Genomic DNA, 57,139 nt, shown 5'->3' on the forward strand with positions numbered 1-57,139 from the left:
GCTAACGGTTAGTGCGTCCAGCGTACCCCGCTGCCAGCTGTAGGAGCGCGGCTTGCCCCGCGATCTGCCGGGTACCGGCAGTAAAACCTGTGCATGCGAAGTGTCAGACTTTACGCGGTGGCTGGTTCTACGACTGCTTCGCAGCCAATCGAAAACGTCCAGAGAAGTCGCTGCCCCAACCACATGTACATTTCTTGATACATTCAGGACAATCCGCCGACACCTCGCTTCGTCACCCTTCCGCCCCGCTCGCCTGCGAAGTAGCATGGCAGCGTTGTTCTTCACTCGCGGCCTTTCCCGGCGGCATCACATGGCGGCAGCAACATGCAGACAACCCCCGACAGCAACACCGCCAACGCGCAGGCCGATGAGCGTCGCTGGAACACGCGCGCGCTGATTGTCGATGACGATGTGCCGATCCGGGAGTTGCTGTGCGATTACCTGGCGCGCTTCAACATCCAGAGCACCGGCGTGACCGACGGCAATGCAATGCGGCAGGCACTGGCTGAGGAAACCTACGACGTGGTGGTGCTGGACCTGATGCTGCCCGGTGAAGACGGTCTTTCGCTGTGTCGCTGGCTGCGCAGTTCGTCGGATATTCCGATCCTGATGCTGACGGCCCGCTGCGAACCCACCGACCGTATCATCGGCCTTGAACTGGGCGCTGATGATTACATGGCCAAGCCGTTCGAGCCGCGTGAGCTGGTGGCGCGCATCCAGACCATTCTGCGCCGCGTGCGGGACGACCGCACCGAAGAACGCGCCACGCTGCGTTTCGACAATTGGCGCCTGAACAGCGTGCTTCGGCAGTTGACCGCTCCCGACGGTCTGGTCGTGCCGCTGTCCAACGCGGAGTTCCGCCTGCTGCGCGTGTTTCTCGAGCGTCCGCGTCGCGTGCTCAATCGCGAGCAGTTGCTTGACGCCGCGCGGGGTCGCTCGATCGAAGCGTTCGACCGCAGCATCGACCTGCTGGTCTCACGCCTGCGGCAGAAACTGGGTGATGACCCCAAATCCCCTCAACTGATCAAAACCGTGCGTGGCGAAGGCTATATGTTCGACGCCAGGGAGATTGGTTGATCCGTTCCGCCGACACCCTCTTCGCCCGATTATTCGGCGGCGCGCTGCTGGCGATCATTCTGGCGCACCTCCTGGCATTCATGTGGTTTCACCATTACGGTCCGGCGATGCCGCCCCCGCCGCCTCCTGCTGCACAGCAGAACCAGGCAGCCGCAGACAGCGGCGCCCCAGGCAAGCCTTCCGGCGGATTCGACGCGTTGCGCCCGCCGCCGGGCCGTCCGCCGTTTCTGGGTATTCCACTGATCCCATTGATCTTCCAGCTGATCACGCTGGTCATCGCCGCCTGGTTCGGCGCCAAGGCCCTGAGTCGTCCGGTGCAGCGCATCAGCGAGGCGGCCGAGCGGCTGAGCGAGAACCTCGACAGCCCGCCGCTGGACATCAAGGGGCCGCGAGAAGCGCGTCAGGCCGCGGCCACTTTCAACCTGATGCAGGAACGCATTCGCGAGCAGGTGCAACAGCGCGGCCGCATGCTCGCAGCAGTCTCCCACGACTTGCGCACGCCCCTGGCCCGCCTGAAATTGCGCGTCGAACAGATTGACGAGCCGAAATTGCACGATCAGATGACGCAAGACCTGAACGACATGATCGGCATGCTCGACGCGACCCTGACCTACCTCAATGAACAACGGACCAGCGAGGCGCTGCAATACTTCGACGTGCAGGCGCTGATCGAATCTCTGACCGAAAACGCTCAGGACAACGGCGATGATGTGCAGGCCAGCGGCACTTGCCGGCCGCTCAAGTCTCAGCCGATGGCGTTGCGCTCGTGCCTGCACAACCTGATCGACAACGCCCTGCGCTATGCCGGCCACGCCCGGGTGGAGATCGAAGACGCCAGCGACCGCCTGCAAGTGCGCGTCGTCGACCATGGCCCGGGTATTCCGGATCACCTGCGCGAAGCGGTGTTCGAACCCTTCTACCGCGTCGAGGGTTCACGCAACCGTAACTCCGGCGGCGTCGGAATCGGCATGACCATCGCCCGCGAGGCCGCCCGCAGAATGGGCGGCGACCTGCGCCTGGCGGAAACTCCTGGCGGCGGCCTCACCGCCGTGCTCGACCTGCCGCGCATCTGAATCGTCACCACGACGGTGGGCGTAAACCCATGGCAACCGCCACCTTCCTCGCCGCGTAAGCCCCGCGTTACAAAGCTCACATACCCAGGACACGCGCCCCGTGGACGCTGCATAAGCCGGAGCACCCGGTTTTATCCATCTGATGGGGAGTCAGTCCGATGATCACAGGCATCAGCGGCAGCAGCAGTTATTCCAGCTATGTCAGTTCAGCCACCAGCAGCGCAAACAGCAAGAAGTTTGCCGAAGAACTGGTCAAGAAACTCGACGCCAACGGTGACGGCAGTATCGACAAGGACGAGTTGAGCTCGGCCCTGTCCTCGGATTCAAGCGACGGCATCACGGTCAGTCTGAGCAAGGCGTTCAGCGATCTGGACAGCGATGACGATGACAGCCTCGACGCAGAAGAACTCGCGGCGATGGCGCCACCACCACCGCCGATGGCCATGGATGCCGCGTCCGCCGCCGATCAGGCGCAGGATCTGCTCAGCGCGCTGGACACCGACGGCGACGGCGCCGTCAGCAGCGATGAATTGACCGCCGCCCTCAGCAGCACCGACAGCAGCGCCGATGGCACTCAGGTTTTCGACGCACTGGACACCAACGAGGACGGCACGGTCAGCCTTGAAGAGCTGACCGCCGGCCTGCAAGCCCAGCAGCCACCGTCACCGCCACCCGCCAACGATGCAGGCGACCTGTTCAGCAGCCTGGACACCGATGGCGACGGCAGCATCACTGCCGCCGAACTCACTCGTGCGCTGCAGAACGGTTCGAGCGCCGACAGCAGCATGCCGGCGTCTTCCAGCGCCGATGCCGTCGACTCGCTGTTCAGTGCGCTGGATGCCGATGGCAGCGGCGGCGTCAGCGCAGACGAACTGAGCGCAGCGCTCAAACCCGATGCCAGCCAGCAATCCACCGCTGCCACTCAGGCCAGCGAGGCACTGAACCGCATGGTCGCGGCCCTGAGCGACCGCTACAACCTCAACAGCAGCGCAACCGCAGGCAAATATCTGAGCACGTCGGCCTGATGCAAAAAACCGCCGCGGAACCTGTGTTCGGCGGCGGTTCTGTCAGTCATGAATCGTCACTTTGGCAACTGGCGCGCGCGGCTGTCGCCGACCCAGTCGAGCAGCAGACTGTACGCCACGGCCAGCAGTGTCGGGCCGATGAACAGGCCGATAAAGCCGAACGCCAGTAACCCGCCAAACACCCCCAACAGCACGATCACCAACGGCAAATTGCCTCCGCGACTGATCAGATAAGGCTTGAGGACGTTGTCGACCCCGCTGACGATGAACGTCCCCCACAGCCCGAGAAAGATCGCCATCCCGTAATCGCCTTTCCAGGCCAGCCATGCCGTCGCGGGAATCCAGATCAGCGGCGGGCCCATGGGCACCAGGCTGAGCAGGAACGTGCCGATCCCCAGCACCAGCGCCCCCGGGACACCGGCAATCAAGAAGCCGATCAGCGCCAGCACTGCTTGCGCGGCTGCGGTCCCGATCACGCCATTGACGACGCGTTGCACGGTCCCGGCGACCAGATCGAGGTAATACTGCGCGCGATCACCGATCAGCCGCTCCAGCAGACTGAGGACGAACGCCGCCAGACGCGGCCCGTCGCGGTAGAAAAAGAACACGAATACGATGCTCAGGGTCAGTTCGAGAATGCCGCCGCCGATCTGCGCACTGCGCGCCAGCAGCCAGTTGCCGACCTGTCCCAGATAAGGCTTGACGCTGGCAAGCATCGCCGCGCCTTGCTGATCGATGGTCATCCAGTAACCCACCAGCCGTTCGCCCACCAGCGGAATACTGCCCAGCCAGGCGGGCGGATCCGGCAGCCCATCGACCTGCACGTCCTTGACGAACGCCGTCGCGTCGCGCACGTGATCCGCCAGATTGAACCCCAGCCACACCAGCGGTGCGGCGACCAGCAACATCCAGCCCAGCGTGAGGATGCCGGCAGCCAGGGACTCGCGGCCATTGAGCCAGCGGGTGAGCAATGGCATCAGCGGCCAACTGGCAAATGCCAGCACGGCGCCCCAGAACAACGCCGACCAGAACGGCGCCATCACCCACAGGCAGGCCCCCAGCAACGCCAGCAGCAGAATCTGCACCAACAGGCGATCGTTATTGAGCATGGTCATTCCGCAGAAGTGAATCGAAGTATGAGCATAACGGCGAACCGGAGGGCTCGCCCGCTATTGAGCAAAATCAGCGTCCGGCAGGCGTCAGCGAATGACTTCCAGGGTCAGGCCCGGGCTTTCGTTGTCTTTGCTGCCAGCCTCCAGTCGCGCCTTGCGCACGCCTTTATCCACCAATGCCTGAAGCCAGGCTTCGCGTTGCGCCCCGGAGAGCACGATGCGCAGGGTGCTGTCCAGATTCAACCCTCTGGAGAGCAAGGTGAGCCATGGATCTTCGGGTGCTCCGGTCAGCATGGGCAGGTCCAGCTTGCCGGTGCTCTTGAGCTCCCGCAGCAGGGTCGCGGACGTGGGCAGCAACGTGCCCAGCGGCGCGCTGGCCTGCATCTGCTCGACATGCAGGTACGCGCGGCGATTGCCTCGGGTGATGCCATACAGTGCAACCAGCGTGTCGTTGGCCGGTGCCGCCAGACGCAGCAGCAGATAGGCCTGCTCGTTGTCGGCGCCATACAGCTTGGCGTTGCCGAACACCTCGTTGGCCCACAGGCTGCTTTCGCCGCAGTCGCGCGCCTGACACCAGAACAGCAACTGCGCACCTTGGCTCTGCAGCGCTTCACGGGCGGCGGTAAAGGCTTCGTCTGAGCTGTGCTCGACGGGGAGTTGATAGGTGATCGCGGTCACACTGCCCCGGGCGGGAACCTGACCGTCGAAGCGCAACTGGCCGCTGATCTTGCGGATGGAGCCCAGTGGGTAGATCCGCTCGAGTTCGGCGGCGGGACGGTAATCGATGATTTCGGCATCGGTAAGACGTGGCAGATTGGGCAAGTCCTGACTGCCGGGCACATCGGACGCCTGACTCAAGCCGGTGTGACCGACGACGCAGAGCAGCAGGCCCAGCGCGGAAAATAAACGCATGGGGGCTCTCATCGGCAGGGAATCGGGAGGCAAAGCAAGGCCGCAACGACGTGCGGCTTGGGAAGAAGTGTGCGTGTGCGGCTTGGGCGGTGGTCCATCGTGCAGTCTCCTGTTTCTACACGCCCAGCGTCGGCAGTTGCAGGGCGCAAGTCAAGGAACGGCGAAGAACCGATTGAAACAGTCTGCAACAGAGCGCGCACCCGCTTCGTCGTTCAGGTGCAGATGATGCCCGCCCGGCAGTTGCGAGACCTGAAACGGCACGCTGGCCAGCAACGCTTTGTTCTGCGCCAGCATGCCCTCCTCGGCCACGATCAGTTGAGCAGGGCATTGCACCGCGTTGACGAACGACATCGCCTGCGCGCGCGTAAGACGAATCGGAGACGCCAGGGTCAGGCGACTGTCGCTGCGCCAGGTGTAACCGCCGGGCACCGGCATCAGCCCGCGCTGCGCCAGCAACTCGGCCGCCTCGCGACTGACCGCGACGGCGCCTCTCATGCGCGCTTCGACGGCGAGGTCCATGTCCGCATACACCGGCTTGCGCTTGTCCGATTGCGCCAATTGTCCCTGCAGCGCGGTGCCCATCCGCTCAGCAGCGGATTCGGGCTCGCCCAGGGGCGGAATCAACCCGTCTATCAGGGCAAGGCGACGGACACGCTGCGGCATGGCGCCCGCCACGATCACCGAAACGATTGCGCCCAGCGAGTGGCCCAGCAGCGAAAACGTCTCCCAGCCCATCTGCGCGGCCACCTGCAACACATCGTGGGCATAGTCCGGCAGGCCGTAACCGGCGCCGGGCGGACGATGATCGGAATGACCATGACCGGCCATGTCGACGGCGAGTATGCGCAATCCTTCAAGCCTGGGCGCCAGACGCGCGAAGCTGTTGGCATTGTCGAGCCAGCCATGCAACGCGATCACCGGCTGGCCGTCCGGAGGCCCGAACAGATGCGCCGCCAGTTCGATGTGAGGCAGGCTCAGACGTATTTCTTCAACCGAACAGGTCATGCGCGGGCCCGCTGAGCGGCCGGAACGTCATTGCCGGCTTGGGCCCTGGCCGTCCAGCGGGAAAACAGCCGCTTGAGCATCTGCGCGGTGTCCTCGGGGTGTTCAAGCGGAAACATGTGCCCGCCCGGTACCGAAAGATACTCGCCTTCGCGCATGCTTTTCACCGACAGCGCGTGGTGGCGACGCACGACATCGCTGCGTTCGCCGCGCACCATGGCCAGCGGCACCCGCAGATGGCGGGCCATGCCAGGACTGGTGTGCGGGACGCTGCGGTAGATGCTGATCTCAGTGGCCGGATCGAAGCGCAGTCGCAGTTGCCCGCCTTGCGCCTGCAGACCGTGCAGCAGATAAGCTTCGAAGCATTCCGGATCGAAGCGACGAAACAGGCTCTTGCCGGAAAAATACTGGCGGGCAGCGTCCAGATCGGTGAACAGCTCACGACGTCCCAGCGTGCGCCCTGCCGGTGTGATGCGATCGATGAAACCGAAGCGCTTGGCGGCGCGAATCATCCATTGATCGAAGCGCGTCAGCACCGGTGAATCGAGCATGACGACGCCACGGTACAACTCCGGGTGACGCAAGGCGGCGTGGTAATGCAGCACGCCACCCAGCGAATGGCCAACGCCCCACACCGGCTGCGGCTGTTCACGCAGATGGTGAACGAGTTCGTCGACCAGATTGGGCCAGTTGTCGGTCACTGGAAATCGCGGATCGTGGGCGTGCTGTTCCAGATGGATGACCTGAAAATCATCCCCCAGCGCTGAGAACAACTTGCCGTAGGTGGCGGAAGGAAAGCCATTGGCGTGAGCGAAAAACACAGTCTGGGTCATGCCGGCGCATCCATCGAAAGCAAACAGGCTGCAATTGTGCGCAGCGCCTCCTGTGCGCAGCAATGACCGGAACTGCCATCGATGATGACACTCCGGTCATCGACCGGATATATAAACTGCTCGTGCTGATGAATGCTCAAAGCATCTGGGTGAATCTGTCCAGACACGCCTGAATGTAGGCTACTTGAAATGCGTAGGCCTCGTGAATTCCGGTCTTGAGCTCACTGGGCAACTTTTGCTTCTTGAAGCTGAGAATCCCGGTCTGCATCCGTTGCACAGCATTATCGGCTGCTTCCTGAAAAGCAGCCAGCTCGGTGCTTTGGGGGTAAAGCTGTTTTAAAGCATCGACCCTGCGGTCAGCCTCGTCACGCAACTGCTGGAACTCGATATTGGTAAGCGATTTGTCACCATAGATGCGTGCCAGCCATTGACTCAGCTCGGTTTCCTCACCTTGCGTCTCGGTTGTTTGAGATTCCGACAGCTCAGCGGCAAGCTTTGCGATTTCGGCTGACTTGCTGACGATTTCCTCACTGATTAATGCAGCTCTTCTGCTCATGTCACTCCTCCTTGAACCTGCGTCATCCCGTCATGGGACCTCTACAGGCTAGGCGCATACACTCACGACAACAACTGTCACTTCTGACAGTTGACGGCTGCACAAATCAAGCGTCGGAAATCAGCGCGCGGGCGGCTGTTCGCCAAGGGGTACCACGGCCACGGTCAGGCGCGAGATGCAACTGGCCTTGCCTTCGTCGCTGGTCAGGCGGATGTCCCACACATGGGTGGTGCGACCGATGTGCACCGGGTGCGCGACCGCCGTGACCCGCCCGCTGCGCAGGCCGCGCAGATGGTTGGCGTTGATTTCGAGCCCGACGCAGAAGTACTTGCTGGTATCGATCACCAGGTAACTGGCCGACGACCCAACAGTCTCGGCCAGCACCACCGAAGCGCCGCCGTGCAACAGACCGTAAGGCTGATGGGTGCGATGATCGACCACCATGCTGGCGGTCAGGGATTGCTCGTCAAAAGCCTCGAAACGGATGTCCAGCACTTCACCGATGGTGTTTTTCTGCATCGCGTTGAGGGCTTCGAGGTCGGGGGTTTTATGCCACAGACTCATGTCTTTTCCTTGTGGTTGATGTCACGAACCCGGTATCCCGGCAGAACCGAGAAATACCGCATTGCCCGCCAAAACGGGCATTACACCGGATGACGAACGCGCGACAGTTCCATTGCGCCCGCCAGCGGAAAATCCGCTTCCAGCTCGGCCAGGCTGGCGGTGTGCATGGGCTCTGCCTGTTGCAGACTGCCGTGCACCGCCAGGCCGATCAGCAAACCCACCAACGGTTGATGGCTGACCAGCAGCACGTCGTCGGCAGCGTACAGATCGAGGTTTTCCAGTACCTTGCGCGGATCGCTCTCAGGCGTCAGCCACGGCACGGTCACCACCGGTTCGGCAAACCCCAGTGACTGGCGCACCAGTTCGGCGGTCTGCTGTGCCCGCACATAAGGACTGGCGATGATCCAGCGCAGCGGCTGACCCAACAGCTGCGCAGCGCTGCTCAACACTTCTTCGCGGCCATTGGCGGTCAGCTCGCGCTCGGCGTCGGTGCGCGCGCGATGCTGAGCTTCGCCGTGGCGCAAGATCCACAACTTCATAGTTTCGGTTCCTCATCGCGCACAGGGTGCTCGGCAGCGGGAACGGTGTGAGGCGCCTCGCCCTCCGGAGCACGTGGCGCGGGCCAGTCGGCAAACGGCCAGGGCTTCTGGTCGGTATGAAAGGTGCCGAACCGGCCGATCTGTGCCAGAAACTGGCTCAGGCTGTCACCGAACGACATCATGCTCAGGCTGGGCGCCCCGTAAAACAGGCGGTACGCGAGCTGGACGAGCACAACGACCACCAGGACCAGTTCGGCGACCTGCCAGACGACGACAAACACCACCATCCAGAGGATGCGCAGCAGGATCGATTCGTGTTGCTTGAATTTTGACTCGTTCAAGAGCTTCTCCACCTGGAAATTGGGGTCAGTTGAAACCACTGGTTGAAATGAAATCGACATCGGTCTTGGGCTCGGCCCGCATCAGCAGCTCGATGACCTGCTCCAGCGTGCGCCCCTCGAAGAGGATGGCGTGCAACCCGGCGACCAGTGGCATGTAAACCTGCAGTTCCTGCGCTTTGGCCTTGAGGACCTTGAGCGTGTTGACCCCCTCGGCCACTTCACCCAGACGCGTCACCGCTTCATCCAGGCTCAGCCCCTGCCCGAGGGCAAAGCCGACCTGGTAATTGCGGCTTTTGGGCGAGGAGCAAGTGACGATCAGATCGCCCACACCCGCCAGTCCGAGAAAGGTCATCGGATTGGCGCCCTGACTGACCGCAAAGCGGGTCATTTCAGCGAGCGCGCGAGTGATCAGCATGCTCTTGGTGTTCTCGCCCATGCCCAGCGCAACGGCCATGCCGGCGACGATGGCATAGACGTTCTTCAGGGCGCCGCCCAGTTCGACGCCGAAGCGGTCGGCGCTGGCGTACACCCGGAAGGTGCGCCCATGCAGCGCGGTCTGGACCTGCTGACAGAGGTCATCGTCTTCACTGGCGACCACGGTGGCGGTCAGCGCGTGCTCGGCGATCTCTCGGGCCAGATTGGGCCCGGACAACACGCCGATGCGCGCGTTGGGTGCGATGTCTTCGAGGATTTCGCTCATCAGCTTGAAGGTCTGCGCCTCGATGCCTTTGGTCAGGCTGACGAGCATTTTACCGGTCAGCAATTCGACATGAGGGGTGAGGACGCTGCGCAGCGCGCTGGAAGGCAGCGCGACGAAAATCAGCTGGCTGTCACGCAACGCCGCTTCCAGATCCGTCACAGGTTCCACCGCGTCGAGCACCTTGATGCCCTTGAGGTAGCGCGGATTCTCGCGATTGACGCGAATCGCCTCGGCCTGCTCCGGATCACGCATCCACTGCAGGACCCGATGGCCATTGCCGGCCAACAGATTGGCCACGGCCGTCCCGAAGCTGCCGCCGCCCAGGACTGCTATAGGTTGCTGTTGGGTCATAAAACAATCCATTCAGAGCCATCACATCTGGCGATGGCAGCATTATACGGAGCGCGATGCCTGCCACCAGCGGCAAAACACCTGTCGAAGAACATATAGCCGATCCCTACTCTTCACGAGGAAATTACCCACGGCTCGGTTAAGATGCGCGCCCGACACGAAAAATTCCGGCGTAACGCCGATGAGCTATCGTTAGTGCGCTCCCGAAGAGATCCATCACATGACGCAACGTTCTTCCTCCCCACGCACCGGCCAGCCCCGCGTCTTCTGAAAAAATGGCGAATGAAGTGCCCACCCAGAGCCGGAACTCAGTGATGACGGTACAACGCGGCTGGAACATCAGCACCCGAACGCAGATCCTCAGCCTGGGACCGGCGTTGTTGCTGACGCTGTTGCTGATCAGCTTCTTCACCGTGGTGCGCATTCAGGACCTGCGTCAGGAGCTCAATCACACCGGCCAGCTGATCGCCAACCAACTGGCGCCCGCCTCGGAATACGGCGTGATCGTCGGCAACGACGACGTGCTCGAAAGCCTGATGAAAGCCACCATGAACACGCCTCACGTGCGCTTCCTGGAGGTTCAGAACAGTGCCGGACAGGTTCTGGTGCATGTCGAGCAGACCGCAGACAACAATCACGCCCGCCAGATGGAAGTGTTCCAGGCGCCTATCCGCCTGCAACGGGTGAAGGCGCAGAACGACCATGCCGATGAGCTGGACGACAACGCCAGTGTGCCGGTGGAGGATTATCTGGGCCGTGTGCTGGTGGGCATGTCCAGTGATGCATTCAATCTGCGCGAGCAGGAAATCCTCCTGAAGGCCGGCATCCTCGCGCTGTTCGCCCTGCTGTTTACCTACATCCTCGCGCGGCGTCTGTCCTTGAGCCTGTCGCAGCCGATCAGCGCCATGAGCGATGCGGTGAAAGCCATTCAACACGGCGATTACACCGCGCCTCTGCCCGTGGCAGACGACGCCGAGCTCGGCGATCTGGCCCGACACATCAACAATCTGGCGCTGGGCCTGGAAAAGGCCAGTCGCGAACAGAAACAGGCGATGGATGAACTGATCCGGACCCGAGAAGAAGCCGAGCGCGCCAACAGCGCGAAATCGGAATTTCTGGCGATGATGAGCCATGAATTGCGCACCCCGATGAACGGCGTACTGGGGATGTTGCAGTTGATGGAAACCACGAAAATGACCGAGGAACAGGCCGAATATTCCGCCCTCGCCATGGAATCCACCGAGCATCTGCTTCGGGTCATCAACGACATCCTCGATTTCTCCCGCTTCGAGCGCGATGCGCTGGAGCTCGAGAACATTGCGTTCAATCTGGCAGACCTCATCGCCACATCGGTGCAGGCGTTCGCTCATAACGCGCAACAGCGGGGTCTGGCGCTGGAGCTGGATCTACCGCCGGGGCTCGAATCGCTAAGGGTCAAGGGCGATCCGACGCGCATCCGGCAGATCCTCGTCAACCTGATTGGCAACGCATTGAAGTTCACCGAGTTCGGCAGCGTGCGCGTCGAAACCGCCTGGCAACAGACCGACCCCCAGCACATCCTGTTCATCTGCGCAGTGCGCGACAGCGGCATCGGCATTTCCCCGGATTTGCTGGAATCGATGTTCGACGCGTTTCAGCAGGCCGACAACTCTATATCCCGGCGCTACGGCGGCACCGGACTGGGCCTGCCGATCGCGCGCAACCTTGCCGAACGCATGGGCGGCTCGCTGCAGGCGCAGAGCAGCGAAGGTCTGGGCTCGGTGTTCAATCTCGAAATTCCGCTGCAACGGGTGCAGGAGGAAGAGCCGGCGCCTCAGTCCGGCGCCCTTGGCGAGATGCCACAGGAGCGCGAAGGCTGCGTGCTGCTGGTCGAAGACAACCCGGTCAACCGCACCGTGGTCGAAGCCATGCTTCGCAGTCTGGGCCTGCAGGTCAGCGTGGCTGCGGATGGTGCTGAAGCGGTGAGCATGGCCAGCAAGGAAAAATTCGCCCTGATCCTGATGGACTGCCGGCTGCCGGTGATGGACGGTTACGAGGCCACGCGGCGAATCCGTGCGCTGCCAGGGCTCGACAGCCTGCCGATCATTGCCCTGACGGCCAACGCACGTCACGGCGATCGCGAGATTTGTATTCAGGCCGGAATGAACGATTACCTGGCCAAACCGTTCAAACGTACTGATTTACAGCAGGTTTTGCAGCGCTGGCTGACCTTTAAGGCATCTGTGACTGGCGATAAATGATAAATTGCGGCAGTCTTGTGCGCTGGATCGACCCGCGCCGACGCGCGGACAGAAAATTTCAGTGCACAGGTGTACATTCATTTCACCCGTGCTGTGACTTTCACTACAACGCAATAGTCTATGAGTAGGCTGCCAGCAGACCCCTTGTGTGAGAACAGCCGTTCTCCTCAGTCAGGGACGAACGCTGGCCAGATCGGGTTAGTACGCCACACCCTGCCGCACAGGATTATCGAGGAGCTCGCATGACCAAACAAAACGCCTTTACCCGGGAAGACCTGCTGCGCTGCAGTCGCGGTGAGCTGTTCGGCCCAGGTAACGCGCAACTGCCCGCCCCCAACATGCTGATGGTTGATCGCATCACCCATATCAGCGAAGAAGGCGGCAAGTTCGGCAAAGGTGAATTGGTCGCCGAACTGGATATCACTCCTGACCTGTGGTTCTTCGCCTGTCACTTCGAAGGTGACCCGGTGATGCCAGGTTGCCTGGGCCTCGACGCCATGTGGCAGCTGGTCGGTTTCTTCCTGGGCTGGCAAGGCCTGCCAGGTCGCGGCCGTGCGCTGGGTTCGGGCGAAGTGAAGTTCTTCGGCCAGGTCCTGCCGACCGCCAAGAAGGTCACTTACAACATTCACATCAAGCGCGTCCTCAAAGGCAAGCTGAACATGGCCATCGCCGATGGTTCGGTCAGCGTGGACGGCCGCGAAATCTATACCGCCGAAGGCCTTCGTGTCGGCGTATTCACTTCCACTGACAATTTCTAAGGGTATTCGCATGCGCCGCGTCGTTATCACTGGTCTGGGCATTGTTTCCTGCTTGGGCAATGACAAAGACACCGTCTCCGCCAACCTGCGTGCAAGCCGCCCTGGCATCCGTTTCAATCCGGAATATGCCGAAATGGGTCTGCGCAGCCAGGTCTCGGGCTCCATCGACCTCAACCTCGAAGAACTGATCGATCGCAAGATCTACCGCTTCGTCGGCCACGCTGCGGCGTATGCCTATCTGGCCATGAAGGACGCCATCGCTGACTCCGGCCTGACCGAAGAGCAGGTTTCGAACCCGCGTACCGGCCTGATTGCCGGCTCCGGCGGCGCGTCGACCCTGAACCAGATGGAAGCGCTGGACATCCTGCGCGAGAAAGGCGTCAAGCGCGTCGGTCCGTACCGCGTGACCCGCACCATGAGCAGCACCGTTTCGGCCTGCCTCGCGACGCCATTCAAGATCAAAGGCCTGAACTACTCCATCGCTTCGGCGTGCGCGACCAGTGCTCACTGCATCGGCACCGCCATGGAACAGATCCAGATGGGCAAGCAGGACGTGGTATTCGCAGGCGGCGGTGAAGAAGAACACTGGAGCCAGTCGTTCCTGTTCGACGCCATGGGCGCGCTGTCCAGCAAGCGTAACGAAACGCCTGAGAAGGCTTCGCGCGCTTACGATGCTGACCGTGACGGTTTTGTGATTGCCGGCGGCGGCGGCATGGTCGTGGTCGAGGAGCTGGAACACGCCCTGGCACGCGGCGCGAAGATCTACGCGGAACTGGTCGGCTACGGCGCGACTTCCGATGGCTACGACATGGTCGCACCGAGCGGCGAAGGCGCCATCCGCTGCATGCAGCAGGCGATGTCGACGGTCGACGGCAAGATCGACTACCTGAACACCCACGGCACGTCGACGCCGGTCGGTGACGTTGCTGAAATGAAAGGCGTGCGTGAAGTGTTCGGCGACAACGCTCCGGCCATCAGCTCCACCAAGAGCCTGTCGGGTCACTCCCTGGGCGCTGCCGGCGTTCACGAAGCGATCTACTGCATGCTGATGATGGAAGGCAACTTCATGGCGGGCTCCGCCAACATCGACGAGCTGGACCCGGAAGTGGCCGATCTGCCGATTCTGACCAAGACTCGCGAGAACGCCGACATCAATCTGGTGATGAGCAACAGCTTCGGCTTCGGCGGCACCAACGCCACGCTGGTCATGAAGCGCTGGACCGGCAAGTAATCTGCCTGTCTGCACTCAATAAAAAGGCGCCCCTCGGGGCGCCTTTTTTATTCGCTGTCGGCCTTACACTGTAAACGCCGCCACCATCCCGTTCAGATCCGTCGCCAGGCGTGACAGGTCATGACTGGCGGCACTGGTCTGATTGGCGCCCGCTGAGCTCTGCAGCGCGATGTCGCGGATATTGGTCAGGTTGCGATCGACTTCGCGAGCCACCTGCGCCTGCTCTTCCGAAGCACTGGCAATGACCACGTTCCGCTCGGTGATCAACGTGATTGCGGCGGCAATGTCGTTCAACGCGACGCCTGCCGATTGCGCCAGCTCAAGAGTCGATTGCGCGCGGCTATTGCTGCCCTGCATGGCGTTGACCGCCTGATCGGTGCCCTGCCGGATGTCGACCACCAACTGCTCGATTTCCTGAGTCGAGGACTGCGTGCGATGGGCCAGCGCGCGAACTTCATCGGCGACGACCGCAAAGCCGCGCCCCGCTTCCCCTGCCCTTGCGGCTTCGATCGCGGCGTTGAGCGCCAGCAGGTTGGTCTGCTCGGCAACCGAGCGGATGACATCCAGCACTTTGCTGATGCCATAAACCTTCTGCGCCAGAATCCCTACCTGATCGCCTGCCTGCGTGACGTCGTGCGCCAGATGCCCGATCGACGCGACCGTCTGCTGCACCTGCTCGCGGCCGCGCTGGGCAATCCGGTCTGACTCGCCGGACGCCTGCGACGTCGCCACCGCATTACGCGCAACCTCCTCCACCGCAGCCGTCATCTGATTGACCGCGGTGGCGGCCTGATCGATTTCCAGGCTTTGCTGATGCAGGCCCCGCGTGGAATCTTCGGTGACAGTGCTCAGCTCTTCCGAAGCCGACGCCAGTTGGTTCGACGAATCGGAGATGCGCAGAATCGTGCGCCGCAGGTTCTGCTGCATGGTTTTCAGAGCCTCCAGCAGGCGTGCCGGCTCGTCACGACCGTGGACCACGATGTTGGCAGTCAGATCGCCCGCCGCCACGACCTGAGCGATGCCCAGCGCCTGAGCCAGCGGCATGACGATGCTGCGCGTCAGGCCCCAGGCCAGCATCAGGGTAATCAGCGCCGTGAACAGCATCATGCCGACCACCCAATTGGTGGCGCTGCCAAACACCGCCAAGGCCTCTTCGCTGGCCTGACCGGCGCCCTGCTTGTTCAGGGCGGTCAATTCGTTGAGCGCCTGAGTCATTTTGTCGGCGTATTGATTCATTTCGCCGTTGATGACCTGAAGCGCCGCGTCCAGCTGGTTCTGCGCGGAAAGCTCCATCACCCGGTTCTGCCGCTGCAGATAGGCTTGCTGCGAGGCAAGGAAGTCGTTATACAACTCGCGCTCTTTCGCCGAGCCGATCAATGCGAGGTAGCGGGTTTCGGCAACCTGCAAGCCGGACTTCAGGCTCTCCAGTTTGGCGATGTTCTCGCGCAATGCCTCGGGGCTGCGGTTGAGCATCAGTCGAAGGGTCAGCGTCCTGATCCTCATGATGTCCTGACCTACCGTCCCCAGTTCCATGACGCTCGGCAGCCATTTGCCTTCTACCAGATCCGATTGCTTGCGCATGCTGGACATCTGCAGCAACGCAAAGGCGCCCAGCCCAAACACCAGCAGCGCGAGCACCCCAAAGCCAAGAGCGGCGCGGGGCGCGATATTCATGTTTCTTACGGTCACAATGGGTCCCTCCCCAAAAATCCTGCACGGTTAAGGCGCAGCTGGTCGTTGCCACAGGTATCGGCGGGGAGGCGTACATTCTGTAGGACCTTTCGGCAATTCATGTCGGCGTCCATCCGAGCGGATCGATTCGAGAGCACAGACGATCCAGACGGCGGCGTGCAAGTTGCTTATCCTGTCATCAAGCCCACCGAGAGCCCTGACATGTTCACCATCAAACCTCGAGCGGAAGACGTTGAAGGCCAGCCTATTCTGCGTCCCCTGCCCTCCGCTCAGTGCCGCAGCGTCGGCCCCTTCGTGTTTTTCGATCACATGCTGGAAACCTCCTACGCGCCGGGCCACGGAATGGACATTCGCCAGCATCCACACATCGGCCTGTCCACCCTGACCTACCTGTTCGAGGGCGAGATCCGACACAAGGACAGCCTTGGCAGCGATCAGCACGTGCTGCCAGGCGAGGTCAGCTGGATGACGTCAGGGAGCGCGATCGCGCACATCGAACGCACGCCCGAAGCGCTTCACGACGCCGGTTCACGCTTGCATGGCCTGCAAATCTGGCTGGCCTCGCCCAAGGCGCATGAACAAGGACCGGGCCACTACAGCCATCACCCCGCCGCGACGCTGCCGGTGAGCGACTCGATGGGCATCAGCATTCGCATGATTGCCGGGACAGGATTCTGCCTTCAATCACCGGTGCCGGTGCTGTCGCCTACGCTGTATGCAGAAATCAAGATGCAGACCGCCACGACGCTGTTGATTCCGGCCGAGCATGAGCAGCGTGCGTTGTATGTGATCGAGGGTGACATGCTGCTGGACGGCGAACCTGTCGAACCACGCAGCCTTATCGTGCTGGACGCGGGGGATGAGCCGACACTGAGCGCTGAAAGCGAAGCCCATGCGGTGCTGATTGGCGGCGCGCCGCTGGATGGGCCGCGCAGGATGAACTGGAATTTCGTGGCCAGCGATCCGGCCTTGATCGATCAGGCACGCGCCAGATGGGCCGCTGGAGACTGGCCGACCGTACCAGGGGAAGTCGAGCGGATCGAATTGCCTTCAGGCAAACGCTGAATTCGGCCAGAACCAAGCCTGTTCGCGACGGCGTGCGTGCATTCATCCTTTCGGAGCATCACGCCGCGCCATCCCGAGCACGCTCATTTCGAAGGCGTATCAGCCCGCGAACACCTCATCCAGCAGGTTATGCATGGCAGTGAACGCGCGCTTTGACACGGTCGGGTTGTACATCTGCACGCCAGGATTATTGGCGTGTTTGTCAGTGAACGAGTGGAAGGCGCCGCCATAACTCAGCAGTTGCCAGTCGACGTTGGCGGCGTTCATTTCCGCTTCGAACGCAGGCAATTGCTCCTTCGGCACCAGCGGATCGGAAGCACCGTGCAGCACAAGCACTTTACCCTGGATGTGCTTGCCGCCGTCCGGATGAGTGGTGTCCAGCGTGCCATGGAACGAGATTGCCGCCTTCAGCGGCGCACCGGTACGGGCCAGTTCCAGCGAACAGCAACCGCCGAAGCAGAAACCGAACGTCGCCAGACGCGTCGAGTCCACCGCCGCAATGTTTTGCCCGGTCAGTTGATCCAGCGCAGCCTGCATGCGCGTGTTCAGCAGCGCACGGTCGTTTTTCAACGGCATCATTGCCGCCGCGGCCTCGTCGCCGTTTTTCGGGCGAACGTTCTGGCCGTACAAATCGGCCAGCAGCACCACAAAACCTTTGCCGGCCACTTCCCGGGCGATGTCCTCGGCGTCCTCGCTGATGCCCATCCAGTTTGGCGCCATCACCAGACCCGGAGCGGCTTTGGCACCTTCGCTGAATACCAGACGGCTCTCATAGGATTTGCCATCGATCTGATACACCACGGACTGTACGGTCACGTTGCTCATTGCGGACTCCTGCTGTTGAGAATGAAAGATCATCAAATGACAAAACCCGCCGAAGCGGGTTTTGTCAGCACTCGAATGTTAAACCGAGAGCTCCACCAACAACTTGTTCAGACGGCGCACGTAAGCGGCCGGATCCTTCAAGCTGTCGCCTGCGGCCAGCGCGGCCTGATCGAACAGGATGTGCGACAGGTCGCCAAAGCGCTCTTCGTTCTGCTCGTTGTCCAGCTTGCCGATCAGCGGATGCGTCGGGTTGAACTCGAAGATCGGCTTCGAATCCGGAACCTTCTGACCGCTGGCTTCCAGAATCTGGCGCATCTGCAAGCCCAGATCCTGCTCGCCGATGGCCAGAATCGCAGGCGAATCGGTCAGGCGATGGGACACGCGAACTTCGCTGACAGCCTCGCCCAGCGCGGTTTTCAGGCGCTCGATCAAGCCCTCTTTGTCCTTGGCGACTTCTTCCTGGGCTTTCTTGTCCTCTTCGGAGTCCAGTTTGCCCAGGTCCAGGTCACCCCGTGCCACATCGACGAAACCCTTGCCGTCGAAGTCGCTGAGGTAGCTCATCAGCCACTCGTCGATACGGTCGGTCAGCAGCAGCACTTCGATGCCTTTCTTGCGGAAGACTTCCAGGTGCGGACTGTTCTTGACCTGCGCGTAGCTCTCGCCGGTGAGGTAGTAGATCTTGTCCTGACCCTCTTTGGCGCGCGCCAGGTACTCGGACAGGGCCACGCTCTGCTCACCGCTCTCGTCGGAGGTCGAAGCGAAACGCAGCAGGCCGGCGATCTTTTCCTTGTTGGCGAAATCTTCGGCAGGACCTTCTTTCATCACCTGACCGAAGTTCTTCCAGAAGCCTTTGTATTCTTCCGGTTGGTTCTTCGCCAGTTTCTCCAGCATGTCCAGCACGCGCTTGGTGAGCGCCGACTTCATCGAGTCGATGATCGGGTCTTTCTGCAGAATCTCGCGCGAAACGTTCAGCGACAGATCGTTGGAATCGACCACGCCCTTGATGAAGCGCAGGTACAGCGGCAGGAAGGACTCCGCCTGATCCATGACGAACACGCGCTGCACGTACAGTTTCAGGCCTCGCGGCGCTTCACGCTGATACAGGTCGAACGGCGCGCGGGCCGGAACGTAAAGCAGCGAGTTGTATTCCAGCTTGCCTTCGACCTTGTTATGGCTCCAGCTCAGCGGGTTCTCGAAATCGTGGGCGATGTGCTTGTAGAACTCCTGGTATTCCTCATCCTTCACCTCGGTGCGCGGACGGGTCCACAGGGCACTGGCGCGGTTGACGGTTTCCCATTCCTGCACCGGTGCAGGCTCGCCTTCGACGGCGATCTGCTCTTTCGGCAGCTCGATCGGCAATGCGATGTGATCGGAATACTTCTTGATGATGTTGCGCAGGCGGTAGCCATCGGCGAACTCGTCTTCGCCGTTTTTCAGGTGCAGCACGATGCGCGTGCCGCGGTCGGCTTTTTCCAGCGTGGCGACTTCGAATTCGCCCTCGCCTCTGGAGGACCAGTGCACGCCTTCGCTGGCAGGCAGGCCGGCACGACGGCTGAAGACTTCGACCTGATCGGCGACGATGAACGCAGAGTAGAAGCCGACACCGAACTGACCGATCAGGTGCGAGTCCTTCTTCTGATCGCCGGACAGGTTCTTCATGAAGTCGGCAGTGCCCGATTTGGCGATGGTGCCCAGATGGGTGATCACATCTTCACGGCTCATGCCGATGCCGTTGTCTTCGAGCGTGACGGTCTTGGCGTCTTTGTCGAAGCTGACGCGGATCTTCAGCTCGGCGCCGCCTTCCAGCAGCTCAGGTCGGGACAGCGCTTCGAAGCGCAGCTTGTCGACGGCGTCGGACGCGTTGGAAATCAGCTCGCGGAGAAAAATCTCCTTGTTCGAATACAGCGAATGGATCATGAGGTGCAGCAGCTGCTTTACCTCGGTCTGGAAGCCCAGGGTTTCCTTTTGAGTTTCCACACTCATGGTCATCAAACTCCAATCAGTCGACACAAATAGGGATGGCCGCGCCTGACACCTGTTGAAGGCCGGGCGGCGGGTTGTCATCAAGGTGGGGGCTGGGTCAGGGATTTCAAGAGAGCGGCATCAAGGGAATGAAGATTCTCCATCGTCCATAAACATGATCACCCGAGGTCTTGCATGACTCACCCTGCATAAACGTTTAATCAGCCTGACTGCGCGGCATTGCGCCGGCATTGTGTAATCCCGAGGTAACAGCCGGTTTTTAATCCTCGACACACAATGGAACTAACTTAATAGCGCTGTGCTCGAAGGCTCGTAGATGTTCAATAAGGAGAAACACCCCATGCGTAAGACTTTAGCCATTGCCCTCATGCTTTCTGCCACTTTGGGTCTCGCTGCCTGCGATAAAAAATCCGAGGATAAACAGCAAGATGCAAACAAGGCTGCTCAGCAGTCCCAGGAGTCGATGCAGAAGGCTCAAGATAAAGTGAACGATGCAGCCAAAGAAAGTCAGGAAGCTGCTCAGAAAAATGCCGAGGCCGCACAAGAACGCGCGAAAGAGGCGAACGAACAGGCACCTGCTCCAACTAAGCCGTAAGTTCGAAAGTTTACAGAAAATAAAGCCCGCACTAAGCGGGCTTTATTTTTTATGCGGGAAATGTTGTTCCACGGTGCAAGCGCTTGCGCCGCCGCCCTCCCCTCAGGCCAGCGCCTCGCTGCGCTTGCCCAGCATCCGGTCCACCACGAATGCGATGAACAGCATGATCAGTGAGGGAATCAGCCAGGCCAGGCCTTGCTCGCTCAACGGCAGATGCCCCACAGCGTCAGGCAGGTAAGCGCCAAGACCAGCGCCTTTCGCTGCATCCACAGCACCGAACACAAATGACACGAGCATCACCGGCGCAACGATACGGCCCTGTGCGTGCCAGAAATCCTTGCAGAAACTCAGGGCGACCAGCGCGATACACGGCGGGTAAATCGCCGTCAGCACCGGGATGGAGAACTGGATGAGCTTGGTCAGACCAAGGTTGGAGACCAGCAGTGAAAACACGGCCAGGAGGATGACCAGCGTCTTGTAGGACAGTGGCAACAACCGGCTGAAGTATTCGGCGCAGGCGCAGGTCAGACCAACTGCGGTCACCAGACACGCCAAGGAAATCAACACCGCCAGGAAGCTGCTGCCCAGCGTACCGAAGGTATGTTGCACATACGCGTGCAGCACGGCAGCGCCGTTCGTTGCGTCCGCCGCGACAGCGTGACTGCCCGAACCGAGGCGGAACAGACTGATGTACACCAGCGCCAGACCGACGCCGGCAATCAGGCCGGCGATGATGGCGTAGCGCGTGATCAGGCGTGGCGATTCAACGCCGCGCGAACGAATGGCATTGACGATGACGATGCCGAACACCAGCGCACCCAGGGTATCCATGGTCAGGTAGCCATTGATGAACCCTTGCGAGAACGGCGCCGCGACGTAAGCCGGTTGCGCGCTTCCTACATCACCGGCAGGCAGTGCGAACGCCGCGATGCCCAGCACGGCCAGTGCGATGATCTTCAACGGGGCAAGGAAACGTCCGACGGTATCGAGCAGGCGGCCCGGATACAGTGAGATCCAGAACACCAGAAGGAAATAAACCAGGCTGTAGAGAAACAGCGCCAGTGGACTTTCGCCGGTCAGTGGCACCAACCCGACTTCGAACGACACCGTGGCCGTGCGCGGCGTGGCGAACAGCGGGCCGACGGAAAGGTAGCAGACCGCCGCCAGCAGCGTCCCGGCGATCTTGCCAATGGGACTGCTCAACGCGTCCATTGCACCGCCGACCTTGGCCAGCGCGATGACCGTGACCACAGGAAGACCAACCGCAGTCACCAGAAAGCCCAGCGCCGCCATCCACACGTGTGGACCGGCCTGCAGGCCTACGATGGGGGGAAAGATGATATTGCCAGCACCCACGAACAACGCGAACGTCATGAAACCCAGCGCCAGGATGTCCTGGCCTTTCAACACTTTCATCAAAGAAACCACACTGCTGAATCGGAATTAAGAAGAGGATTTCCCTGAGGGTGAGGGAAATGCTGCCCGTCCTTTTAAGACAGACCCGTTGCGCGCAGCAGCTCCTTATGGGGGCCGACCACGCAAAATGGCGGCTAGCCTACCTCATTTTTCGCACCGTTACAGGGCGGTGCGACCGATGAACGCACGTTGCTGTCGCATTTCGGACAAGTCCTACAAAACTCGGCCAGACTGCTCGCCCTTCGTCCCCATGCGCCTTGCGCCTTGCGCCTTGCGCCTTGCGAACAGGAGGCTGTTATACGGATTGAATACTTGCGACTGGAAACGACACGCCGAAATCCAGACCCGGAAAACACAAAGGCCACCCGAAGGTGGCCTTTGTCGATCAGACGATGATCAGCAAGCTATGCTTACTTCTTCATTTCCCAACCGGTCAGCTCAGCCAGGGCTTTGCCGATGTCTGCCAGCGAACGCACGGTTTTGACGCCTGCGTCCTGCAGTGCAGCGAATTTCTCGTCTGCAGTGCCTTTGCCGCCAGAGATGATTGCGCCCGCATGGCCCATGCGCTTGCCCGGAGGAGCAGTCACACCGGCGATGTAGGAAACCACTGGCTTGGTCACGTTTGCCTTGATGTAGGCAGCCGCTTCTTCTTCAGCCGAACCGCCGATCTCACCGATCATGACGATCGCTTCGGTCTTCGGGTCTTCCTGGAACAGCTTGAGGATGTCGATGAAGTTGGAGCCCGGGATCGGGTCACCACCGATACCGACGCAGGTCGACTGACCGAAGCCGGCGTCAGTGGTCTGCTTCACAGCTTCGTAAGTCAGGGTGCCGGAACGCGACACGATACCGACTTTGCCTGGCAAGTGAATGTGACCTGGCATGATGCCGATCTTGCACTCGCCTGGGGTGATGACGCCTGGGCAGTTAGGGCCGATCAGGGTAACACCCAGCTCGTCGCACTTGACCTTGGCATCCAGCATGTCGAGGGTAGGAATACCTTCGGTGATGCAGATGATCAGTTTGATGCCGCCGAACGCTGCTTCAAGGATGGAGTCCTTGCAGAACGGAGCCGGAACATAGATCACGCTGGCAGTGGCGCCAGTCTGTTCAACGGCTTCGCGAACGGTGTTGAACACTGGCAGGTTCAGGTGAGTGGTGCCACCTTTGCCTGGGGTCACGCCGCCAACCATTTTGGTGCCGTAGGCAATGGCTTGTTCGGAGTGGAAGGTACCTTGCGAGCCGGTGAAACCCTGGCAGATAACCTTGGTGTCTTTATTGATCAGGACGCTCATTATTTGCCCTCCGCAGCTTTGACGACTTGTTGAGCAGCGTCGGTCAAGCTGGTAGCAGCGATGATGTTCAAGCCGCTTTCTGCCAGTACTTTAGCGCCCAGGTCAGCGTTGTTGCCTTCGAGGCGCACAACGACCGGGATTTTCACGCCGACTTCTTTAACAGCGCCGATGATGCCTTCGGCAATCATGTCGCAGCGAACGATGCCGCCGAAGATGTTGACCAGTACTGCAGCGACGTTGCTGTCGGACAGGATGATCTTGAACGCTTCGGTCACGCGCTCTTTGGTCGCGCCGCCACCTACGTCGAGGAAGTTGGCTGGCTTGCCGCCGTGCAGGTTGACGATGTCCATGGTACCCATGGCCAGGCCGGCACCGTTGACCATGCAGCCGATGTTGCCTTCCAGTGCCACGTAGTTCAGTTCGAACTTGGCAGCGTGGGCTTCACGTGGGTCATCTTGCGATGGATCGTGGAAAGCCTTCAGCTTTGGCTGACGGTACATGGCGTTGGCGTCGATGTTGATCTTCGCGTCCAGGCAGTGCAGATCGCCGTCAGCCTTGATGACCAGCGGGTTCACTTCCAGCAGGGCCAGGTCGTGGTCCTGGAACAGCTTGGCCAGACCGGTGAAGATCTTGGCGAACTGGGCAACCTGCTTGCCTTCCAGACCCAGCTGGAAAGCCAGATCGCGACCCTGGAACGGCTGAGCGCCAACCAGTGGATCGACAGTGGCTTTGAGAATCTTCTCAGGTGTTTCGTGAGCGATTTTCTCGATGTCCACACCACCTTCGGTGGAAGCCATGAACACGATACGACGGCTCGAACGATCGACTACAGCGCCCAGGTACAGCTCTTTGGCGATGTCAGTGCAGGATTCAACCAGGATCTTGGTGACTGGCTGACCGTTGGCATCAGTCTGGTAAGTGACCAGACGCTTGCCCAACCACTGTTGAGCGAACGCAGCTGCGTCTTCCTTGCTGCGAACCAGCTTGACGCCGCCCGCTTTACCGCGACCACCCGCGTGAACCTGGGCTTTGACAACCCACTCGGTTCCGCCGATTTTGTCGCACGCTTCTGCTGCTGCTTCCGGGGTGTCTACTGCAAAGCCCTTGGATACTGGCAGGCCGTATTCAGCAAACAGCTGCTTACCCTGATACTCGTGAAGATTCATGCTTATTACCGTCTTCGTTAGGTACTGCGCATTCGGTGCTGCTCGTCTAAGCGTGCCGCACCACCTGTGACCGCTTCTCCCGGAAGGTGCCAGGACAGACACCTGAATGCCTGCCTCGCACCACCGGGAGTTCGAGTCCAACGGTCCTTCCGCGGTAAGCCTTGCGAGCAAGGCTCACGACGGGCGGACCGTCGTGGTTTTTTCTTAGCGTTTCTTCTTGTTCTGGATGTGGATGGCGTGGCCATTCACTGCCAGTGCAGCTTCGTGCAGCGCTTCGGACAACGTCGGGTGCGAGAAGACCATCATGCCGATGTCTTCGGCACTGGTGCCGAACTCCATGCCGATCGCGCCCTGCTGTACCAGTTCTGCGGCGCCTGGACCAATGACGTGTACACCCAGTACACGGTCGGTCTTGGCGTCGGCGATGACCTTGACGAAACCGCCGGTGTCGTTCGCAGCCATTGCACGACCACTGGCCGCGAACGGGAAGCTGCCGACGTTAACCTCTACGCCTTCGGCCTTCAAGGTCTGCTCGGTTTTACCGACCCATGCGATCTCCGGGTGGGTGTAGATAACCGAAGGGATCAGGTCGTAGTTCATCTGGGTCTTGTGACCCTTGATGCGCTCGACAACCATGATGCCTTCTTCCGACGCTTTGTGTGCCAGCATCAGACCACGGACCACGTCACCGATCGCGTAGACGCCAGGAACGCTGGTCTCGCACTGGTCGTTGACGAAGATGAAACCGCGCTCGTCGATGTCGACGCCGCTGTCGGAAGCCAGCAGATCGGTGGTCACCGGACGACGGCCTACCGCGACGATCAGACGATCGAAGGTGATGTTCTGCTCGCCATCCTTGTCGGTGTAGTTGACGACAACTTCGTTGCCGTTGACTTTCGAACCGGTGACGCGCGCGCCCAGCTTGATGTCCAGACCCTGCTTGGTGAAGGTCTTCTGCGCTTCCTTGGAAACGGCTTCGTCAGCGGCTGGCAGGAATTTCTCCAGCGCTTCCAGAACGGTCACCTTGGAACCCAGACGCGACCACACCGAACCCAGCTCCAGGCCGATGACGCCAGCGCCGATCACGCCCAGGCGCTCAGGCACGGTCTGGAATTCCAGGGCACCTGTGGAGTCGACGATGACGTTCTGGTCGACTGGCGCCGGCGGAATGTCGATCGGGCGCGAGCCGGAAGCCAGGATGATGTTATCGGCTTCGATGACTTCAGTGGTGCCGTCAGGCTTGGTCAGCTCGACTTTCTTGCCGGCCAGCAGCTTGCCGTGACCTTGTAGAGAAGTGACGCCGTTTGCCTTGAACAGGCTCGCAACGCCGCCGGTCAGGCCTTTGACGATCTGGGCCTTGCGGCCGACCATCGCCGGTACGTCCATCTGCACGTCGCCGGAGATGGAAATGCCGTGTACGTTGAACTGGTTCTTGGCTTCGTAGAATTTCCACGAGCTGTCCAGCAGCGCCTTGGAAGGGATGCAGCCCACGTTCAGGCAGGTACCGCCGAGAGCCAGTTTGCCCTCTTTATCCTGATACTTCTCGATGCAGGCAGTCTTGAGACCAAGTTGCGCGGCCTTGATGGCGGCCACATAACCGCCAGGGCCTGCGCCAATCACTACCACGTCGAATTTCTGGGACATACAAAGAGTTCCTCTTTAGCTGCGAGCTTCAAGCCACAAGCTGCAAGCTGATCCGTGATGCTCTACAGACGAGTTGCAGCCTGCTATTAGGATGTTGCGACGACCCAAGCGCAAACGCCAGGCTGCTTGTGTGCAGCTTGGCGCGTGCGGCTTGTGGCTGCCTTGAATCAGATATCCAGCAACAGACGAGCCGGATCTTCCAGCAGGTTCTTGATGGTCACCAGGAAAGTCACAGCTTCTTTACCGTCGATCAGGCGGTGATCGTACGACAGCGCCAGGTACATCATCGGACGAATGACAACCTGACCGTTGATCGCCATCGGGCGTTGAACGATGTTGTGCATGCCCAGGATGGCCGCTTGCGGCGGGTTGACGATCGGGGTCGACATCATCGAACCGAAAGTACCACCGTTGGTGATGGTGAAGGTACCGCCAGTCATCTCGTCGATGGACAGTTTGCCGTCACGGGCTTTCTTGCCGAAGGTGGCGATGCCGCCTTCGATCTCAGCCAGGCTCATCTGTTCGGCGTTACGCAGAACCGGAACCACCAGACCACGGTCGCTGGACACGGCAACACCGACGTCGGCGTAACCGTGGTAAACGATGTCCGAACCGTCGATCGACGCGTTGACTGCCGGGAAGCGTTTCAGCGCTTCGGTAGCGGCCTTGACGAAGAACGACATGAAGCCCAGACGCACACCGTTATGGCTCTTCTCGAAGAGATCCTTGTACTTCGAACGCAGGGCCATGACTTCGGTCATGTCGACTTCGTTGAAAGTGGTCAGCATCGCCATGGTGGACTGAGCTTCTACCAGACGCTCGGCAACCTTGGCACGCAGGCGGGTCATCGGAACGCGCTTCTCGGTGCGGTCACCGGCAGCGACCACAGGAGCGGCAGCTGCGGCGGCAGCAGGCTTGGCAGCCGGTGCGCCGGCCGGAGCGGATTTCTTCGCTTCGATGGCAGCGACCACGTCTTCCTTGGTGACACGGCCGTCTTTGCCGGTGCCTTTGATGCTGGACAGCGCGATGCCGTTTTCTTCAGCCAGCTTGCGGGCGGCCGGAGCGCCGATCGCGTCTTCGTCGCCGGCAGCAGGTGCCGGAGCGGCAGCAGCGGCAGGTGCAGGCGCGGCGGCCGGTGCAGCAGCGGCAGCGGCAGGCGCGGCCGAAGCCGTGGCGCCGGCGTCCAGGGTTGCGATCAACTCGTTGGACAGGACGGTGTCGCCCTCGCCTTTGACGATCGATGCCAATACGCCGTCAGCTTCGGCCAGTACTTCGAGAACGACTTTGTCAGTCTCGATGTCGACCAGCAGCTCGTCACGTTTCACCGCCTCGCCCGGCTGTTTGTGCCATTTGGAAATGGTGCCGTCGGCAACGGATTCCGGGAAAGAGGGGGCTTTGATCTCAATAGCCATTGTCTGTAATTCCTTAATTCGGTTTCTAGTGCGCGAAGGCGTTAAACAGTGAACGCGTCTTGCAGCAGTTTTTCCTGCTGCTCGGCGTGCATCGAAGCGTAGCCACAAGCAGGAGCAGCAGAAGCATCACGACCGGCGTACTCGAGAACGAGGTTGCGGTTGTGATTGCCGATGCTACGGCGCAAGTGATGCTGGCTGCTGTACCAGGCGCCCTGGTTCATCGGCTCTTCCTGACACCAGACCACGTGGGTCAGGTTGGTGTAAGGCGCGATGGCCTCCATCAGGTCGTCTTCCGGGAACGGATAGAGCTGCTCGATACGCACGATGGCGATATCTTCGCGGCCTTCGGCACGGCGTTTCTCCAGCAGGTCGTAGTACACCTTGCCGCTGCACAGGACCAGGCGGGTCACCTTGGCCGGATCGAGGGTGTCGATTTCCGGGATGACCGTCTGGAACGAGCCTTCGGCCAGATCTTCCAGCGTCGAGATGGCCAGCTTGTGGCGCAGCAGCGACTTGGGTGTCAGCACGACCAGCGGCTTGCGCAGAGGACGAATCACCTGACGGCGCAGCAGATGGTAGATCTGTGCCGGAGTGGTCGGCACGCACACCTGAATGTTGTGCTCGGCGCACAGCTGCAGGTAACGCTCCAGACGAGCCGAAGAGTGCTCTGGCCCCTGCCCTTCGTAGCCATGCGGCAAGAGCATGGTCAGACCGCACAGACGGCCCCATTTGTGCTCGCCGCTGGTGATGAACTGGTCGATCACGACCTGCGCACCGTTGGCGAAGTCACCGAACTGGGCTTCCCAGATCACCAGCGCGTTCGGCGAAGTGGTCGAGTAGCCGTATTCGAATGCAAGCACCGCTTCTTCCGACAGGAACGAGTCATACAGGTCAAAGCGAGGCTGACCGGCGTACAGGTTCTGCAGAGGCACGTAGGTGGTTGCGTCTTTCTGGTTGTGCAGGACGGCGTGGCGGTGCGAGAACGTGCCGCGGCCGACGTCTTGCCCGGTGATGCGCACCGGATGCCCTTCGAACGCCAGCGTGGCGTAGGCCATGGTCTCTGCGTAACCCCAGTTGATCGGCAGCCCACCGGCTTGCATCTTCTGGCGGTCTTCGTAGATCTTCTGGACCTGACGCTGAACCACGAAGCCTTCCGGCAGTTCCATCAGCTTGGCCGACAGTTCCTGCAGGGTCTTGAGGTCAAAACGGGTGTCGTGACGCGCGGTCCAGGCGTGGCCCAGGTAAGGACGCCAGTCGACGAACAATTCCTTGTTCGGCTCTTTGACCAGGCTTTTCACGACGTGCATGCCGTTGTCCAGCGCGTTGCGGTACTCGTCGACCTTCGCCTGAGCGGCGGCGGCATCGAGCACACCGGCGGCGGCCAGGGAGTCGGCGTACAGCTCGCGGGTGGTGCGCTGCTTGGAGATCTGCTGGTACATCAGCGGCTGGGTGCCGCTCGGCTCGTCGGCCTCGTTGTGGCCGCGACGGCGGTAGCAGACCAGGTCGATGACCACGTCACGCTTGAACTGCATGCGGTAGTCGATCGCCAGCTGGGTCACGAACATGACCGCTTCTGGGTCGTCGCCATTCACATGGAGGATCGGCGCCTGAATCATCTTGGCCACGTCGGTCGCGTATTCGGTCGAACGCGCGTCCAGCGGGTTGCTGATGGTGAAGCCAACCTGGTTGTTCACCACGATGTGGATGGTGCCGCCAGTCTTGAAGCCGCGGGTCTGCGACATCTGGAAGGTTTCCAGAACCACGCCCTGACCTGCGAACGCAGCATCACCGTGGATGGAAATCGGCAGCACTTTCTCGCCGGTGGCGTCGTTGCGACGATCCTGACGGGCGCGCACGGAACCTTCGACCACCGGAGAAACGATCTCCAGGTGAGACGGGTTGAACGCCATGGCCAGGTGAACTTCGCCGCCGGTGGTCATGACGTTGGACGAGAAGCCCTGGTGATACTTCACGTCACCGGAACCGAGCTCGACCTTCTTCTTGCCTTCGAACTCGTCGAACAGCTCGCGCGGGTTTTTGCCGAAGGTGTTGACCAGTACGTTCAAACGGCCACGGTGGGCCATGCCGATGACGATTTCCTTGGTGCCGTAGGAACCGGAACGCTGGATCAGTTCGTCCAGCATCGGGATCAGGCTTTCGCCGCCTTCCAGGCCAAAGCGCTTGGTGCCCGGGTACTTGGTGCCCAGGTACTTCTCCAGACCCTCGGCCGCGGTGACGCGCTCGAGCAGGTGGCTCTGAATGTCGGCGGAGTAAGCTGGACGGCCACGCACGCTTTCGAGGCGCTGCATGAACCAGTTGCGCTGGTTGGAATCGACGATGTGCGTGAACTCCGCACCGATGGTGCGGCAATATGTCTTCTGCAACGCGTCGACGATTTCGCGTAGGCTCGCTTCCTCCTTGCCGATGAACAGGTCGCCGGCACGGAATGTGGTATCGAGGTCAGCGTTGGTCAAACCGTAATGGTTGATCGACAGGTCAGCTGGCGCAGTACGCTTCCACAGACCCAGAGGATCGAGTTGCGCACCCTGATGGCCGCGCATACGGAATGCCTGGATAAGTCGCAGCACTTCGACTTGCTTCTTCTCGTGTTCGCTGCTCACGCTACCGGCGGAGACCGGCTGAGCGCGGCGCTGGTTTTTCCCCAGCAACACGAAATGATCGCGAACCGTAGAGTGCGATACATCGGTGGCAGTGCTGCCGTCAGCCGGCAACGTCTGAAAGTAGGTGCGCCACTCTTCTGGCACAGCGTTAGGGTCGTGCAGGTAGAGTTCGTAGAGCTCTTCCACATAGGCAGCGTTACCACCGGAAAGGTGGGCGCTGTTCCACATGCGCTGCATCACGCTTTCTTGCATGCTTGGTCACCCTCGGTTAGGGGACACCACCGGCGTCGACACCGTTGCAAACTTGAAAAGTCCGGCAGCGATTTCGAATCAAGTCGCTGACTGCACCAAGTCGCTAGGATCACGCAGATAGTCCGGGTACCAGCCCGGATGCCCCTGCTGGTCTCATTTCTTCAAAATAAGAGCTGCGGCCAAATGACTGCTGCTCAGGTTAAAACTACGGCGCCGGTTGAAGCCTGCGCCGCAGCGTTTACGGGCACAACGTTTACACATGCATCGATGTTACAGGTACAAGGAACTCAGATACCGCTTTTCAGCAACATGCTGCGAACATGACCGATCGCCTTGGTCGGGTTAAGACCTTTCGGGCAGACGTTGACGCAGTTCATGATCCCGCGGCAGCGGAACACACTGAACGGGTCATCCAGCGATGCCAGACGCTCCTGGGTCTTGGTGTCGCGGCTGTCAGCCAGGAAACGATAGGCTTGCAGCAGCGCGGCTGGACCGAGGAATTTGTCCGGGTTCCACCAGAACGAAGGGCAGGACGTCGAGCAGCAGGCGCACAGGATGCACTCGTACAGACCGTCCAGCTTTTCACGCTCTTCAGGCGACTGCAGACGCTCGATGGCCGGAGCCGGCGTGTTGTTCTGCAGGAATGGCTTCACCTTCTCGTACTGCTTGTAGAAGATGCTCATGTCGACGACCAGGTCACGGATGACCGGCAGGCCAGGCAGCGGACGAACCACCAGCTTGTTGCCCTTGACCACGGAAGACAGCGGCGTGATGCAGGCCAGGCCGTTCTTGCCGTTGATGTTCATGCCGTCGGAACCGCAGACGCCTTCACGGCAGGAGCGACGATAGGAGAAACCTTCGTCCTGCTCTTTGATCAGGGCCAGCACGTCCAGCACCATCAGGTCCTTGCCACCGGTGTCGACCTGGAATTCCTGCATGAACGGCGCAGCGTCCTGATCAGGGTTGTAACGATAAACACTGACTTGCAACATGGCGATCACCCTTAATAAGTCCGAACCTTAGGCTCAAAAGTCGGAACAGTCTTCGGCGAGAAGTTCACGGCACGCTTGGCTACGCGCTTTTCACCCGGGAAGTACAGGGTGTGGCACAGCCAGTTTTCGTCGTCGCGATCTTCGAAGTCTTCGCGAGCGTGCGCACCACGGGACTCCTTGCGATGTTCTGCAGCAATGGCCGTTGCTTCGGCGACTTCCAGCAGGTTCTGCAATTCCAGCGCTTCGATCCGGGCAGTGTTGAACGCCTGGCTCTTGTCGTTGATCTTGACCTTCGCGATACGCTCGCGCAGGGTGGCCAGCTGAGCGATACCCTTCTGCATGTATTCGCCCGTGCGGAATACACCGAAGTAGTTCTGCATGCAGCTTTGCAGCTCTTTGCGCAGGGTGGCGACGTCTTCGCCATCGGTGCGCTCGTTCAGGCCGCTGAGGCGGGCCAGAGCGACATCGATGTCGGTGTCGGAGGCGCGACGGTAGTCGATGCCCTCGTTGAGCGCCTGCTCCAGGTGCAGACCGGCAGCACGACCGAACACGACCAGGTCGAGCAGCGAGTTGCCACCCAGACGGTTGGCACCGTGAACCGATACGCACGCCACTTCACCGACCGCGAACAGGCCCGGGATGATGGTGTCTTCGCCAGCGGCGTTCTGCGTGATTGCCTGACCGTGAATGTTGGTGGCGATGCCGCCCATCATGTAGTGGCAGGTTGGAACGACCGGGATCGGCGCAACGGCAGGATCGACGTGTGCGAAGGTCTTGGACAGCTCCATGATGCCTGGCAGACGGCTGTGCAGCACTTCTTCACCCAGGTGATCGAGCTTCAGCATCACGTGGTCGCCATCGGGACCGCAACCATTGCCGGCAATGATTTCCTTGACCATCGAGCGCGCAACGACGTCACGACCTGCAAGGTCTTTCGCGTTCGGCGCATAGCGCTCCATGAAACGCTCGCCGTGCTTGTTGATCAGGTAACCGCCTTCACCACGGCAACCTTCGGTGACCAGTACACCTGCGCCGGCAATGCCGGTCGGGTGGAACTGCCACATTTCGATGTCCTGAACCGGCACGCCTGCACGCAGGGCCATGCCGACGCCGTCACCGGTGTTGATCAGGGCGTTGGTGGTCGACGAGTAGATACGGCCTGCGCCGCCGGTAGCCAGTACGGTCGCGTCGGCGCGGATGTACGAGGTTTCACCGGTTTCGATGCAGATGGCGATGATGCCGACGAAAGCGCCGTCCTGGTTCTTCACCAGATCAACTGCGTAGTATTCGTTGAGGAATACGGTGCCGGCCTTCAGGTTGGCCTGGTAAAGGGTGTGCAGCAAGGCGTGGCCGGTACGGTCGGCAGCAGCGCAGGTACGCGCAGCCTGACCGCCTTTACCGAAGTCCTTGGACTGACCGCCGAACGGACGCTGATAGATGCGGCCCTGCTCGGTACGGGAGAACGGCAGACCCATGTGCTCGAGTTCGAACACGGCTTCAGGGCCTACGGAACACATGTATTCGATCGCGTCCTGGTCACCGATGTAGTCGGAACCCTTGACGGTGTCGTACATGTGCCAGCGCCAGTCATCGTTCGGGTCGGCCGAAGCGATGGCGCAGGTGATGCCACCCTGGGCGGAAACGGTGTGCGAGCGGGTCGGGAAGACCTTGGTGACTACAGCGGTCTTGTGGCCGCCCTGAGCCAGCTGCAATGCAGCGCGCATGCCTGCACCACCGCCGCCGATGATGATGGCGTCGAATGAAAGTGTATTAATGTTAGCCATGAATCAGATACCCCAAAGAATCTGCACACCCCAGACGAAGTACGCGAACATCGCAATGCCGCAGACAGCCTGGAAAAGGAAACGCACAGCTGTCGCGGACTTGCCCAGCGCCATCGGCGTCAGGTAGTCGGTCGCGATGGTCCACATGCCTACCCAGGCGTGAGCGCCCAGGGCAACGAAGGCCAGCAGACTGAAAATGCGCATTCCGTTATGGGAGAACAGAGCGTGCCACGTGGCGAAATCGATGCCAGGGTGGGCGATCAGGTATCCGATCAGGAAGATGAAATAAGCCGCGAGCACTACGGCGGAGACGCGCTGCGCCATCCAGTCATAGAGGCCCGAACGTGACAGGTTCGTAACGCTGGTTACCATATCCAAACTCCCGCCAGAACAATCAACACCAGGGAAACGGCGATGATGATTTTCGAGCCCAGTTTTCCGCCTTCCAGCGTCTCACCGATACCCGCATCCATGATCAAGTGGCGAACACCGGCCACCAAGTGATACAGCAAGGAGGACAGGAGACCCCACACAACGAGTTTGGCCAGCGGACTGGTCAGGCAATCCTTCACCTCGGCAAAGCCTTCCTCGGAACCCAGAGACTTGCTCAATGCGTAAAGCATGATGGCGAGGCCCAGGAAGAGGATGATGCCGGAGACGCGATGAAGAAATGACGTTACGCCGGTGATGGGGAGTTTGATGGTCCTTAGGTCTAGGTTTACAGGTCGTTGGCTTTTCACGGCTTTTTTTCACACTGAAGAGCCCCTAACAATCAGGGCAAGTTGTTGGGAAGTGCACTGGTCAGGTACCCACTACCCAGGAAGTGACGGCCCCCAGAAAAACGGGCCTGAAAGCCCCTGGCGGTCGGACGCCGAGTATAGACAGTTAGCCAACTAATGACAACGCAAAGACCCCACGCTAAGGGCGGATTGCTTTAGCTCGATAAAAGGCGTAAATGGCAGGTAATTTCGCGGAAAACATCGCCTTAAAGCCTTCTGCTACAAGACTTTTGGCAAATTGACTTTAGAATTTATCTCACTATAGTGGTGCGGGCCCTGCGTGGGGGGCCTGTCTGATGATTTGAAGCATAAATAGGAGGCCACATGGCTGACAAAAAAGCGCAGTTGATCATCGAGGGCGCTGCCCCCGTCGAACTGCCCATTCTGACCGGCACAGTTGGTCCCGATGTAATCGACGTACGCGGCCTGACCGCCACCGGACGCTTCACATTCGACCCAGGTTTCATGTCGACCGCCTCATGCGAATCCAAGATCACCTACATCGACGGTGACAACGGAATCCTGCTGCATCGTGGCTACCCGATCGAACAGCTGGCCGAGCAATCGGACTATCTGGAAACCTGCTACCTGCTGCTGAACGGCGAACTGCCGACTGCCGAACAAAAAGCTCAATTCGTCGTCACCGTGAAGAACCACACCATGGTGCACGAGCAGTTGAAGACCTTCTTCAACGGCTTCCGTCGCGATGCTCACCCGATGGCCGTCATGTGCGGCGTCGTCGGTGCCCTCTCGGCGTTCTACCACGACTCGCTGGACATCAATAATCCTCAGCATCGCGAAATCTCGGCGATCCGCCTGGTCGCGAAGATGCCTACCCTGGCCGCGATGGTGTACAAGTACTCCATGGGTCAGCCCATGATGTACCCGCGCAACGACCTGAGCTACGCAGAAAACTTCCTGCACATGATGTTCAACACGCCGTGCGAGATCAAACCGATCAGCCCGACGCTGGCCAAGGCCATGGACCGGATTTTCATCCTCCACGCCGACCACGAACAGAACGCGTCCACCTCCACCGTGCGCATGGCCGGCTCTTCGGGCGCCAACCCGTTTGCCTGTATCGCGGCCGGCATCGCCGCGCTGTGGGGCCCGGCACACGGCGGCGCCAACGAAGCCGTTCTGACCATGCTCGATGAAATCGGCGATGTCTCGAACATCGACAAGTACATCGCCAAGGCCAAGGACAAGAACGATCCGTTCAAGCTGATGGGCTTCGGTCACCGCGTTTACAAGAACCGCGACCCACGCGCCACCGTGATGAAACAGACGTGCGACGAAGTCCTGCGCGAACTGGGCATCACCAACGATCCGCAGCTGGAACTGGCGATGCGTCTGGAAGAGATCGCGCTGACCGATCCGTACTTCATCGAGCGCTCGCTGTACCCGAACGTCGACTTCTATTCGGGCATCATCCTGAAAGCCATCGGCATTCCAACCAGCATGTTCACCGTGATCTTCGCCCTGGCCCGCACCGTCGGCTGGATCTCGCACTGGAAAGAAATGCTCTCCAGCCCGTACAAGATCGGCCGCCCGCGCCAGCTGTACACCGGTGAAGTCTCTCGCGACATCGTGCCACTCGCAGAGCGCAAGTAAGCGCGACACCGACATGAAAAAGGCTGCCGATTGGCAGCCTTTTTTGTGCGCTAAAGAACGCTTGCGGCGCTTACTGCTCCGCATGCTCCTTGAGCGCCTTGAGCGTGTTGAAAGGCGCGTCGACGACGAACTTGTTGGCAAGCCAGGACGGAACGCTGCCGCCCGGTTCGGTGTGCACCTGGTAGGTAACCTCGGTCAGGTTGTCGCCCTTGGGCACGAACTTCCAGTAGCCCTCCACCTGCGCAACCCGTACGAAGCCTTTCTCTTCAGGAATGTACTTGGGCTGCCCCAGCAGCTTGCGAGTGAGGCTGCCATCGGCGCCTTCCACGGTCGTGACCTCAAGCACCGAATCCCGCGGCGTGACTGGCCACGGCGTGTTGAACTGGGTGTAGGTCCAAGTCTTGTCGCCCTCATGCTTGAGAATTTTCTGCGACTTGCACTCATGAATCCAGGCACACGCGGCAGCGACATCCTCTTGCAGCGCGCGCAACTTGGGAATGCCGGCCTTGATGGTGGCTACACCCTGATAAGCCTTGTACTGAGAGCCCGCGACGTCACTGAGCGAGACCTTGATGCCCTCCTCGTTCTTGGCGACCTTCCAGTCCTCAGCCTGGGCACTGGCAGCGACCATTACAGTCAGGCCGATTCTACATGCAATCCGGTACAGCGAACCCATTGTTGTATTCCTTATTCTTGAAGTTCAGTTGTCTCGATATATCCACATCCCTGCCTTCAAGCAACCGATGTGAGCGTCTCCCACCAGCCCAGCAGGCGAATGGCGTCTTCGGAACTGCTGCCACAGACCTCCACGTCTGCCGAGAACTGGCTACACACCGCCGGTCTTTCCGGCCTGCCGAACAGCCCGCAGAGCATGTCGACCGACAGGTGCAGGCAACGTTCGCCAGCGGGTTTGCCCTGCGGCATACCGGGAATCGGCGAGGTGATGGAGGGTGCAATGCAGCAAGCGCCGCAACCCGGACGGCATTCCATGAAAACGTACTCTGGGAGGCAGTGAGAGATGACAGGATCTTAACCGCTAAAACGCGCGTTTGAAAATACGGGATTCACGCAAGCCGACGGCCGAGGGCCCATTACTGCTTGAATTTGAAATCCAGTGCAGCGCCCTCGACATCCCGGCGCGCCTCGTTACGCAGTTGCAGCTGCATTTCGTTGCTGAGCAGACGGCCCTGAAGCTGAAAATCCGGATCGCTCTGCGAATCAGGAAACAGCTGCGGCAGCAGCGGCTTGGCGCCTGCCGGAGGCGTCTTGGGCTTGGCAGCGGAGGTGATCACATTCGCTGGCGGGGCCAATTGCTTGACCATCTCCGGCGGCAGACTCAAATCAAGCTGAGCCTTCGGCAGTCGCGTGTCCTTGACCACTTGGGAGGCAGGCTTGGTCTTGCTGGCAACCGGCGCACGATTGGCCACCTCTGAATTGTCGGCTTTCACCTTGGCTGATCGGGCATTGGCACTCGGTGATTTCTGCTCGACCGCAGCCGCCTTATTGGGTGTGATCCCAGGCGTGACAGACTTGGCGGGGGCCTGCGGCTTACTCGACGCGATAACGGGCACCACGCCAGCGTCAGGCGCTAGGTCGTGCACCGCTGGCGCCGTTGCAGCAGGAACAACAGGCTTTTCCAACGGTGCAGGCGCTTGAGCGTCCCTGGTTTGAGCCGTCGGGGCGGTCGCGGTCGTCGCTACTTTAGGCGGCGGTGTCACCGGCTTGTCGCCATCGCAAGCGCTCAACAAGACCAGCAACAACACGCCAATACAACGCAATGAATTCATAGATCGAAGACGGCAGATTAAGACACGAGCCAATATGCTGGCCCTTTAGTCAACCGGTGACAAGTGAAGCCTTGTCAGCCAGCCCCTGAACAGTGGAAAGCAACGGACCGGCTGAGTTCACCACGTTTGACCGGCGTCCTGACACAACTGCTTGGCAAGCATGCCCAGGGTCATCAGCGCCCTCTCCGCCTCACGGTTCCACGGCAGCCCGCAATTGAGCCGGATGCAGTGGTTGAATTGCTCTGTGTTACTGAAGATAAGCCCCGGCGCGATGCTAATGCCCTGCTCGAGCGCGCGCACGTGCAACTCCTGCGTATTGACCCGTCCCGGAAGGCTGATCCACAGGATGAACCCGCCAGCCGGACGGCTGATTTGCGTGCCCTCTGGAAACATTTGCTGCACCGCCAACTGAAAGGCGCTCAGGTTCTTGCGATGCTCCTGGCGGATGTAACGCAGGTGCCTGTCATAGCCGCCGTTCTCCAGATAAGAAGCCACGGCCATTTGCGTCACACTGCACGCCGAATGGGTGCTGAAGGTTTGCAGCCGCTGGATTTCGGCCTGGTATTTTCCGGCGATCATCCAGCCAATGCGCACGCCCGGCGACAGCGTCTTGGAGAAGCTCGAGCAGTAGATCACCCGCCCCAGGCGATCGAACGCCTTCAGCGCTTTGGTCTTGTTCTGCTCATACATCAGCTCGCCGTAAATGTCGTCTTCGATGACCTGAATGTCGAAGTCCGACGCCAGCCGCAGCAAGTGTTTCTGCCGCTCTTCGGGCATCGTGCTGCCCAGCGGGTTGCTCAACCGCGAGGTCATCACCAAAGCCTTGATCGACCACTGATTGGCCGCCAGCTGCAAGGCCTCCAGACTGATGCCGGTGTTCGGATCGCTGGGAATCTCGATCACCTTCAGGCCCAACAGATCGGCCAGTTGCAGCAACCCGTAATAGGTCGGCGACTCGGCCGCGATCAGGTCACCGGGACTGGTCAGCACACGCAGCGACATCTGCAGTGCGTCGACACAGCCGTGTGTGATGACGACCTCTGAAGGATCGACCACCACGCCGGCATCGCGCATGCGGATCGCCACCTGACGCCGCAACGGCTCGAAGCCCGGGCTGAACATGTAGTTGAAGGCGCGAGGGCTCTGGAAGCGCGTGACCTTCGCCAGTTGCTGGTGCAGCGCACGCAGCGGCAGGTAATCGATGTGCGGCACCGCAGCGCCGAACGCAAAGACACCCTCACGTCGGGCCTCCACCAGCACTTGCTGGATGATGCTGGCGCGGGTGACCAGACCCGGCCGCTCGACCCGTGCAATGTCCGGGGTCGGCGCAGTCAGGGCAGGCGTCTGATGGACGTAGTAACCGGACTGCGGGCGCGCGCGGATCAGCCCCTGATCCTCGAGATTGGCGTAGGCCTGCAGGACGGTGGCATGACTGACATTGAGCTGCGAGCTCATCTTGCGCACCGAAGGCACGCGCTCACCGGGCTGATACACGCCCCGGCGAATGTCTTCAGCCAACTGCTGAGCGATACGTTGATACAGCAGAAGATTGGTCATGGCGTCCCTCGTGTCACAGGCAGGTCAATTCCGGCGCACACTTTTCAATCTCACCGGAACAGTTGAGAAGTGTACGGGGACAGTTCAGGAAACCGCCAGTAATACTTGAGTGTGAAGAAAATTTTGTTAAGCCGTTTACGCCAAACCTATGGACGATTTGCACAAAAAAGCCCGGCGTCTTTGCAGACAGCCGGGCCTGATCAACCCAATAATTCAGCGCGGGGCGCTTAAATGGCCTTTTTCGTCGGAGAACACGATTTCCACCCGACGATTTCGCGCCCTTCCCCGTTCGGAAGTGTTCACATCCACCGGGTATTGATCGCCATACCCTTCCACCTGGATGCGCTCGTCTTCGATCCCGAGGTCTGCCAGGACATCCGCCACTGCTTGCGCCCGATCACGGGACAGCTGCAGGTTTTCCTGAGCGTCGCCGGTGCTGTCGGTGTAACCCTCGATACGCACGATGCGCTTGGGATTGAATTGCAGAAACTGCACGACCTTCAGCACGGTTCGGTTTGCCGAGCTCTTGAGCTCGGCATGGCCGGTGTCGAACAGCATGTCACCCAGCGTCATGACCAGACCCCGTTCGGTCTGCAACGTGGAAAGGCTGATCACTTGATCTTCGGCCCATTTGCCTTGCTGCTGAGCACCCGACAACTTCGCCTCACGCAGCGCCAATTGCAGGCGCTGGCGTTCAAGCTCGAGGCGCGCAAGCTTCTCCTGATTGAGCAGCAACTTGCTGTGCTCGGTGGCGACCGCGCTGTAGCGGCTGCTCAGGTAGGCGTAATGGCTGACGTCGTCGGCACTGCCGATGTAACTGGACAGACGCTCGGCTCTGGCGAGCAATTCGCCTGCGCGGATCACGTCCTTCGGCGCGCTGCGCAAGACGTTGGTGTCTTCTTTGACTTTCTGGAAATCGGCGCTGGCGCTCTGCAACGTGGCTTCGCTGCCGGGGTGAGCCGCGCAACCGTACAGCCCGGCACTTGCCAACAACATCGCGACGCTCACTGCACGCGGGATGGCGTTCATTGGCTCGCCCCCAGCTGTTTGCGAAGGCGCTCCAGGCGCGCGTTGACCTGTGCAACCTGTTCGTCGCTCTTTTGCGTCAGTACCCGCGCTTCCGCCAGGCGGGCATCCAGCTCAGCCTGCTCGGCCTGCATGCGCGCATCCTTGTAGGCCTTGTCGGCCATGTCGGCGCGGGCACGAGTCAGTTTGGCCTGCGCTTTGGCGAGGTCCGGTTCGTCATCGGTCGCACCCACGGCGCCCGCCTGAGTCACCGCCTGTTCGGTCAATTTCAACTGCTCAACCGGCGCGGGATCGTTCGCGCAGCCGAACAGAGAGGCCGTTGCCACGGCTGCGATCAAAGGTCGTATTTTCAAAAGAAAGCTCAAAAAACATTCCTACTGGTGGGTGGCGCTGGTCGGCTGCTGCAACTGGGCTTTCCACAATTCCAGATTGCGCGTAACGGCTTCACTGGAGCGGCCCGAAGCGGACAATTCTGTCATTTTTTTTGCCAGCTGTCCGCGCAGCCAGGGTTCGTTACACGCCGAATTGAACGACAACGCCAGATACAAGCCCGGCCGGTCGAGCGGCAGCGGTTGTGCCTCAAGGTCCGCCGCCAGGGTCTGCGTCATCGCCATTCCAGCGTAGCGTCCGGCGAGCACGTATTCGACCTGTCCCTGAACGAGGGCCTGGAAGGTCTGCGTCAGGTTGGTCTTCTTCTCCAGCGTGAGGTGCTCTTTGATCGCGCGCTCGAACGCAGGGGTCACGCGGGTTTTCTCGGAGATGGCGCCCGCATGGCCCTGCAGGTCCGCCAGCGCGTTGAAGGGTTGAGCGTGGCCTGCGCGGGTCCAGACCATGATTTCATTCTGGGAAACCGGCGGATGAACGAAGTCCAGCGACTCGAGTTCGGCGTCGTTCAGCGGGGTGTCGGCCAGCAGATCCATGCGTCCGGTGCGCACTTCCTCCAGTGCCTGACTGCGCTTGCCCGCAAACAGCAACTCGACCTTGATGCCGATCTGCGTCGCAGCCTCTTTGAGCAGGTCGGCGTTGGCCCCCATCAAGTGCTTCGGATCCTGCGGATCACGCCACAGGTAAGGCGGTGCATCCGGACTGCCCGTCACGATCAGACGATCGCACTTGCCCGCCGCCATCACCAGCGAAGGCACGAGCAGCATTGCGCCTGCCAGTGATGCCAGCGTGCGCCTTGACGACAACATGGCTACATCCTTTTTTCGACCCATAAAAAAACCCGCTCTGTTCCGACCGGGGAAAACGTCATTCGGCGCAGTGCAACCGACGATCAACGTTTTCCAGCAGCCCGAACGAACGGGTTCTCTTTATAAGTCAGACGGCTGGATTAGACCAGCTTCTCCAACTCGGGGACGGCTTCGAAGAGGTCGGCAACCAGGCCGTAATCGGCCACCTGGAAGATCGGCGCTTCTTCGTCCTTGTTGATCGCGACGATCACTTTGGAGTCCTTCATGCCGGCCAGGTGCTGGATCGCGCCGGAAATACCGACGGCGATGTACAGCTGCGGCGCGACGATCTTGCCGGTCTGACCGACCTGCATGTCGTTGGGCACGAAGCCTGCGTCGACGGCAGCGCGAGAAGCGCCGACGGCCGCGCCCAGCTTGTCGGCCAGCGCATACAGATGCTTGAAGTTGTCGCCGTTCTGCATGCCGCGGCCGCCGGAAACGACGATTTTGGCAGCGGTCAGCTCAGGACGGTCGGACTTGGCCAGTTCTTCATTGACGAAGGACGACTTGCCTGCGTCGTGGGCCGCAGCAACGGCTTCAACGCTCGCCGAACCACCTTCGGCGGCAACGGCGTCGAAACCGGTGGCGCGCACGGTGATGACCTTGACGGACGCCGACGACTGAACGGTCGCAATGGCGTTACCGGCGTAGATCGGGCGCTTGAAGGTGTCAGCCGATTCAACCGAGATGATCTCGGAGATCTGGTCGACGTCCAGCTGCGCAGCCACGCGCGGCAGGATGTTCTTGCCGTTGGAGGTGGCAGCGGCCAGTACGTGGCTGTAATTCGCAGCCAGTTCGCCAACCAGGGGTGCCACGTTTTCCGGCAGTTGGTGCGCGTAGGCGGCGTTGTCGGCAACCAGCACCTTCGCGACGCCGGCGATCTTCGCAGCCGCTTCACCGACAGCGGCAACGTTCTGGCCCGCGACCAGGACGTGGATGTCACCACCGATCTTGGCGGCAGCCGCCACGGTGTTCAGGGTGGCGGGAGCGATCGCGCCGTTCTCGTGCTCAGCGATAACCAGGATAGTCATTTAGATTACCTTCGCCTCGTTCTTCAGTTTTTCGACCAGTTCTGCAACCGACTTGACCTTGATGCCTGCACTGCGGGCAGCCGGGGCTTCGACTTTCAGGGTCTTGTTGGTCGAAGACGTGGAAACGCCCAGCGCGTCAGGCGTCAGGGTTTCGAGCGGCTTCTTCTTGGCCTTCATGATGTTCGGCAGCGACGCGTAGCGTGGCTCGTTCAGACGCAGGTCGGTGGTGACGATCGCTGGCAGCTTCAACGAAACAGTCTGCGCGCCGGCATCGATTTCACGGGTGACATTGACGCTGTCGCCGGAGACTTCAACCTTGGAGGCGAAAGTGCCCTGGGCGTAGCCGCTCAGCGCAGCCAGCATCTGACCGGTCTGGTTGTTGTCGCTGTCGATGGCCTGCTTGCCAAGGATGACCAGTTGAGGCTGTTCTTTATCGACAACAGCCTTGAGCAGCTTGGCCACGGCCAGGGAGGTCAGCTCGTCAGCGGATTCAACGAGGATGGCGCGATCGGCACCCAGTGCCAAAGCGGTACGCAGTTGCTCCTGAGCGGTGGTCGGGCCAATGGAAACGACGACGATCTCGGTCGCGACGCCTTTCTCTTTCAGGCGTACGGCTTCTTCCACAGCGATTTCGCAGAAGGGGTTCATCGACATTTTGACGTTAGCGAGATCGACGCCGGAGTTGTCCGCTTTGACGCGAACCTTGACGTTGTAGTCGACCACTCGTTTGACAGCTACAAGAACCTTCATGGATTCCTCGTTACTCTCCGGTGAAAAGAAAGTCGCCAGGCTCAGCCCGGCGATGGGTACACGTCAGTGTAAAGAACACCTCTGAAAACAACGTATTCGTCGTTGCTGAATGCTGATTTCAGCAAAAACAGCCGCTCAGCCACGCCAACTCAAGCCAGCGGCCGGCTGGCCGTGTAAACTGCACCGCGCCCCGCCGCCCCTTGGGCCCAGCGGATCTGCAGCACAGCATTGCGTCGCTTTTAGAGGCGTTCTCCTGCCTGACGGTCAGCCTACGGCGAGCGCAAAACCGCCCGTATCTTGACCGGAACGCCTAGTCCGGTCAATACGACAAAAACGCCAGTCACAAGCCGCGTCCCTATGTTTTATCAGGGTTTCGGCCGATTCAAACAAACGTTTGTATTGGACCTGTGAGGTGGTGTAGATATAATGCAGACCCTTTGAGATATCGCGCGGGTGTACCCCATGCGCGTGTCGGTTTTAGCAACCTATAAAAAATATGCCGTTGAGCCCTGAGTAGGAGATAGCCTGTGGAACGCGAATACATGGAATTCGACGTCGTCATCGTCGGAGCCGGCCCCGCCGGGCTTTCCGCCGCATGCCGCCTGAAACAGAAAGCCGCCCAAGCCGGCCAGGAAATCAGTGTGTGCGTGGTGGAAAAAGGCTCTGAAGTTGGCGCCCACATCCTGTCGGGTGCGGTGTTCGAACCTCGCGCCCTCAACGAGCTGTTCCCGGACTGGAAAGAACTGGGCGCCCCGCTGAACACGCCGGTCAAAGGCGACGACATTTATGTCCTGACCAGCGCCGAAGCCGGCACCAAAGTGCCGGGCGCGTTCGTGCCCAAGACCATGCACAACGAAGGCAACTACATCATCTCCCTGGGCAATCTGTGCCGCTGGCTGGCCCAGCAGGCGGAAAACCTGGGCGTGGAGATCTACCCGGGCTTCGCCGCCCAGGAAGCGCTGATCGACGAAAACGGCGTCGTGCGCGGGATCATCACCGGTGATCTGGGCGTGGACCGTGAAGGCAATCCCAAAGAAGGCCTGTACACCCCGGGCATGGAGCTGCGCGGCAAGTACACGCTGTTCGCCGAAGGCTGCCGCGGGCACATCGGCAAGCAGTTGATCAAGCGCTTCAATCTGGACAGCGAAGCCGACGCTCAGCATTACGGCATCGGCCTGAAGGAAATCTGGGAAATCGACCCGGCCAAACATCAGCAAGGCCTGGTGGTGCACACCGCTGGCTGGCCGCTGGACGTCATGGGCACCGAAAACACCGGCGGCTCCTTCCTCTATCACCTGGAAAACAACCAGGTGGTGGTCGGCCTGATCGTCGACCTGTCGTACGCCAACCCGTACCTGTCGCCGTTCGACGAGTTTCAGCGCCTCAAGCATCACCCGATCCTCAAGCAGTATCTAGAAGGCGGCAAACGCGTGAGCTACGGCGCCCGCGCGATCTGCAAAGGCGGTCTGAACTCGCTGCCGAAAATGGTATTCCCGGGCGGCGCGCTGATCGGGTGCGACCTGGGCACGCTGAACTTCGCCAAGATCAAAGGCAGCCATACCGCGATGAAGTCCGGCATGCTGGCCGCCGAGTCGGTGGCCGACGCGCTGTTCGCGGGCAACGAAGGCGGCGATGCGCTGAACACCTATGTCGACGCGTTCAAAGCCAGCTGGCTGCATGAAGAACTGTTCGCCAGCCGCAACTTCGGCGCGGCGATCCACAAGTTCGGTCCGGTACTGGGCGGCGCCTTCAACTTCATCGATCAGAACCTGTTCGGTGGCAAGATCCCGTTCACGTTGCACGACAACAAGCCTGACTACGCGTGCATGAAGCTGGCGGCCGACTCGAAGAAGATCGATTATCCGAAACCGGACGGCAAACTGAGCTTCGACAAGTTGAGCTCGGTGTTCATCTCGGGTACCAACCACGAAGAAGAGCAGCCTTGCCACTTGAAGCTCAAGGATCCAGGCATTCCGATCAACGTCAACCTGCCCAAGTACGATGAGCCGGCCCAGCGTTACTGCCCGGCAGGTGTGTACGAGGTGGTGACTCAGGAAGACGGCGCCAAGCGCTTCCAGATCAACGCGCAGAACTGCGTGCACTGCAAGACCTGCGACATCAAGGACCCTTCGCAGAACATTACCTGGGTGACGCCGGAAGGCGCGGGTGGGCCGACCTACCCGAATATGTAAAAGAACCAGCGGCCAGTGTTGAGCTGCAAGCGATAAGAGAAAGGCGCCCTGATGGGCGCCTTTTTCCGTTTATCAGGCCTGATGCATTACGCCGAAAACCGCAGTCGGTCGCCCTCTTCCCCCGGATTGCGCTCGAAATACCGTTTGTACTCGCGGCTGAATTGCGACGTGCTCTGATAGCCCACCTTGTGCGCGACCTGCGCCACGCCCATGCCTTCGCCGATCAGCATCTGCTGGGCCTTGAGCAGCCTCACCCGCTTGAGGTACTGCACCGGCGACAACAGGGTGCTGCGCTTGAAGTGCTCATGAAAGGTCGACGCGCTCATGTTGGCACAGCGGGCAAGATCATCGACGCTCAATGGCTCGTTGTAATGATCGCGAAGAAACTGCAGCGCCGCGCCGATCCGCGCGAAGTGGCCCTGTTGCTCGACCAGCGCCCGCAAGACGCCGGCCTGGGCGCCTCGCAGCGCGGCATACAGCACCTCCCTCACCCGCGCCGCGCCCATCACTTGCGCGTCGAGCGGATCGTGCAGACAGCGCAACAAACGCTCGACACTTTCACGCATGGATGCGTCCAGTTCGGCAGACGTCATGGACTCGGGCGTCTGCGCCTTCACCGACGGGTCGGGCGCCAGGTGCATCATCTGCACCAGCTCGCTCAGCACCGTGCGGTCGATGGACACGGCGACGCCATACATGGGTTCGTCCCGGGTGGCGAAGGTTTCGCACATGAACGGCACCGACAGCGCCTGAACCAGGTAATGGCCTGCGCCGTACTCGAACGTGCGCGGCCCCAGGCGCGCGAGTTTGCTGCCCTGGGCGAGGATGATCAGGCTCGGCTCGTAGATCTGCGGACTGCTGGCGACATAGCGGTCCCACGACATTGCCTGCACGCCACGAACGCGTGTATCGACGAAGCCGGGTTGCACCGCGAGGGGCTTGATCAGGGCGACCAACGTGGCGTTGGCCGCTGAATGAAGAGTCAGTGACATAGGTGACCGGACAGAGGATTAGACACTGACATCATCGCAGATATGCCGCATCAAGCCGCTACCGCAAAGGCAACTTCGGAGGAATGTGCATGACAGACGGAGAATCGGTCATGGCTGCCGTCGGCCCCGCTGCGGACAATAGCCCGCCTCAACCGTCATCGTTTTTGCGAGGTATTACATGTACACAGCCATCGGTTACGCCGCTCAGTCCGCGACCACTCCCCTCGCCCCCATGACCTTCAACCGCCGCAGCCCGCGGCCTGACGATGTGGCCATCGAAATCCTCTACTGCGGCGTGTGCCATTCCGACATCCATCAGGCACGCAACGAGTGGGGCATCGCCGTTTACCCATTGATGCCAGGCCATGAAATCGTCGGCAAGGTCACCGAAGTCGGCGCCAATGTCAGCAAGCACAAGGTCGGCGATCTGGTGGGCGTTGGCTGCATGGTCGACTCCTGCCGTCATTGCGAAGCCTGCGCCGCCGATCTGGAGCAATACTGCCTGGAAGGCCCGACCCTGACCTACGCCACCCCCGACCGCATCGACGGCAGCAACACCATGGGCGGCTACTCCAACAGCATCGTGGTCAGCGAGCACTTCGTGGTGCGCATTCCCGAGAAGCTGAATCCGGCCGCCGCAGCGCCGATCCTCTGCGCGGGCATTACCACCTATTCCCCGCTCAAGCATTACGGCGTCAAGGCAGGCGACAAGGTGGGCGTGCTGGGCATGGGCGGTCTGGGCCACATGGGCATCAAGTTCGCCAAGGCCATGGGCGCAGAAGTCACGCTGTTCACCCGCTCGGCCAGCAAGGCGGAGGAAGCCCGCCGCCAAGGCGCCGATCACGTGATCGTGTCCACCGACGCCGAGCAGATGAAGGCCGCTGCCGGTCGTTTCGACTTCCTGCTCGATACCATTCCGGTGCAGCACGACCTCAATCCGTACCTGGAAACCCTGCGCTTCGACGGCGTGCACATCCTGGTCGGCCTGATCGAGCCGGTGGACCCGGCGCTGCACGCTGCCAATCTGGTGATGAAGCGCCGAGTGCTGGCGGGTTCGCTGATCGGCGGCATTGCCGAAACTCAGGAAGTGCTGGATTTCTGCGCCGAGCATGACATCAGCTGCGACATCGAGATGCTCGACATCAAGCACATCAACGAGGCTTACAGCCGCATGATCGCAGGCGACGTGAAGTACCGTTTCGTCATCGACATGGCCACGCTGAAAGCCTGATCGCTTGCCTTCTGATCGTTCCATGGGGACGGTCAGAACGCGATAACTGTAGGAGTGAGCTTGCTCGCGATCGCCGTCGTTCACTCACCTCATCAGGAGACCGATATACCGCGATCGCGAGCAAGCTCACTCCTTCAAGAAGGGCGTTTGATCAGACAGAGGGATCAGCCCCCCAACTCCGCCGACAGCCGTGCCGCTGTTTCTTTGATCACCGGCACCAGTTCGGCCATCTTTTCCAGCGGCATGTACGGCACCGTGCTGGCAATGCTGATACCAGCGACGATGTGTTTGCTCGCATCGCGGATCGGCGCCGCCACGCAGCGGATCGACGGTTCGTTGTCTTCCAGATCGAACGCGTAACCGCCCTTCACGTATTCGTGCATCCGCGTGCGCACCTGCTCCCAGGTCTGCTCCTGATGCGCAGGCCACAGCGGGTTTCGGGTCACTTCCGGCACACTGATGTCGTACAGACGCCGCCATTCGCTTTCGGGACTGTCCAGCAACAACGCCTTACCGATGCCGGTGCGCGCCAGCGGCATGCGATGGCCTACCCGCGAGCGCATTTCCGGACCGTTGCGACCGGGATTCTTGTGCAGATAAAGCACTTCGTCGCCATCGCGCACTGCCAGGTGAACGGTGTCGCCGGTCAACGCCGACAGCTCGTCGAGAAACGGCCTGGCAAGCATCGCCAACGGCACTTCTTCGCGCGCCTGAAACCCCAGCTCGATCAGTTTCGGACCCAGCAGATACCCCACTTGGGGCAGCACGCGCAGGTAACGCTCTTCTACCAGGCAACTGGCCAGCCGATGTGTCGTGCTGCGCGTGGTGCCGATCTGCCGGGCAATTTCCTTGAGATCGCGGGCGCCGCCGGCGACGGCCTGAACCACCCCAAGCCCGCGCAGCAGGGTTTGCGTGCCGGTCGGCGCAGGGTCTTTGCCAGTCACGCCAGCGGTGTCGGAAGAATCGTGCATATCGCGCCTTATCGAATCAGAAAGCTGGCGGCATTATCGTCGCCAGCTTCGTCGCCTGCCAGCCTTAGAGCTCGATGCGCTCGACCTTGCCCACCAGCAGAATGTAGGACAACGCGCCCAGCAGTGCGAGCACGGCGATGTAGGTGATGGCCGGCGCAAAGGATTCGCCCGACGCCAGGAAGCCGATGACGATCGGCGTGGCAATGGCGGCGAGGTTGCCGATCAGGTTGAACGTGCCGCCGGTCAGGCCCAGCAGGCGCGCCGGAGCCAATGTGGACACCAGCGACCAGGTGATCGAGGCCAGTCCGTTGCCGAAGAATGCCAGCGCCAGGAATGCAATGACCAGCGGTGTGGAGTCGACGTAGTTGGCGCCGATGATCGAGGTGGAGATCAGCAGTCCGGCGATGATCGGCAGCTTGCGCGCGAAACCTACGGTGTGACCGCGACGGATCAGCCAGTCGGAGAAGAACCCGGAGCACAACACGCCGACGAACGCCGCCAGGAACGGCAGTGACGCCAGCAGCCCCGACTTGATGAAGTCCATGCCACGGTATTTGACCAGATAGGTCGGGAACCAGGTAAGGAAGAACCACAGCGTCGAGTTCAGGCAGAACTGTCCCAGGTAAATGCCCCACAGCTTGCGCTTGCTCAGGACGATGCCCAGGTCCATCCAGCTGAAGCCGCGCTTGACGTTGCCGGCGTCGTTCTGGATATCCACCAGACCGCCGCCCTCTTTGATCAGATCGATCTCGCCCTGATTGACGCCTTTGAAGTCGCGCGGTTCGCGGTAGACCATGTACCAGATTGCAGCCCAGACGACACCGACGCCGCCGGTGGCAACGAAGACCATGTGCCAGCCGTATCGAGTCTGCAGCCAGGCCAGCACCGGAGTCAGAAATGCCAGGCCGACGAACTGCCCGGAGGTGTAGAAGCCGACGGCGGTTGCGCGCTCCTTCTCCGGGAACCAGGCAGTGACCACCCGGCTGTTGATCGGGTACGCCGGAGCCTCCAGCGCACCGACCGCCAAGCGCAGCACGAACAGGCCGATGAAGCTGCCGACAAAGCCCAGGAATATCGTCGCCACCGACCACAGGGCCAGCGCCACGGTGTAGAGAATACGCGGCGGAACGCGATCGACCAGCCAGCCACCGGGCAGTTGCATGGCCGCGTAGGTCCAGCCGAAGGCCGAAAACACCAGGCCGACGTGCACTGGATCGATGCCCAGCTCGCTGGTCAGTGCGGGCGCGGCGATGGACAGGTTGCTGCGGTCCAGATAGTTGATCACCACCGTAATGAACAGCAGGACCATGATGAAAAAGCGTTTACGGGTCGGTGTGACGGCAAGCGTCCCCGCTTCTGGCAACGTCTGTGTGCGCATGGGAAGTGCCTCTTTTTATGGTTGTCTGAGGTCTGGAATTGTTTTGCGTGTATGACGCATCGTGACTGCGCAGTTGATGCTTGCACGCGCTGCGCGGAAACGATCAATGAGCCTTCGTGAGCAAGCGCTCTGCCACAGGGTTCCGGGTGTGCCCCCTTTTGAGCACGACACAAAGTCTCTGGGCGTGAGCGTGCTCACGAATGAGGTCAACCCGGTATCAGGGTTGACCTCAGTCAATCACCACTCGGCAAAACTGCCGTCGGCATGGCGCCAGATCGGGTTGCGCCAGCGGTGGCCGATGGCCGCGCGCTCTTTGACGTACTCCTCGTTGATCTCGATGCCGAGGCCCGGTCCGTTGGGGATTTTGACCATGCCCTTGTCGTAGTCGAAGACTTCCGGGTTCTTGATGTAGTCGAGCAAATCGTTGCTCTCGTTGTAATGAATACCCAGGCTCTGTTCCTGAATGAACGCGTTGTAGCAGGCGGCATCCAGTTGCAGGCAGGCCGCCAGCGCGATCGGCCCCAGCGGACAGTGCAGGGCCAGCGCGACGTCATAGGCCTCGGCCATGTTGGCGATCTTGCGGGTTTCGGTGATGCCGCCGGCATGGGACGCGTCCGGCTGGATGATGTCGACGTAGCCCTCGCTCAGCACGCGCTTGAAATCCCAGCGCGAGAACAGACGCTCACCCAGTGCAATCGGCGTGCTGGTCAGTGGCGCCAGTTCCTTGAGCGCTTCGTAGTTCTCGCTGAGTACCGGCTCCTCAATGAACATCAGCTTGTAGGGATCGAGCTCCTTCATCAGCACCTTGGCCATCGGCTTGTGCACACGGCCATGGAAATCCACGCCGATGCCGACGTTCGGGCCGACGGCGTCACGCACGGCGGCAACGTTGGCCAGCGCCAGGTCGACTTTCTCGAAAGTGTCGAGGAACTGCAGCTCTTCGGTGCCGTTCATCTTGACCGCGGTGAACCCACGGGAAACGGCCTCTTTGGCCGCACGGGCGGTGTCGGCAGGACGATCGCCGCCGATCCACGAATACACGCGGATCTTGTCGCGCACCTGACCACCCAGCAAATCGCTGACCGAAACACCCAGCGCCTTGCCCTTGATGTCCCACAGTGCCTGATCGATACCGGCCAGCGCACTCATGTGAACGGCGCCGCCGCGGTAGAAGCCGCCGCGATACAGCACGGTCCAGATGTCTTCGATATTGCGCGGATCCTTGCCGATCAGATAGTCGGACAGCTCTTCGACGGCGGCGGCCACGGTGTGCGCACGTCCTTCGACCACGGGTTCGCCCCAGCCGGTCACACCCTGATCGGTTTCGACTTTCAGGAAGCACCAGCGCGGCGGAACGATGAAGGTCGTGAGTTTGGTGATTTTCATAAGGGCCTCTCTTATTCAATGACGCTTGTTCGGCGGCGCGACAAGCGCTCGATTCAAAGGTTGTTCGCAGGCTTGTGCTGGTTCCAGGCGGCGACGTAGGCCTTGGCACGCTCGGCGACTTGCTCGGCGCTGAGGCCTGGCTTGAAGAGACCAGAGCCCAGCCCGAAGCCCGACACGCCGGCGTCGAGGAACACTTTCATGTTGTCAGGCGTGATCCCGCCCACCGGAATCAGCGCGGTCCCCGCCGGCAGGACGGCCAGCCAGGCCTTCACCACCGCAGGGCCCATCTGCTCGGCCGGGAACATTTTCAGGACGTCGGCGCCTTCCGCCAGCGCAGCGAACGCTTCGGTCGGCGTGGCCACGCCTGGCGACAGAAACAGACCGTGCTCCTTGGCCGCGCGCAGCACTTTCGGATCGCTGTGGGGCATGACGATGACCTGCCCGCCGGCTTCCTTGACGTGCTGGACTTGCTCGGGGGTCAGCACAGTCCCGGCGCCGATCAGGCAATCGGCGGGCAGGCTCTGACGCAGAAGGCGGATGCTGTCGTACGGCTGCGGGGAATTGAGCGGCACTTCAATGACCCGAAAACCGGCCGTGTACAGGACGTCGCCGATGGCGGGTGCTTCTTCGGGGCGCAGGCCGCGCAGAATCGCAACCAGGCCGTTTTGCACGAGGGCTTGCTTGAGCATGTCAGTTCTCTACGTGAAGGGGCCGGGCAGCGGCCGCCGAAAGGGATGGGATCAGACCGGCCTGCACCGCGACCTGCCAGAGACCGCGCTCGGTGGCCTGTTCGGCCAGCGTGATCTGCGGGAAACCGCCGGCATCGAGCGCACGCTGATAACGGGCCAGCAACGCATCGCTGCCGATCAGGATGACCGCTGGCAATGGAGCCTCGTCCTGGCGCAAAAGTTGCGCGAGGGCCGCGATCTCGTGACCGATCAACAGGCCGGACAAGTAATCGGATTGCGCCGCGCCAGACAGTGCCCCGGTGAGTCCGAGGGTCCGGCAGCTGAAGATGGTCGACAGCGGACCGGCCGCGCCGACGGAAGAAAAGGCGACGCCGACGCCGCGATCGAAGGCGGCAGCGTCAAAGCCGTCGCCCCGCTGCAGGGTGCGCCCGAGAATGGTGTGACTGGACAGCGCGGCGTAGACCTCGCCGGTCATGAAGGTGTCGAAATGCACGATGCGGCCATCCTGCGCCCTCACCCACTTGGAGTGGCTGCCAGGCAAGCCGATCAACAGGGGGCTGGCGGCATCGCCGGGCGGCAGTGCGTCGAGCACGCCGAGCACTTGAGTTTCTTCGCCGCGCATGACGTTGGGCAGCTCGGAGCGTTGCAGCACGCCGGGAATGATGTGCACGTCGGTGCCGCGTACGCTGCGGACCGTCACCAGCGCCGAACTGAGCGCCGCGACGCTGGCCGGGGTTTGCTGATACGCCGCTTCGCGCCAGCCCTGGGCACTGCCGACCATGCCGCAGGCAATCACCGGAAGCGTGGGGTCGGCGTCCAGCCAGTCGCCACAGGCCTCATCGAATGCCAGTTCGAAACCGTCACTGACCTGTTGCCCGGCAATGCTGCGAGGGGTCGAAGGCAGTTGCATGATGCCCGCCGTGAGCGAGCGGTGTTCCAGAACCCGGCCGTGTTCGCCGAGTCTATACGCACGAAGGGAAGTCGTTCCCCAGTCGAGCGCGATCAATTGCGCCTGCATGGCTTCACCTGATTGTTATTAATGAGTGAATGCGAGACGAACTATAAACCTGAGCTCTACCATATCTCAATATATAAATGATGATCCCATATTGTGGGAGACGCTATCGGACGAGCGCGCTCCTTCGCAGGCGTTCATGTCTGGCCTCTGCGCCCCGGGCTGAGGCATACTCGGAGCGCCCCGCTTTTCAGTCACAGCATCATTTGCTGGCGGTAGCGATCCTGCGAATCGCCATCACCGGCGCCAGTGCCGCGCACGCCGGTCGATGCCACGCAAATACATCGGCGTTCAGCCTCTCTGGAACAACCTGCCGCGCATTCGCCATCAGAGCGAAAAGCGGTCATCACCCTGCCCATATGACTCTTCTCGCGCGCCACGCGTGACGTGCCTGTGCCGCCCACTGCCCGACATTCCTGATACTCATCTACATAAGGACCCGTACGATGAAGCGATTCCTCGTGCTCGACAGCTTTCTCGGGCTCTGCGCACTGGCGCTGATCGTCCACCACTCACACATTGAACGGAGCATCAGCGAGCTTGCGTTTTTCCGGAACGCCAGCCAGTTCGCAGGCTTTTTCTTCGCGCTGAGTGGCTTTCTGATTTATCGCCACTACGTGGCCTCCTTTAAAACCCCACGGCTGTTGCATGAATTCGTGATCTCGCGCGTCTGCCGCGTGCTGCCGTTGCACGTGGCGGTGCTGCTGTTCTTCATCGGATTCGAATGTCTGAAACTGCTGCTTGAGCGCCGCGGTCTGTCGCTCAGCTTTCCAGCGTTCAGCGGCGACCGGGCGCCCAGCGAGATCTTGCCCAACCTGCTGCTGATACAGGCTTGGTGGCCGGGGTTCAACGCCTTGTCGTTCAACTACCCGTCCTGGCTCATCAGCGTTCAGTTTTATCTGTGGATGGTGTTCGGCGTGATCGCCTATGCACTGCCCGGCATCGCCCGCAAGGTGTTCGCGTTGCTCGGCCTGCTGGCGTTCGTGGCGTTGTTCGAGGACTTTGGCGCGATTCCGCGCAACGTGCTCTGGGGCACCGCGTGCTTCTTCGCCGGGGCGATGACGTACCGGATTTATGCGCGGTTGCACTCGACGCCGGGCCCGATCGTCGCCAGCGTGCTGGAAGTGGCGATTCTGGCGAGCATCGGCTGGGTGATGAGCGACGCCGAGCCGCCGTTGACGATCGAGCTGGGGTTGCTGTTCTGCGTCGCGATCCTGATCTTTGCCCATGAGGCCGGGATCGTTTCGCAACTGCTCAAGCTGCGAGTGTTTCCGGCACTGGGCAGGCTCTGGCTGTCGATCTACCTGACCCACACCGCCGTGATTTTCGTACTGGCAACCGGCCTGACCGTCGCCGGGAAGTTCGGCGGTTTTGCACTGCTGGTCGACAGACCCGGAGAAGCGCCAGGGACCCTGCTGCGTTACCTGAGCACCGGCAGCGCTCTGAACGACAACCTGTTGATGCTGCTGGTGGTGGTCGCGGTGGTCGTTGTCTCGATGCTGACCCATCGTTACATCGAGGCGCCCGGCATCCGGCTGGGCGAGAACTGGAAGCACGGCACGCGTTTCCACCGCCGCAAGGATGATCCGCCACAGCAGCAGGCCTGACACGCGGCCACGCAGGCAGCGCGTTCAAGACTTTTGCAAACGCCAAAAAAAACCGCCCCGAGAGGCGGTTTTTTACGTCTGGCACGCAGGCCGGATCAACGCTCCAGCAGGATCCGCAGCATGCGGCGCAGCGGCTCGGCGGCGCCCCACAGCAGCTGATCGCCTACAGTGAACGCGCCCAGGTACTGCGAGCCCATGTTCAGCTTGCGCAGGCGGCCGACCGGAATGTTCAAGGTGCCGGTCACCGACGTCGGGCTCAGTTCCTGAATGCTCGCCTCACGGTTGTTCGGCACCAGTTTCACCCACGGGTTGTGCTGGCTGATCATGCCTTCGATGTCGGCGATCGGAACGTCTTTGTTCAGCTTGATGGTCAGCGCCTGGCTGTGGCAGCGCATGGCGCCGATGCGCACGCAGATGCCGTCGACCGGGATCGGGCTCTTGAAGCGACCGAGGATCTTGTTGGTCTCGGCCTGACCTTTCCACTCTTCGCGGCTCTGACCGTTCGGCAATTCTTTGTCGATCCATGGGATCAGGCTGCCGGCCAGCGGCACGCCGAAGTTCTCGGTCGGGAAGCTGTCGCTGCGCATGGCTTCGGCGACCTTGCGGTCGATGTCCAGAATAGCGCTGGCGGGATTGGCCAGTTCATCGGCGACCGAGGCGTTGATGGTGCCCATCTGCTTGATCAGTTCACGCATGTTCTGCGCGCCGGCGCCAGACGCCGCCTGATACGTCATGACGTTCATCCACTCGACCAGACCGGCTTCGAACAGCCCGCCCAGGCCCATCAGCATCAGGCTGACAGTGCAGTTGCCGCCGATGTAGTTCTTGGTGCCGGCGTCCAGCTGCTGGTCGATGACCTTGCGGTTGACCGGATCGAGGATGATCACGGCATCGTCCTGCATGCGCAGGGCCGAAGCGGCGTCGATCCAGTAGCCCTGCCAGCCCGCCTCACGCAGCTTGGGGAAAACCTCGTTGGTGTAGTCGCCGCCCTGACAGGTCAGTACCACGTCCAGGGTCTTGAGCTCGTCGATGCTGTAGGCATCTTTCAACGGCGCAACATCCTTGCCCACCGATGGACCTTGTCCACCGACGTTGGAGGTGGTGAAAAAAACCGGCTCAATGAGATCGAAATCCTGCTCTTCCAGCATACGCTGCATGAGCACGGAACCAACCATACCGCGCCAACCGACCAGACCTACACGTTTCATCGCAACTACACCTTAATTAAAAGTGGGGCCCTTTCTGCACGGAGCCGGCAGGCTCGACATTGCAGTCACGGGCCCGAGATATTACAGATTGCGCAGCGCGGCGACTACGGCGTCGCCCATTTCCTGTGTACCGACCCTGACAGTGCCTTCAGACCAGATATCACCGGTGCGCAGACCCTGATCGAGGACCAGGCTCACGGCCTTCTCGATGGCATCGGCCGCCGTGTGCTGATTGAAGCTGTAACGCAGCATCATCGACACCGACAGGATGGTCGCCAGCGGGTTGGCCACGCCTTTGCCGGCGATGTCGGGCGCCGAACCGTGGCAAGGCTCGTACATGCCCTTGTTGTTCGAATCCAGCGATGCCGACGGCAGCATGCCGATGGAGCCGGTGAGCATCGACGCTTCGTCGGACAGAATGTCGCCGAACATATTGTCGGTGACCATCACGTCAAACTGCTTGGGTGCGCGGACCAGCTGCATCGCGGCGTTGTCGACGTACATGTGGCTCAGCTCGACGTCCGGATAATCCTTGGCAACCTGCTCGACCACTTCGCGCCACAGCTGGCTAGACGCCAGTACGTTGGCCTTGTCCACCGAACAGAGCTTCTTGCCGCGCACCCGCGCCATGTCGAAACCGACGCGCGCAATGCGACGGATCTCGCTCTCGCTGTAAGGCAAGGTATCGTAAGACTGACGCTCGCCGTTTTCCAACTCGCGGGTGCCACGCGGTGCACCGAAATAGATACCGCCGGTCAGCTCGCGAACGATGAGGATGTCCAGGCCCGCGACGATCTCAGGCTTGAGGCTCGACGCATCGGCCAGTTGCGGATACAGAATGGCAGGACGCAGGTTGGCGAACAGACCCAGCTGAGAGCGGATTTTCAGCAGGCCACGTTCCGGACGGATATCACGCTCGATGGCGTCCCACTTCGGACCGCCCACCGCGCCCAGCAGCACGGCGTCGGCCACGCGGGCGCGATCCAGCGTTACATCGGCCAGCGGAACACCGTGCTTGTCGATGGCCGCACCGCCGATGACGTCGTGGCTCAACTCGAAACCCAGCTGATACTTCTCATTGGCCAGCTCCAGCACCTTGACCGCTTCGGTCATGATTTCCGGACCAATGCCATCACCTGGGAGAACCAGAATCTGCTTGCTCATAGAACCCTCGTTTCAAAATTGCGGTCGGCCTCTAGAGCGAGGCCGACTCGGGAGCTGCAAGTTTCAGGCGGCAAGCTGTCAGAAGAAGCTGCGCCGCGTCCCAACCTGCCGCTTGTCGCTGAAAACTTGTCGCTGCTTCTATCGGAACAACCACGGCTGGCTTGCGCGGTGCTTGCTCTCGAACGCCGAAATCGCCTCGCCATCGACCAGCGTCAGGCCGATGTCGTCCAGGCCGTTGAGCAGGCAATGCTTGCGGAACGCGTCGATCTCGAAGCTGTACACCTTGCCATCTTCGCGGGTCACGGTCTGCGCCTGCAGGTCGACGTTCAGCTGATAACCTGGATTGGCTTCGACCACCTTGAACAGATCGTCCACATCGCTTTCGCTCAGGATGATCGGCAACAGGCCGTTCTTGAAGCTGTTGTTGAAGAAGATGTCAGCGTAGCTCGGCGCGATGATACTGCGAAAACCGTA

General features: G+C 60.8%; 51 protein-coding genes and 3 pseudogenes (1 of these 54 cut by a window edge). 13 read left to right on the forward strand and 41 right to left on the reverse strand.

The genetic code is table 11. The features are described from left to right. Window positions 1-324: 324 nt before the first annotated feature. From QRN36_RS22410 to xopAW, 3 genes are all read left to right on the forward strand, one after another. Entirely contained in the window at window positions 325-1,077 is a 753-nt protein-coding gene (locus QRN36_RS22410) for a response regulator (RefSeq protein WP_285426065.1), read from the forward strand. Beyond that, the gene (locus QRN36_RS22415; protein ID WP_285426066.1) at window positions 1,074-2,150 is read left to right on the forward strand and encodes a HAMP domain-containing sensor histidine kinase; all 1,077 of its coding nucleotides are present in this window, start codon (window positions 1,074-1,076) and stop codon (window positions 2,148-2,150) included. Before QRN36_RS22410 ends, QRN36_RS22415 begins: the two co-directional genes overlap by 4 nt. A gap of 158 nt (window positions 2,151-2,308) precedes the next feature. Next, window positions 2,309-3,175 carry an EF-hand domain-containing protein gene (gene xopAW, locus QRN36_RS22420; protein WP_285426067.1) on the forward strand — a complete coding sequence of 289 codons (867 nt, stop codon included), beginning with the start codon at window positions 2,309-2,311 and terminating at the stop codon, window positions 3,173-3,175. A gap of 56 nt (window positions 3,176-3,231) precedes the next feature. On the opposite strand, the gene QRN36_RS22425 is transcribed toward xopAW, so the two are convergent. The 9 genes from QRN36_RS22425 to QRN36_RS22465 all read right to left on the reverse strand — a co-directional run bounded on the left by QRN36_RS22425 (window position 3,232) and on the right by QRN36_RS22465 (window position 10,085). Next, a complete protein-coding gene (locus QRN36_RS22425) occupies window positions 3,232-4,284 on the reverse strand; it encodes an AI-2E family transporter (protein WP_093459200.1) in 1,053 nt (350 codons plus the stop codon). Window positions 4,285-4,374: 90 nt separating this feature from the next. Next, window positions 4,375-5,199: a DUF4892 domain-containing protein gene (locus QRN36_RS22430; RefSeq protein ID WP_285426068.1), complete on the reverse strand. Its 825-nt coding sequence runs from the start codon at window positions 5,197-5,199 to the stop codon at window positions 4,375-4,377. A 150-nt stretch (window positions 5,200-5,349) separates the two neighbouring features. Further along, a complete protein-coding gene (locus tag QRN36_RS22435) occupies window positions 5,350-6,204 on the reverse strand; it encodes an alpha/beta fold hydrolase (protein ID WP_285426069.1) in 855 nt (284 codons plus the stop codon). After that, window positions 6,201-7,034, reverse strand: coding sequence for an alpha/beta fold hydrolase (locus QRN36_RS22440; RefSeq protein ID WP_285426070.1), 834 nt, complete (start codon window positions 7,032-7,034; stop codon window positions 6,201-6,203). The genes QRN36_RS22435 and QRN36_RS22440 overlap by 4 nt, the downstream gene beginning before the upstream one ends. 136 nt (window positions 7,035-7,170) lie before the next feature. Further along, window positions 7,171-7,590: a hypothetical protein gene (locus tag QRN36_RS22445; RefSeq protein ID WP_285426071.1), complete on the reverse strand. Its 420-nt coding sequence runs from the start codon at window positions 7,588-7,590 to the stop codon at window positions 7,171-7,173. Window positions 7,591-7,710: 120 nt separating this feature from the next. Continuing rightward, a complete protein-coding gene (locus QRN36_RS22450) occupies window positions 7,711-8,154 on the reverse strand; it encodes a hotdog fold thioesterase (protein WP_285426072.1) in 444 nt (147 codons plus the stop codon). 80 nt (window positions 8,155-8,234) lie between these two features. Then, entirely contained in the window at window positions 8,235-8,693 is a 459-nt protein-coding gene (gene sixA, locus QRN36_RS22455; protein WP_285426073.1) for a phosphohistidine phosphatase SixA, read from the reverse strand. Next, window positions 8,690-9,034 (reverse strand): DUF4389 domain-containing protein, encoded by a 345-nt coding sequence (locus QRN36_RS22460; protein WP_285426074.1) that lies wholly within the window; start codon window positions 9,032-9,034, stop codon window positions 8,690-8,692. Before QRN36_RS22460 ends, sixA begins: the two co-directional genes overlap by 4 nt. A gap of 25 nt (window positions 9,035-9,059) precedes the next feature. Further along, window positions 9,060-10,085 carry an NAD(P)H-dependent glycerol-3-phosphate dehydrogenase gene (locus tag QRN36_RS22465; RefSeq protein ID WP_285426075.1) on the reverse strand — a complete coding sequence of 342 codons (1,026 nt, stop codon included), beginning with the start codon at window positions 10,083-10,085 and terminating at the stop codon, window positions 9,060-9,062. 314 nt (window positions 10,086-10,399) lie between these two features. On the opposite strand from QRN36_RS22465, the pseudogene QRN36_RS22470 reads away from it, so the two are divergent. From QRN36_RS22470 to fabB, 4 genes and pseudogenes are all read left to right on the forward strand, one after another. Then, window positions 10,400-11,876: pseudogene (locus QRN36_RS22470) on the forward strand (ATP-binding protein); the annotation flags it as partial. 65 nt (window positions 11,877-11,941) lie between these two features. Then, window positions 11,942-12,325 (forward strand): annotated as a pseudogene (locus tag QRN36_RS27725) (response regulator); the annotation flags it as partial. Window positions 12,326-12,567: 242 nt separating this feature from the next. Beyond that, on the forward strand, window positions 12,568-13,083 hold the full coding sequence (fabA, locus tag QRN36_RS22475; protein ID WP_138220177.1) for a 3-hydroxyacyl-[acyl-carrier-protein] dehydratase FabA: 516 nt from the start codon (window positions 12,568-12,570) through the stop codon (window positions 13,081-13,083). Window positions 13,084-13,093: 10 nt separating this feature from the next. Beyond that, on the forward strand, window positions 13,094-14,314 hold the full coding sequence (fabB, locus tag QRN36_RS22480; protein WP_285426077.1) for a beta-ketoacyl-ACP synthase I: 1,221 nt from the start codon (window positions 13,094-13,096) through the stop codon (window positions 14,312-14,314). A gap of 63 nt (window positions 14,315-14,377) precedes the next feature. Here the strand turns inward: fabB and QRN36_RS27730 are convergent, their stop codons facing one another. Both QRN36_RS27730 and QRN36_RS27735 read right to left on the reverse strand, forming a co-directional pair. Beyond that, complete coding sequence (locus QRN36_RS27730) at window positions 14,378-15,241, reverse strand: methyl-accepting chemotaxis protein (protein ID WP_371265950.1); 864 nt, start codon at window positions 15,239-15,241, stop codon at window positions 14,378-14,380. After that, window positions 15,233-15,988, reverse strand: a pseudogene (locus tag QRN36_RS27735) (MCP four helix bundle domain-containing protein); the annotation flags it as partial. The gene QRN36_RS27730 and the pseudogene QRN36_RS27735, both read right to left, overlap by 9 nt. A gap of 219 nt (window positions 15,989-16,207) precedes the next feature. Between QRN36_RS27735 and QRN36_RS22490 the strand changes: the two are divergent. Next, window positions 16,208-17,071 (forward strand): pirin family protein, encoded by an 864-nt coding sequence (locus tag QRN36_RS22490; protein WP_285426079.1) that lies wholly within the window; start codon window positions 16,208-16,210, stop codon window positions 17,069-17,071. Between the two features lie 99 nt (window positions 17,072-17,170). Here the strand turns inward: QRN36_RS22490 and QRN36_RS22495 are convergent, their stop codons facing one another. Both QRN36_RS22495 and htpG read right to left on the reverse strand, forming a co-directional pair. Further along, window positions 17,171-17,896 carry a dienelactone hydrolase family protein gene (locus tag QRN36_RS22495; protein ID WP_285426080.1) on the reverse strand — a complete coding sequence of 242 codons (726 nt, stop codon included), beginning with the start codon at window positions 17,894-17,896 and terminating at the stop codon, window positions 17,171-17,173. Between the two features lie 78 nt (window positions 17,897-17,974). Further along, entirely contained in the window at window positions 17,975-19,879 is a 1,905-nt protein-coding gene (gene htpG, locus QRN36_RS22500) for a molecular chaperone HtpG (RefSeq protein ID WP_285426081.1), read from the reverse strand. 340 nt (window positions 19,880-20,219) lie between these two features. Here htpG and QRN36_RS22505 point away from each other — a divergent pair, with 340 nt between their 5' ends. After that, window positions 20,220-20,474, forward strand: a complete 255-nt coding sequence (locus QRN36_RS22505; protein ID WP_285426082.1) for a hypothetical protein — start codon at window positions 20,220-20,222, stop codon at window positions 20,472-20,474. A gap of 102 nt (window positions 20,475-20,576) precedes the next feature. Here QRN36_RS22505 and brnQ read toward each other — a convergent pair whose 3' ends face one another. From brnQ to sdhC, 10 genes are all read right to left on the reverse strand, one after another. Further along, window positions 20,577-21,890, reverse strand: coding sequence for a branched-chain amino acid transport system II carrier protein (gene brnQ, locus QRN36_RS22510; protein WP_285426083.1), 1,314 nt, complete (start codon window positions 21,888-21,890; stop codon window positions 20,577-20,579). 410 nt (window positions 21,891-22,300) lie between these two features. Beyond that, complete coding sequence (gene sucD / locus QRN36_RS22515) at window positions 22,301-23,185, reverse strand: succinate--CoA ligase subunit alpha (protein WP_093459218.1); 885 nt, start codon at window positions 23,183-23,185, stop codon at window positions 22,301-22,303. Beyond that, the gene (gene sucC / locus QRN36_RS22520) at window positions 23,185-24,351 is read right to left on the reverse strand and encodes an ADP-forming succinate--CoA ligase subunit beta (protein WP_093459219.1); all 1,167 of its coding nucleotides are present in this window, start codon (window positions 24,349-24,351) and stop codon (window positions 23,185-23,187) included. The genes sucD and sucC overlap by 1 nt, the downstream gene beginning before the upstream one ends. A 204-nt stretch (window positions 24,352-24,555) precedes the next feature. Continuing rightward, window positions 24,556-25,995 (reverse strand): dihydrolipoyl dehydrogenase, encoded by a 1,440-nt coding sequence (lpdA, locus tag QRN36_RS22525; RefSeq protein WP_285426084.1) that lies wholly within the window; start codon window positions 25,993-25,995, stop codon window positions 24,556-24,558. A 167-nt stretch (window positions 25,996-26,162) separates the two neighbouring features. After that, a complete protein-coding gene (gene odhB, locus QRN36_RS22530; RefSeq protein ID WP_285426085.1) occupies window positions 26,163-27,407 on the reverse strand; it encodes a 2-oxoglutarate dehydrogenase complex dihydrolipoyllysine-residue succinyltransferase in 1,245 nt (414 codons plus the stop codon). A gap of 41 nt (window positions 27,408-27,448) precedes the next feature. Next, complete coding sequence (locus QRN36_RS22535; RefSeq protein ID WP_285426086.1) at window positions 27,449-30,280, reverse strand: 2-oxoglutarate dehydrogenase E1 component; 2,832 nt, start codon at window positions 30,278-30,280, stop codon at window positions 27,449-27,451. A 287-nt stretch (window positions 30,281-30,567) separates the two neighbouring features. Then, a complete protein-coding gene (locus QRN36_RS22540) occupies window positions 30,568-31,272 on the reverse strand; it encodes a succinate dehydrogenase iron-sulfur subunit (protein ID WP_093460102.1) in 705 nt (234 codons plus the stop codon). An 11-nt stretch (window positions 31,273-31,283) separates the two neighbouring features. Continuing rightward, the gene (gene sdhA / locus QRN36_RS22545; RefSeq protein ID WP_285426087.1) at window positions 31,284-33,056 is read right to left on the reverse strand and encodes a succinate dehydrogenase flavoprotein subunit; all 1,773 of its coding nucleotides are present in this window, start codon (window positions 33,054-33,056) and stop codon (window positions 31,284-31,286) included. Window positions 33,057-33,059: 3 nt separating this feature from the next. Then, window positions 33,060-33,428: a succinate dehydrogenase, hydrophobic membrane anchor protein gene (gene sdhD / locus QRN36_RS22550; protein WP_093459224.1), complete on the reverse strand. Its 369-nt coding sequence runs from the start codon at window positions 33,426-33,428 to the stop codon at window positions 33,060-33,062. Continuing rightward, entirely contained in the window at window positions 33,422-33,796 is a 375-nt protein-coding gene (sdhC, locus tag QRN36_RS22555; protein WP_285426088.1) for a succinate dehydrogenase, cytochrome b556 subunit, read from the reverse strand. Before sdhC ends, sdhD begins: the two co-directional genes overlap by 7 nt. A gap of 363 nt (window positions 33,797-34,159) precedes the next feature. On the opposite strand from sdhC, the gene gltA reads away from it, so the two are divergent. Next, window positions 34,160-35,449 (forward strand): citrate synthase, encoded by a 1,290-nt coding sequence (gene gltA, locus QRN36_RS22560; RefSeq protein WP_285426089.1) that lies wholly within the window; start codon window positions 34,160-34,162, stop codon window positions 35,447-35,449. 70 nt (window positions 35,450-35,519) lie between these two features. Here the strand turns inward: gltA and QRN36_RS22565 are convergent, their stop codons facing one another. The 9 genes from QRN36_RS22565 to QRN36_RS22605 all read right to left on the reverse strand — a co-directional run bounded on the left by QRN36_RS22565 (window position 35,520) and on the right by QRN36_RS22605 (window position 42,832). Beyond that, entirely contained in the window at window positions 35,520-36,125 is a 606-nt protein-coding gene (locus tag QRN36_RS22565; protein ID WP_285426090.1) for an START domain-containing protein, read from the reverse strand. Window positions 36,126-36,181: 56 nt separating this feature from the next. After that, complete coding sequence (locus QRN36_RS22570) at window positions 36,182-36,439, reverse strand: YkgJ family cysteine cluster protein (protein WP_285426091.1); 258 nt, start codon at window positions 36,437-36,439, stop codon at window positions 36,182-36,184. A gap of 101 nt (window positions 36,440-36,540) precedes the next feature. Continuing rightward, window positions 36,541-37,050 carry a translation initiation factor 2 gene (locus QRN36_RS22575; RefSeq protein WP_285426092.1) on the reverse strand — a complete coding sequence of 170 codons (510 nt, stop codon included), beginning with the start codon at window positions 37,048-37,050 and terminating at the stop codon, window positions 36,541-36,543. 303 nt (window positions 37,051-37,353) lie between these two features. Then, a complete protein-coding gene (locus QRN36_RS22580) occupies window positions 37,354-38,793 on the reverse strand; it encodes a PLP-dependent aminotransferase family protein (RefSeq protein ID WP_285426093.1) in 1,440 nt (479 codons plus the stop codon). A 213-nt stretch (window positions 38,794-39,006) separates the two neighbouring features. After that, the gene (locus tag QRN36_RS22585; RefSeq protein ID WP_285426094.1) at window positions 39,007-39,822 is read right to left on the reverse strand and encodes an OmpA family protein; all 816 of its coding nucleotides are present in this window, start codon (window positions 39,820-39,822) and stop codon (window positions 39,007-39,009) included. Beyond that, window positions 39,819-40,172: a DUF4398 domain-containing protein gene (locus tag QRN36_RS22590; RefSeq protein ID WP_285426111.1), complete on the reverse strand. Its 354-nt coding sequence runs from the start codon at window positions 40,170-40,172 to the stop codon at window positions 39,819-39,821. Before QRN36_RS22590 ends, QRN36_RS22585 begins: the two co-directional genes overlap by 4 nt. Window positions 40,173-40,193: 21 nt before the next feature. Beyond that, entirely contained in the window at window positions 40,194-41,009 is an 816-nt protein-coding gene (locus QRN36_RS22595) for an ABC transporter substrate-binding protein (RefSeq protein WP_285426112.1), read from the reverse strand. Window positions 41,010-41,152: 143 nt separating this feature from the next. Then, window positions 41,153-42,082 (reverse strand): electron transfer flavoprotein subunit alpha/FixB family protein, encoded by a 930-nt coding sequence (locus tag QRN36_RS22600; protein WP_285426095.1) that lies wholly within the window; start codon window positions 42,080-42,082, stop codon window positions 41,153-41,155. Beyond that, window positions 42,083-42,832 carry an electron transfer flavoprotein subunit beta/FixA family protein gene (locus tag QRN36_RS22605; protein WP_093459233.1) on the reverse strand — a complete coding sequence of 250 codons (750 nt, stop codon included), beginning with the start codon at window positions 42,830-42,832 and terminating at the stop codon, window positions 42,083-42,085. Window positions 42,833-43,359: 527 nt separating this feature from the next. Between QRN36_RS22605 and QRN36_RS22610 the strand changes: the two genes are divergently transcribed. Next, window positions 43,360-45,024, forward strand: coding sequence for an electron transfer flavoprotein-ubiquinone oxidoreductase (locus tag QRN36_RS22610; protein WP_285426096.1), 1,665 nt, complete (start codon window positions 43,360-43,362; stop codon window positions 45,022-45,024). Window positions 45,025-45,110: 86 nt separating this feature from the next. On the opposite strand, the gene QRN36_RS22615 is transcribed toward QRN36_RS22610, so the two are convergent. Further along, window positions 45,111-46,016 (reverse strand): AraC family transcriptional regulator, encoded by a 906-nt coding sequence (locus QRN36_RS22615; RefSeq protein ID WP_285426097.1) that lies wholly within the window; start codon window positions 46,014-46,016, stop codon window positions 45,111-45,113. Window positions 46,017-46,194: 178 nt separating this feature from the next. Here QRN36_RS22615 and QRN36_RS22620 point away from each other — a divergent pair, with 178 nt between their 5' ends. Further along, window positions 46,195-47,247 carry an NAD(P)-dependent alcohol dehydrogenase gene (locus QRN36_RS22620; protein WP_093459236.1) on the forward strand — a complete coding sequence of 351 codons (1,053 nt, stop codon included), beginning with the start codon at window positions 46,195-46,197 and terminating at the stop codon, window positions 47,245-47,247. A 164-nt stretch (window positions 47,248-47,411) separates the two neighbouring features. Here QRN36_RS22620 and QRN36_RS22625 read toward each other — a convergent pair whose 3' ends face one another. The 5 genes from QRN36_RS22625 to QRN36_RS22645 form a co-directional block, all read right to left on the reverse strand. After that, a complete protein-coding gene (locus tag QRN36_RS22625; RefSeq protein WP_285426098.1) occupies window positions 47,412-48,218 on the reverse strand; it encodes an IclR family transcriptional regulator in 807 nt (268 codons plus the stop codon). Window positions 48,219-48,282: 64 nt separating this feature from the next. Continuing rightward, window positions 48,283-49,596: an MFS transporter gene (locus QRN36_RS22630; protein ID WP_285426099.1), complete on the reverse strand. Its 1,314-nt coding sequence runs from the start codon at window positions 49,594-49,596 to the stop codon at window positions 48,283-48,285. A gap of 237 nt (window positions 49,597-49,833) precedes the next feature. After that, the gene (gene dgoD / locus QRN36_RS22635; protein ID WP_093459239.1) at window positions 49,834-50,982 is read right to left on the reverse strand and encodes a galactonate dehydratase; all 1,149 of its coding nucleotides are present in this window, start codon (window positions 50,980-50,982) and stop codon (window positions 49,834-49,836) included. A gap of 53 nt (window positions 50,983-51,035) precedes the next feature. Continuing rightward, entirely contained in the window at window positions 51,036-51,671 is a 636-nt protein-coding gene (locus QRN36_RS22640) for a 2-dehydro-3-deoxy-6-phosphogalactonate aldolase (RefSeq protein ID WP_093459240.1), read from the reverse strand. A gap of 1 nt (window position 51,672) precedes the next feature. Then, window positions 51,673-52,689 carry a 2-dehydro-3-deoxygalactonokinase gene (locus tag QRN36_RS22645; RefSeq protein ID WP_285426100.1) on the reverse strand — a complete coding sequence of 339 codons (1,017 nt, stop codon included), beginning with the start codon at window positions 52,687-52,689 and terminating at the stop codon, window positions 51,673-51,675. A 443-nt stretch (window positions 52,690-53,132) separates the two neighbouring features. On the opposite strand from QRN36_RS22645, the gene QRN36_RS22650 reads away from it, so the two are divergent. Then, window positions 53,133-54,293, forward strand: coding sequence for an acyltransferase (locus QRN36_RS22650; protein ID WP_285426101.1), 1,161 nt, complete (start codon window positions 53,133-53,135; stop codon window positions 54,291-54,293). A 95-nt stretch (window positions 54,294-54,388) separates the two neighbouring features. Here QRN36_RS22650 and asd read toward each other — a convergent pair whose 3' ends face one another. From asd to leuD, 3 genes are all read right to left on the reverse strand, one after another. Beyond that, window positions 54,389-55,501, reverse strand: a complete 1,113-nt coding sequence (asd, locus tag QRN36_RS22655) for an aspartate-semialdehyde dehydrogenase (RefSeq protein ID WP_285426102.1) — start codon at window positions 55,499-55,501, stop codon at window positions 54,389-54,391. 81 nt (window positions 55,502-55,582) lie between these two features. Beyond that, window positions 55,583-56,665: a 3-isopropylmalate dehydrogenase gene (leuB, locus tag QRN36_RS22660; RefSeq protein WP_285426103.1), complete on the reverse strand. Its 1,083-nt coding sequence runs from the start codon at window positions 56,663-56,665 to the stop codon at window positions 55,583-55,585. 138 nt (window positions 56,666-56,803) lie between these two features. Then, window positions 56,804-57,139: the 3' portion of a 3-isopropylmalate dehydratase small subunit gene (gene leuD / locus QRN36_RS22665; RefSeq protein ID WP_285426104.1), read on the reverse strand. 303 nt of this gene lie beyond the right edge of the window; only the last 336 of its 639 coding nucleotides appear in the window; its start codon lies beyond the right edge, outside the window; the stop codon is at window positions 56,804-56,806.

It is taken from the genome of Pseudomonas sp. efr-133-TYG-103a (genome assembly GCF_030209235.1).
In the GTDB taxonomy this organism is placed as follows: Bacteria; Pseudomonadota; Gammaproteobacteria; order Pseudomonadales; family Pseudomonadaceae; genus Aquipseudomonas.

What these genes read in the sequence shown, in the direction of transcription:
- QRN36_RS22410 (WP_285426065.1), top strand. Translation starts at nt 325, where the DNA reads ATGCAGACAACCCCCGACAGCAACACCGCCAACGCGCAGGCCGATGAG.
- xopAW (WP_285426067.1), top strand. Translation starts at nt 2,309, where the DNA reads ATGATCACAGGCATCAGCGGCAGCAGCAGTTATTCCAGCTATGTCAGT.
- QRN36_RS22425 (WP_093459200.1), bottom strand. Translation starts at nt 4,284, where the DNA reads ATGCTCAATAACGATCGCCTGTTGGTGCAGATTCTGCTGCTGGCGTTG.
- QRN36_RS22430 (WP_285426068.1), bottom strand. Translation starts at nt 5,199, where the DNA reads ATGCGTTTATTTTCCGCGCTGGGCCTGCTGCTCTGCGTCGTCGGTCAC.
- QRN36_RS22435 (WP_285426069.1), bottom strand. Translation starts at nt 6,204, where the DNA reads ATGACCTGTTCGGTTGAAGAAATACGTCTGAGCCTGCCTCACATCGAA.
- QRN36_RS22440 (WP_285426070.1), bottom strand. Translation starts at nt 7,034, where the DNA reads ATGACCCAGACTGTGTTTTTCGCTCACGCCAATGGCTTTCCTTCCGCC.
- QRN36_RS22445 (WP_285426071.1), bottom strand. Translation starts at nt 7,590, where the DNA reads ATGAGCAGAAGAGCTGCATTAATCAGTGAGGAAATCGTCAGCAAGTCA.
- QRN36_RS22450 (WP_285426072.1), bottom strand. Translation starts at nt 8,154, where the DNA reads ATGAGTCTGTGGCATAAAACCCCCGACCTCGAAGCCCTCAACGCGATG.
- sixA (WP_285426073.1), bottom strand. Translation starts at nt 8,693, where the DNA reads ATGAAGTTGTGGATCTTGCGCCACGGCGAAGCTCAGCATCGCGCGCGC.
- QRN36_RS22465 (WP_285426075.1), bottom strand. Translation starts at nt 10,085, where the DNA reads ATGACCCAACAGCAACCTATAGCAGTCCTGGGCGGCGGCAGCTTCGGG.
- fabA (WP_138220177.1), top strand. Translation starts at nt 12,568, where the DNA reads ATGACCAAACAAAACGCCTTTACCCGGGAAGACCTGCTGCGCTGCAGT.
- fabB (WP_285426077.1), top strand. Translation starts at nt 13,094, where the DNA reads ATGCGCCGCGTCGTTATCACTGGTCTGGGCATTGTTTCCTGCTTGGGC.
- QRN36_RS27730 (WP_371265950.1), bottom strand. Translation starts at nt 15,241, where the DNA reads ATGCAGCAGAACCTGCGGCGCACGATTCTGCGCATCTCCGATTCGTCG.
- QRN36_RS22490 (WP_285426079.1), top strand. Translation starts at nt 16,208, where the DNA reads ATGTTCACCATCAAACCTCGAGCGGAAGACGTTGAAGGCCAGCCTATT.
- QRN36_RS22495 (WP_285426080.1), bottom strand. Translation starts at nt 17,896, where the DNA reads ATGAGCAACGTGACCGTACAGTCCGTGGTGTATCAGATCGATGGCAAA.
- htpG (WP_285426081.1), bottom strand. Translation starts at nt 19,879, where the DNA reads ATGAGTGTGGAAACTCAAAAGGAAACCCTGGGCTTCCAGACCGAGGTA.
- QRN36_RS22505 (WP_285426082.1), top strand. Translation starts at nt 20,220, where the DNA reads ATGCGTAAGACTTTAGCCATTGCCCTCATGCTTTCTGCCACTTTGGGT.
- brnQ (WP_285426083.1), bottom strand. Translation starts at nt 21,890, where the DNA reads ATGAAAGTGTTGAAAGGCCAGGACATCCTGGCGCTGGGTTTCATGACG.
- sucD (WP_093459218.1), bottom strand. Translation starts at nt 23,185, where the DNA reads ATGAGCGTCCTGATCAATAAAGACACCAAGGTTATCTGCCAGGGTTTC.
- sucC (WP_093459219.1), bottom strand. Translation starts at nt 24,351, where the DNA reads ATGAATCTTCACGAGTATCAGGGTAAGCAGCTGTTTGCTGAATACGGC.
- lpdA (WP_285426084.1), bottom strand. Translation starts at nt 25,995, where the DNA reads ATGTCCCAGAAATTCGACGTGGTAGTGATTGGCGCAGGCCCTGGCGGT.
- odhB (WP_285426085.1), bottom strand. Translation starts at nt 27,407, where the DNA reads ATGGCTATTGAGATCAAAGCCCCCTCTTTCCCGGAATCCGTTGCCGAC.
- QRN36_RS22535 (WP_285426086.1), bottom strand. Translation starts at nt 30,280, where the DNA reads ATGCAAGAAAGCGTGATGCAGCGCATGTGGAACAGCGCCCACCTTTCC.
- QRN36_RS22540 (WP_093460102.1), bottom strand. Translation starts at nt 31,272, where the DNA reads ATGTTGCAAGTCAGTGTTTATCGTTACAACCCTGATCAGGACGCTGCG.
- sdhA (WP_285426087.1), bottom strand. Translation starts at nt 33,056, where the DNA reads ATGGCTAACATTAATACACTTTCATTCGACGCCATCATCATCGGCGGC.
- sdhD (WP_093459224.1), bottom strand. Translation starts at nt 33,428, where the DNA reads ATGGTAACCAGCGTTACGAACCTGTCACGTTCGGGCCTCTATGACTGG.
- gltA (WP_285426089.1), top strand. Translation starts at nt 34,160, where the DNA reads ATGGCTGACAAAAAAGCGCAGTTGATCATCGAGGGCGCTGCCCCCGTC.
- QRN36_RS22565 (WP_285426090.1), bottom strand. Translation starts at nt 36,125, where the DNA reads ATGGGTTCGCTGTACCGGATTGCATGTAGAATCGGCCTGACTGTAATG.
- QRN36_RS22570 (WP_285426091.1), bottom strand. Translation starts at nt 36,439, where the DNA reads ATGGAATGCCGTCCGGGTTGCGGCGCTTGCTGCATTGCACCCTCCATC.
- QRN36_RS22580 (WP_285426093.1), bottom strand. Translation starts at nt 38,793, where the DNA reads ATGACCAATCTTCTGCTGTATCAACGTATCGCTCAGCAGTTGGCTGAA.
- QRN36_RS22585 (WP_285426094.1), bottom strand. Translation starts at nt 39,822, where the DNA reads ATGAACGCCATCCCGCGTGCAGTGAGCGTCGCGATGTTGTTGGCAAGT.
- QRN36_RS22600 (WP_285426095.1), bottom strand. Translation starts at nt 42,082, where the DNA reads ATGACTATCCTGGTTATCGCTGAGCACGAGAACGGCGCGATCGCTCCC.
- QRN36_RS22605 (WP_093459233.1), bottom strand. Translation starts at nt 42,832, where the DNA reads ATGAAGGTTCTTGTAGCTGTCAAACGAGTGGTCGACTACAACGTCAAG.
- QRN36_RS22615 (WP_285426097.1), bottom strand. Translation starts at nt 46,016, where the DNA reads ATGTCACTGACTCTTCATTCAGCGGCCAACGCCACGTTGGTCGCCCTG.
- QRN36_RS22620 (WP_093459236.1), top strand. Translation starts at nt 46,195, where the DNA reads ATGTACACAGCCATCGGTTACGCCGCTCAGTCCGCGACCACTCCCCTC.
- QRN36_RS22625 (WP_285426098.1), bottom strand. Translation starts at nt 48,218, where the DNA reads ATGCACGATTCTTCCGACACCGCTGGCGTGACTGGCAAAGACCCTGCG.
- QRN36_RS22630 (WP_285426099.1), bottom strand. Translation starts at nt 49,596, where the DNA reads ATGCGCACACAGACGTTGCCAGAAGCGGGGACGCTTGCCGTCACACCG.
- dgoD (WP_093459239.1), bottom strand. Translation starts at nt 50,982, where the DNA reads ATGAAAATCACCAAACTCACGACCTTCATCGTTCCGCCGCGCTGGTGC.
- QRN36_RS22640 (WP_093459240.1), bottom strand. Translation starts at nt 51,671, where the DNA reads ATGCTCAAGCAAGCCCTCGTGCAAAACGGCCTGGTTGCGATTCTGCGC.
- QRN36_RS22645 (WP_285426100.1), bottom strand. Translation starts at nt 52,689, where the DNA reads ATGCAGGCGCAATTGATCGCGCTCGACTGGGGAACGACTTCCCTTCGT.
- QRN36_RS22650 (WP_285426101.1), top strand. Translation starts at nt 53,133, where the DNA reads ATGAAGCGATTCCTCGTGCTCGACAGCTTTCTCGGGCTCTGCGCACTG.
- asd (WP_285426102.1), bottom strand. Translation starts at nt 55,501, where the DNA reads ATGAAACGTGTAGGTCTGGTCGGTTGGCGCGGTATGGTTGGTTCCGTG.
- leuB (WP_285426103.1), bottom strand. Translation starts at nt 56,665, where the DNA reads ATGAGCAAGCAGATTCTGGTTCTCCCAGGTGATGGCATTGGTCCGGAA.